The sequence below is a fragment of the Microbacterium jepli genome (assembly GCF_047237905.1).
In the GTDB taxonomy this organism is placed as follows: Bacteria; Actinomycetota; Actinomycetes; order Actinomycetales; family Microbacteriaceae; genus Microbacterium.
Genome location: NZ_JBDFLW010000005.1, coordinates 1,650,084 through 1,705,589 on the forward strand (window position 1 = coordinate 1,650,084; position 55,506 = coordinate 1,705,589).

At 71.0% G+C, this 55,506-nt stretch carries 55 protein-coding genes, 2 tRNA genes and 1 other RNA gene (2 of these 58 running past the window's edge); 39 read left to right on the forward strand and 19 right to left on the reverse strand.

Annotated elements, in window-relative coordinates; all coding sequences use genetic code 11:
- Positions 1-33: the 3' portion of an anti-sigma factor gene (locus ABC304_RS12005; protein ID WP_412930927.1), read on the forward strand. The gene continues 753 nt to the left of window position 1, outside the view; 33 of the gene's 786 nt are visible here — the last part of the coding sequence; the start codon falls outside the window, past its left edge; the stop codon is at positions 31-33.
- Positions 34-261: 228 nt separating this feature from the next.
- Positions 262-1,791, forward strand: a complete 1,530-nt coding sequence (locus ABC304_RS12010; protein WP_412930928.1) for an SPFH domain-containing protein — start codon at positions 262-264, stop codon at positions 1,789-1,791.
- Here ABC304_RS12010 and dacB read toward each other — a convergent pair.
- The gene (gene dacB / locus ABC304_RS12015) at positions 1,785-3,419 is read right to left on the reverse strand and encodes a D-alanyl-D-alanine carboxypeptidase/D-alanyl-D-alanine endopeptidase (protein WP_412930929.1); all 1,635 of its coding nucleotides are present in this window, start codon (positions 3,417-3,419) and stop codon (positions 1,785-1,787) included. The genes ABC304_RS12010 and dacB overlap by 7 nt on opposite strands.
- A 187-nt stretch (positions 3,420-3,606) precedes the next feature.
- On the opposite strand from dacB, the gene ABC304_RS12020 reads away from it, so the two are divergent.
- Together ABC304_RS12020 and ssrA are read left to right on the forward strand one after the other, a co-directional pair.
- Entirely contained in the window at positions 3,607-4,932 is a 1,326-nt protein-coding gene (locus tag ABC304_RS12020; RefSeq protein ID WP_412930931.1) for an HNH endonuclease signature motif containing protein, read from the forward strand.
- A gap of 195 nt (positions 4,933-5,127) precedes the next feature.
- Positions 5,128-5,496, forward strand: a transfer-messenger RNA (tmRNA) gene (ssrA, locus tag ABC304_RS12025).
- A gap of 116 nt (positions 5,497-5,612) precedes the next feature.
- Here the strand turns inward: ssrA and ABC304_RS12030 are convergent.
- Complete coding sequence (locus ABC304_RS12030; protein WP_412932933.1) at positions 5,613-6,242, reverse strand: GAF and ANTAR domain-containing protein; 630 nt, start codon at positions 6,240-6,242, stop codon at positions 5,613-5,615.
- 39 nt (positions 6,243-6,281) lie between these two features.
- Here ABC304_RS12030 and ABC304_RS12035 point away from each other — a divergent pair, with 39 nt between their 5' ends.
- From ABC304_RS12035 to ABC304_RS12045, 3 genes are all read left to right on the forward strand, one after another.
- Positions 6,282-7,211 carry a helix-turn-helix transcriptional regulator gene (locus ABC304_RS12035; RefSeq protein WP_412930933.1) on the forward strand — a complete coding sequence of 310 codons (930 nt, stop codon included), beginning with the start codon at positions 6,282-6,284 and terminating at the stop codon, positions 7,209-7,211.
- Positions 7,212-7,366: 155 nt separating this feature from the next.
- A complete protein-coding gene (locus ABC304_RS12040) occupies positions 7,367-7,888 on the forward strand; it encodes an RNA polymerase sigma factor (RefSeq protein ID WP_412930935.1) in 522 nt (173 codons plus the stop codon).
- A complete protein-coding gene (locus ABC304_RS12045) occupies positions 7,827-7,985 on the forward strand; it encodes a sigma factor-like helix-turn-helix DNA-binding protein (protein ID WP_412930936.1) in 159 nt (52 codons plus the stop codon). The genes ABC304_RS12040 and ABC304_RS12045 overlap by 62 nt, the downstream gene beginning before the upstream one ends.
- Positions 7,986-8,052: 67 nt before the next feature.
- On the opposite strand, the gene ABC304_RS12050 is transcribed toward ABC304_RS12045, so the two are convergent.
- Complete coding sequence (locus ABC304_RS12050; protein ID WP_412930937.1) at positions 8,053-8,499, reverse strand: hypothetical protein; 447 nt, start codon at positions 8,497-8,499, stop codon at positions 8,053-8,055.
- 105 nt (positions 8,500-8,604) lie between these two features.
- On the opposite strand from ABC304_RS12050, the gene ABC304_RS12055 reads away from it, so the two are divergent.
- Entirely contained in the window at positions 8,605-10,605 is a 2,001-nt protein-coding gene (locus ABC304_RS12055) for an ABC1 kinase family protein (RefSeq protein WP_412930939.1), read from the forward strand.
- A gap of 50 nt (positions 10,606-10,655) precedes the next feature.
- Here the strand turns inward: ABC304_RS12055 and ABC304_RS12060 are convergent, their stop codons facing one another.
- Genes ABC304_RS12060 through ABC304_RS12070 form a run of 3 tightly spaced genes read right to left on the reverse strand, consistent with a single transcriptional unit; the run spans position 10,656 to position 13,347 of the window.
- The gene (locus tag ABC304_RS12060; RefSeq protein ID WP_412930941.1) at positions 10,656-11,996 is read right to left on the reverse strand and encodes a flavin monoamine oxidase family protein; all 1,341 of its coding nucleotides are present in this window, start codon (positions 11,994-11,996) and stop codon (positions 10,656-10,658) included.
- Positions 11,930-12,832, reverse strand: a complete 903-nt coding sequence (locus ABC304_RS12065) for a cytochrome c oxidase assembly protein (protein WP_412930943.1) — start codon at positions 12,830-12,832, stop codon at positions 11,930-11,932. The genes ABC304_RS12060 and ABC304_RS12065 overlap by 67 nt, the downstream gene beginning before the upstream one ends.
- On the reverse strand, positions 12,829-13,347 hold the full coding sequence (locus ABC304_RS12070; RefSeq protein ID WP_412930945.1) for a DUF2243 domain-containing protein: 519 nt from the start codon (positions 13,345-13,347) through the stop codon (positions 12,829-12,831). Before ABC304_RS12070 ends, ABC304_RS12065 begins: the two co-directional genes overlap by 4 nt.
- Before the next feature lie 90 nt (positions 13,348-13,437).
- Between ABC304_RS12070 and ABC304_RS12075 the strand changes: the two genes are divergently transcribed.
- The 3 genes from ABC304_RS12075 to ABC304_RS12085 are packed head-to-tail and all read left to right on the forward strand — an operon-like array spanning position 13,438 to position 15,636.
- Positions 13,438-13,776 (forward strand): phage baseplate assembly protein V, encoded by a 339-nt coding sequence (locus ABC304_RS12075; RefSeq protein ID WP_412930947.1) that lies wholly within the window; start codon positions 13,438-13,440, stop codon positions 13,774-13,776.
- A gap of 56 nt (positions 13,777-13,832) precedes the next feature.
- The gene (locus ABC304_RS12080) at positions 13,833-15,068 is read left to right on the forward strand and encodes a hypothetical protein (RefSeq protein WP_412930949.1); all 1,236 of its coding nucleotides are present in this window, start codon (positions 13,833-13,835) and stop codon (positions 15,066-15,068) included.
- Between the two features lie 4 nt (positions 15,069-15,072).
- Positions 15,073-15,636 (forward strand): 2'-5' RNA ligase family protein, encoded by a 564-nt coding sequence (locus ABC304_RS12085; RefSeq protein ID WP_412930950.1) that lies wholly within the window; start codon positions 15,073-15,075, stop codon positions 15,634-15,636.
- Positions 15,637-15,672: 36 nt separating this feature from the next.
- On the opposite strand, the gene ABC304_RS12090 is transcribed toward ABC304_RS12085, so the two are convergent.
- From ABC304_RS12090 to ABC304_RS12110, 5 genes are all read right to left on the reverse strand, one after another.
- Positions 15,673-16,461 (reverse strand): CPBP family intramembrane glutamic endopeptidase, encoded by a 789-nt coding sequence (locus tag ABC304_RS12090; protein WP_412930952.1) that lies wholly within the window; start codon positions 16,459-16,461, stop codon positions 15,673-15,675.
- The gene (locus ABC304_RS12095) at positions 16,458-16,868 is read right to left on the reverse strand and encodes a hypothetical protein (RefSeq protein ID WP_412930954.1); all 411 of its coding nucleotides are present in this window, start codon (positions 16,866-16,868) and stop codon (positions 16,458-16,460) included. The genes ABC304_RS12090 and ABC304_RS12095 overlap by 4 nt, the downstream gene beginning before the upstream one ends.
- Before the next feature lie 174 nt (positions 16,869-17,042).
- The gene (locus ABC304_RS12100; RefSeq protein WP_412930956.1) at positions 17,043-18,371 is read right to left on the reverse strand and encodes an MFS transporter; all 1,329 of its coding nucleotides are present in this window, start codon (positions 18,369-18,371) and stop codon (positions 17,043-17,045) included.
- A gap of 34 nt (positions 18,372-18,405) precedes the next feature.
- Positions 18,406-18,984 carry a hypothetical protein gene (locus ABC304_RS12105; protein WP_412930958.1) on the reverse strand — a complete coding sequence of 193 codons (579 nt, stop codon included), beginning with the start codon at positions 18,982-18,984 and terminating at the stop codon, positions 18,406-18,408.
- A gap of 78 nt (positions 18,985-19,062) precedes the next feature.
- Positions 19,063-19,890 carry an inositol monophosphatase family protein gene (locus tag ABC304_RS12110; protein WP_412930960.1) on the reverse strand — a complete coding sequence of 276 codons (828 nt, stop codon included), beginning with the start codon at positions 19,888-19,890 and terminating at the stop codon, positions 19,063-19,065.
- A 92-nt stretch (positions 19,891-19,982) separates the two neighbouring features.
- Between ABC304_RS12110 and ABC304_RS12115 the strand changes: the two genes are divergently transcribed.
- Positions 19,983-20,058 (forward strand) — tRNA-Lys (locus ABC304_RS12115).
- 65 nt (positions 20,059-20,123) lie between these two features.
- On the opposite strand, the gene ABC304_RS12120 is transcribed toward ABC304_RS12115, so the two are convergent.
- The 3 genes from ABC304_RS12120 to ABC304_RS12130 all read right to left on the reverse strand — a co-directional run bounded on the left by ABC304_RS12120 (position 20,124) and on the right by ABC304_RS12130 (position 23,119).
- Positions 20,124-21,152 (reverse strand): PIG-L deacetylase family protein, encoded by a 1,029-nt coding sequence (locus ABC304_RS12120; RefSeq protein ID WP_412930961.1) that lies wholly within the window; start codon positions 21,150-21,152, stop codon positions 20,124-20,126.
- A gap of 309 nt (positions 21,153-21,461) precedes the next feature.
- Positions 21,462-22,688 carry an MFS transporter gene (locus ABC304_RS12125; RefSeq protein WP_412930962.1) on the reverse strand — a complete coding sequence of 409 codons (1,227 nt, stop codon included), beginning with the start codon at positions 22,686-22,688 and terminating at the stop codon, positions 21,462-21,464.
- Positions 22,685-23,119: a MarR family winged helix-turn-helix transcriptional regulator gene (locus ABC304_RS12130; RefSeq protein ID WP_412930964.1), complete on the reverse strand. Its 435-nt coding sequence runs from the start codon at positions 23,117-23,119 to the stop codon at positions 22,685-22,687. Before ABC304_RS12130 ends, ABC304_RS12125 begins: the two co-directional genes overlap by 4 nt.
- Before the next feature lie 78 nt (positions 23,120-23,197).
- Between ABC304_RS12130 and ABC304_RS12135 the strand changes: the two genes are divergently transcribed.
- Complete coding sequence (locus ABC304_RS12135) at positions 23,198-24,172, forward strand: alpha/beta hydrolase (protein WP_412930966.1); 975 nt, start codon at positions 23,198-23,200, stop codon at positions 24,170-24,172.
- On the opposite strand, the gene ABC304_RS12140 is transcribed toward ABC304_RS12135, so the two are convergent.
- Positions 24,141-24,929 (reverse strand): IclR family transcriptional regulator, encoded by a 789-nt coding sequence (locus ABC304_RS12140; protein ID WP_412930967.1) that lies wholly within the window; start codon positions 24,927-24,929, stop codon positions 24,141-24,143. The genes ABC304_RS12135 and ABC304_RS12140 overlap by 32 nt on opposite strands.
- 102 nt (positions 24,930-25,031) lie before the next feature.
- On the opposite strand from ABC304_RS12140, the gene ABC304_RS12145 reads away from it, so the two are divergent.
- From ABC304_RS12145 to ABC304_RS12155, 3 genes are read left to right on the forward strand one after another with little or no spacing between them, the layout of a single operon-like run.
- Entirely contained in the window at positions 25,032-25,802 is a 771-nt protein-coding gene (locus ABC304_RS12145) for a CoA transferase subunit A (RefSeq protein ID WP_412930969.1), read from the forward strand.
- A 1-nt stretch (position 25,803) separates the two neighbouring features.
- Positions 25,804-26,496 (forward strand): 3-oxoacid CoA-transferase subunit B, encoded by a 693-nt coding sequence (locus ABC304_RS12150; protein WP_412930971.1) that lies wholly within the window; start codon positions 25,804-25,806, stop codon positions 26,494-26,496.
- Positions 26,493-27,680, forward strand: coding sequence for an acetyl-CoA C-acetyltransferase (locus ABC304_RS12155; protein WP_412930973.1), 1,188 nt, complete (start codon positions 26,493-26,495; stop codon positions 27,678-27,680). The genes ABC304_RS12150 and ABC304_RS12155 overlap by 4 nt, the downstream gene beginning before the upstream one ends.
- 64 nt (positions 27,681-27,744) lie before the next feature.
- On the opposite strand, the gene ABC304_RS12160 is transcribed toward ABC304_RS12155, so the two are convergent.
- A complete protein-coding gene (locus ABC304_RS12160; protein ID WP_412930975.1) occupies positions 27,745-27,999 on the reverse strand; it encodes a hypothetical protein in 255 nt (84 codons plus the stop codon).
- A 135-nt stretch (positions 28,000-28,134) separates the two neighbouring features.
- On the opposite strand from ABC304_RS12160, the gene ABC304_RS12165 reads away from it, so the two are divergent.
- The 9 genes from ABC304_RS12165 to serA all read left to right on the forward strand — a co-directional run bounded on the left by ABC304_RS12165 (position 28,135) and on the right by serA (position 38,328).
- On the forward strand, positions 28,135-29,568 hold the full coding sequence (locus ABC304_RS12165; RefSeq protein WP_412930977.1) for an alpha,alpha-trehalose-phosphate synthase (UDP-forming): 1,434 nt from the start codon (positions 28,135-28,137) through the stop codon (positions 29,566-29,568).
- Positions 29,565-30,374 carry a trehalose-phosphatase gene (otsB, locus tag ABC304_RS12170; protein ID WP_412930979.1) on the forward strand — a complete coding sequence of 270 codons (810 nt, stop codon included), beginning with the start codon at positions 29,565-29,567 and terminating at the stop codon, positions 30,372-30,374. The genes ABC304_RS12165 and otsB overlap by 4 nt, the downstream gene beginning before the upstream one ends.
- Before the next feature lie 30 nt (positions 30,375-30,404).
- Positions 30,405-32,117 carry a dihydroxy-acid dehydratase gene (gene ilvD, locus ABC304_RS12175; RefSeq protein WP_412930981.1) on the forward strand — a complete coding sequence of 571 codons (1,713 nt, stop codon included), beginning with the start codon at positions 30,405-30,407 and terminating at the stop codon, positions 32,115-32,117.
- Between the two features lie 41 nt (positions 32,118-32,158).
- Positions 32,159-33,964 carry an acetolactate synthase large subunit gene (locus tag ABC304_RS12180; RefSeq protein WP_412930983.1) on the forward strand — a complete coding sequence of 602 codons (1,806 nt, stop codon included), beginning with the start codon at positions 32,159-32,161 and terminating at the stop codon, positions 33,962-33,964.
- Position 33,965: 1 nt separating this feature from the next.
- A complete protein-coding gene (gene ilvN, locus ABC304_RS12185; protein WP_412930985.1) occupies positions 33,966-34,475 on the forward strand; it encodes an acetolactate synthase small subunit in 510 nt (169 codons plus the stop codon).
- A gap of 68 nt (positions 34,476-34,543) precedes the next feature.
- Positions 34,544-35,569 carry a ketol-acid reductoisomerase gene (ilvC, locus tag ABC304_RS12190; RefSeq protein ID WP_127095706.1) on the forward strand — a complete coding sequence of 342 codons (1,026 nt, stop codon included), beginning with the start codon at positions 34,544-34,546 and terminating at the stop codon, positions 35,567-35,569.
- A gap of 77 nt (positions 35,570-35,646) precedes the next feature.
- Positions 35,647-36,234 (forward strand): DNA polymerase III subunit gamma/tau, encoded by a 588-nt coding sequence (locus ABC304_RS12195; protein ID WP_412930988.1) that lies wholly within the window; start codon positions 35,647-35,649, stop codon positions 36,232-36,234.
- The gene (locus ABC304_RS12200; RefSeq protein WP_412930990.1) at positions 36,231-36,593 is read left to right on the forward strand and encodes a bacitracin resistance protein; all 363 of its coding nucleotides are present in this window, start codon (positions 36,231-36,233) and stop codon (positions 36,591-36,593) included. Before ABC304_RS12195 ends, ABC304_RS12200 begins: the two co-directional genes overlap by 4 nt.
- 130 nt (positions 36,594-36,723) lie before the next feature.
- Entirely contained in the window at positions 36,724-38,328 is a 1,605-nt protein-coding gene (serA, locus tag ABC304_RS12205) for a phosphoglycerate dehydrogenase (RefSeq protein WP_412930992.1), read from the forward strand.
- A gap of 31 nt (positions 38,329-38,359) precedes the next feature.
- Here the strand turns inward: serA and ABC304_RS12210 are convergent, their stop codons facing one another.
- Positions 38,360-38,905, reverse strand: coding sequence for a TetR/AcrR family transcriptional regulator (locus tag ABC304_RS12210; RefSeq protein ID WP_412930994.1), 546 nt, complete (start codon positions 38,903-38,905; stop codon positions 38,360-38,362).
- Positions 38,906-38,980: 75 nt separating this feature from the next.
- Here ABC304_RS12210 and ABC304_RS12215 point away from each other — a divergent pair, with 75 nt between their 5' ends.
- From ABC304_RS12215 to ABC304_RS12235, 5 genes are all read left to right on the forward strand, one after another.
- The gene (locus ABC304_RS12215; RefSeq protein ID WP_412930996.1) at positions 38,981-40,531 is read left to right on the forward strand and encodes an MFS transporter; all 1,551 of its coding nucleotides are present in this window, start codon (positions 38,981-38,983) and stop codon (positions 40,529-40,531) included.
- Between the two features lie 28 nt (positions 40,532-40,559).
- Positions 40,560-41,627 (forward strand): 3-isopropylmalate dehydrogenase, encoded by a 1,068-nt coding sequence (locus ABC304_RS12220; protein ID WP_412930997.1) that lies wholly within the window; start codon positions 40,560-40,562, stop codon positions 41,625-41,627.
- Positions 41,628-41,660: 33 nt separating this feature from the next.
- Positions 41,661-42,767 (forward strand): branched-chain amino acid aminotransferase, encoded by a 1,107-nt coding sequence (locus tag ABC304_RS12225; protein WP_412930999.1) that lies wholly within the window; start codon positions 41,661-41,663, stop codon positions 42,765-42,767.
- A gap of 151 nt (positions 42,768-42,918) precedes the next feature.
- Positions 42,919-43,683 carry a fumarylacetoacetate hydrolase family protein gene (locus tag ABC304_RS12230; RefSeq protein WP_412931001.1) on the forward strand — a complete coding sequence of 255 codons (765 nt, stop codon included), beginning with the start codon at positions 42,919-42,921 and terminating at the stop codon, positions 43,681-43,683.
- 17 nt (positions 43,684-43,700) lie between these two features.
- Positions 43,701-44,969, forward strand: coding sequence for an MFS transporter (locus ABC304_RS12235; protein ID WP_412931003.1), 1,269 nt, complete (start codon positions 43,701-43,703; stop codon positions 44,967-44,969).
- A 1-nt stretch (position 44,970) separates the two neighbouring features.
- On the opposite strand, the gene ABC304_RS12240 is transcribed toward ABC304_RS12235, so the two are convergent.
- Positions 44,971-46,041: an aminotransferase class V-fold PLP-dependent enzyme gene (locus tag ABC304_RS12240; RefSeq protein ID WP_412931005.1), complete on the reverse strand. Its 1,071-nt coding sequence runs from the start codon at positions 46,039-46,041 to the stop codon at positions 44,971-44,973.
- 82 nt (positions 46,042-46,123) lie between these two features.
- Here ABC304_RS12240 and ABC304_RS12245 point away from each other — a divergent pair, with 82 nt between their 5' ends.
- From ABC304_RS12245 to ABC304_RS12260, 4 genes are all read left to right on the forward strand, one after another.
- A complete protein-coding gene (locus ABC304_RS12245) occupies positions 46,124-47,092 on the forward strand; it encodes a LysR family transcriptional regulator (RefSeq protein ID WP_412931007.1) in 969 nt (322 codons plus the stop codon).
- Positions 47,093-47,102: 10 nt separating this feature from the next.
- Entirely contained in the window at positions 47,103-48,611 is a 1,509-nt protein-coding gene (gene gltX, locus ABC304_RS12250; protein WP_412931008.1) for a glutamate--tRNA ligase, read from the forward strand.
- A 70-nt stretch (positions 48,612-48,681) separates the two neighbouring features.
- Positions 48,682-48,756 (forward strand) — tRNA-Gln (locus ABC304_RS12255).
- Positions 48,757-48,850: 94 nt separating this feature from the next.
- The gene (locus ABC304_RS12260; RefSeq protein ID WP_412931010.1) at positions 48,851-49,666 is read left to right on the forward strand and encodes a hypothetical protein; all 816 of its coding nucleotides are present in this window, start codon (positions 48,851-48,853) and stop codon (positions 49,664-49,666) included.
- Here the strand turns inward: ABC304_RS12260 and ABC304_RS12265 are convergent.
- Positions 49,659-50,582 carry an aminoglycoside phosphotransferase family protein gene (locus ABC304_RS12265; protein WP_412931012.1) on the reverse strand — a complete coding sequence of 308 codons (924 nt, stop codon included), beginning with the start codon at positions 50,580-50,582 and terminating at the stop codon, positions 49,659-49,661. The two genes, ABC304_RS12260 and ABC304_RS12265, sit on opposite strands and share 8 nt — an antisense overlap.
- A 39-nt stretch (positions 50,583-50,621) precedes the next feature.
- Here ABC304_RS12265 and ABC304_RS12270 point away from each other — a divergent pair, with 39 nt between their 5' ends.
- The 5 genes from ABC304_RS12270 to ABC304_RS12290 all read left to right on the forward strand — a co-directional run.
- A complete protein-coding gene (locus ABC304_RS12270; protein ID WP_412931014.1) occupies positions 50,622-50,942 on the forward strand; it encodes a hypothetical protein in 321 nt (106 codons plus the stop codon).
- A 7-nt stretch (positions 50,943-50,949) separates the two neighbouring features.
- Positions 50,950-51,513 (forward strand): GAD-like domain-containing protein, encoded by a 564-nt coding sequence (locus ABC304_RS12275; RefSeq protein ID WP_412931015.1) that lies wholly within the window; start codon positions 50,950-50,952, stop codon positions 51,511-51,513.
- Between the two features lie 128 nt (positions 51,514-51,641).
- Complete coding sequence (locus tag ABC304_RS12280; protein WP_412931017.1) at positions 51,642-52,427, forward strand: DeoR/GlpR family DNA-binding transcription regulator; 786 nt, start codon at positions 51,642-51,644, stop codon at positions 52,425-52,427.
- Positions 52,424-53,377, forward strand: a complete 954-nt coding sequence (gene pfkB / locus ABC304_RS12285; RefSeq protein ID WP_412931019.1) for a 1-phosphofructokinase — start codon at positions 52,424-52,426, stop codon at positions 53,375-53,377. The genes ABC304_RS12280 and pfkB overlap by 4 nt, the downstream gene beginning before the upstream one ends.
- Before the next feature lie 46 nt (positions 53,378-53,423).
- On the forward strand, positions 53,424-55,506 hold the 5' portion of the coding sequence (locus tag ABC304_RS12290) for a PTS fructose transporter subunit IIABC (RefSeq protein ID WP_412931020.1). 20 nt of this gene lie beyond the right edge of the window; the window shows 2,083 of its 2,103 coding nt (coding positions 1-2,083); the start codon lies at positions 53,424-53,426; the stop codon falls past the right edge of the window.

Here is a 55,506-nt window from a genome sequence, read left to right on the forward strand (position 1 = left end):
TCCATCGTGAGAGGCCAGCTCAGCTTCGGCTGACGGCGGTCGGCCTCCGGCAGACGGCGGTCGGCGCGCGGCTGACGGCGGTCGGCGCGGACGGCTCGGGTCGGGCCGTCCGCGCCGACCGCGTCGGCGACCGCGCCGTCGTGCGGGCACCGACGATTCCGCTGCGGCCGACGTCACGGTGAGGCGATCATCATCGTGAACGCATAGGTTCGATATATCGGCTCGCATCCGGCGGCGCCCCCATTGAGGAGACACCACCCCATGGACCTGTTCGCGCTCATCGGCATCGGCGTCGCCGCCGCTGTCGTCCTGCTGATCCTCCTGATCGGCTTCATCCTGTTCCGCGCCTGGTATCAGGTGCCGAAGGCCGACGAGGCCATCGTCATCGTCGGTAAGAAGGCCCGCGACAGCACCGAGGGCGAAGCCAACAAGATGACCGTCATCAGCGGTCGCGGCGCGTTCGTGAACAAGCTCACGCAGCGCTCCGACAAGGTGTCGCTCCGCTCACGTCAGATCAAGTTCGAGCCGACCGCGCAGACGATCAACGGTGTCACGATCGACCTGACGGGTGTCGCGCTCGTCAAGATCGGCTCGACGCCCGATCAGGTGCGCCGTGCGGCGGAGCGCTTCGCCTCCCAGGACGAGGCGATCGTCATCTTCACCACCGAGCAGCTGGAGGGCGCCCTGCGCGGCGTCGTCGCCAAGCTCACGGTGGAGCAGGTCATGCAGGACCGCCAGAAGCTCAGCGACGAGATCGCCGAGGGCATCTCGGGCGATCTCCTCGCGCAGGGTCTCGTGCTCGACTCCTTTGCGATCCAGGGGATCACCGACAAGAACAACTACATCTCCGCGCTCGGCGCCAAGGAGGTCCAGCGAGTCAAGCGCGAGGCGGACGTGGCCGAGATCGACGCGCTCCGCGAGGTCAAGAAGCGCCAGCTCGCCGCCGACGAGGCCAACCTCATCGAGCAGACCGCGCTCGACAAGAACAGCGCCGCGGCCAAGTCCGAGGTGGGTCGCGCGAACGCGCAGGCCGAGCAGGCCGAGAACCTCGCCCGTGCCGAGGCCGAGCAGGGCGTCCTGCTGCAGGAGGCCAACAACACGCAGGCGCGACTGGACGCGGAGGTGAAGAAGGTCGCCGACGCCGACAGGTACCGCGATCAGATCGCCGCGGACGCCGACAAATATCGTCAGCAGTCGGCCACCGACGCCGAGACCTACAAGCGTCAGAAGAGCGCCGAGGCCGACCGCAAGGTCGCCCAGGAGCGCGCCGATGCCGACGCCTACGCGGTGAACGCCCAGGCCAAGGCGCGGGAGGCGTCGGCCTCGGCCGAGGCCGCCGCGGTGCGGGTGCAGGCGGAGGCCGAGGCCACCGCCGTCCGGCTGAAGGCGGAAGCCGAAGCCGAGTCGGTGCGCCTGCGCGGAAACGCAGCGGCCGAGGCCATCGCCGCCGAGGCGGAGGCCCTCCGCGCCAACCAGGACGCGATCCTCGCCCGCGAGGTCATCGGCCAGCTGCCGCAGCTCATGGCGGAGTTCGCCAAGGGCTACGAGAAGGTCGGCAGCATCACGCTCGTCGGCGGCGACACCGCCGGTACGCACCTGGCTCGCGAGCAGTCATCCAGCCTCACCGCCACGTTCGAGAGCGTGCGTGCGGCGACCGGGCTCGACCTCGGCTCGATCATCCAGGGCCAGGCGCTCGGCCGCGGGATCGCGGAGGGAGCCGGGTCGTCCCCGGCTTCGAGCACGACCTCGGGTCCGTCGAGTGAGGGCGCACCCGCGGCATCCGCTCAGTAGGCCTGCTGGATGGCCGCCGCGACGGCTCCCACGTCGTCGTTGGCGGCCAGCACGCCCTGGATCCCGTCGACGAACCCCTGGTTCACGATGATCACGAACGCCAGCCGGCGGCCGGACTTCGCCTCCATCACTCCGCCGAGCGCCTTCGTGTTGAGCCGCGTCCTGCCGTTCATGAGGTCGCCGCCGACGAGCGTGCCCGTCTTCGCGAAGACCTTGCCGGCGGCGGGGGAGTCCTTCTGCACGCTCTCCAGCGACCCGTCCACGCCGAGGACGGGCATGGTGCTCTTCCACTGGTCGGCGTCGGGACGGGCGGCCATGATGCGCTGGAGCTCGACGCCGTTCGCGGCCGTGATGTAGTTGCCGGCGAGGCCGGAGCCGTCGACGAGCGAGGCGCCGTCCGTGTCGAGTCCCGCATCCGCCCACAGCCGGCCCGCGACGCCGAGCCCGTCCTCACAGTCCTTCTTGCCGCTGTCCACGGCCAGGAGGCAGATGAGCGTCTGCGCGCCGCGGTTGTAGCTGATCTTCATGACGTACGTCGCCTCCTCCGAGAGCGGCAGAGACACCAGTCGCGCGACGTCCGGAAGGGCGTCGACCGCCGCGGTTTCGGGCAGCGTGGAGGAGTCGTTGACCGCGAGCGGATCGGCCGCGACCGAGACGCCGGCGCGGCCGAGCGCCTCGATGAAGGCGGTGCGCGCGAACGTCGACGGGTCTTTCAGCAGGAACGTCTTGAGCTGCGGCGCCGACCCGGCCGCGACGGAACCGCTCACGACGATCTGCCCCGGGGCCGCGGCGACGGGGTCTTCGACCTTCGCGTCGGCGCCGGCGGCGACGGTCGTGACCTGGTTGACGATCTCCCACGGCGCGACGGCGGGCGTCAGCTCCACTGTGGCGGGTGCTCCGGCCTCTCCCGGCGTGATGAGCACGTCGAGGATGTTCTGGTTGACGATGATCGGCGTAATGGGCTCGCCGGCGAGCTGACCCTGGAAGAGCCGATCGTCGACGGTGACGCCTCCCGTCACCGAGGTGATGCCCGACGCCCGCACCTGCGCGGCGAGATCGTTCAGACCGGTCAGCGGATCCTCGGGCGTGAGGGTCGCTCCGGGAACCGGGTTCGCGTCGTTGTGGTCGAAATTCGCGAAGTCGACGGTGCCGTCCGCCTTCGTGCGGCCGCCCATCGTCAGGTCGCCCTTGCCGACGAGCACGAGATCGCCGTCGAGCACGCCCCCGGTGACCTCGCCGGTGCGCTTCACCGGCGTGGTGACGGTGTGATCCGGACCCCATCGCAGCCACGCGGCGCCCACGCTGTAGCTCTTCGTGAAGGACGCGGGTTCAGCCATGACGTCGCCGGCGAGGTCGACGAGCGCGGTGCCCGTCTCGAGATCGGAGACCGCGATATGCCAGGCGGCGTTGGCGTACTCCGGCTTGGCCATCACCTGCACCGCTGCGTCGGGCAGGTCACCCGTCGCGGGCGCACCGCTCTGCACGCCGGTGTCGGCGGTGCCACCGAAGCACGACGTCATGAGTGCTGCGGAGACCACGAGAGCGAGGCCGGCGGCGGCTCGAGGCAGCGGTCGTGCGCCGGTGCCTGCGGGCGAGGCGACGGACGTGGAAGACGGATGCGGGGCCATGATCACTCCTCGGGAGCGCCGCCGTGCACGGTCGACGGCGCGATGGGAATCACTCTGCTGGATGCCGCGGGGGAGACGCCAGGGATCCAGGTCGCGTGTGGCCTGTGCGGGTAGGTGCGCGGGTGTGGTGGCGCTCGGGTGCGGGCGCGGCGGAATGAATGTCGGAGGTATGTTCTAAAGTCAGGACATGGCAGACGACGGGCATGGCGGGTTCCAGGAGGACAACCTCCTCGAACCCGTCGTGCGCCCGGACTGGCCGGACTGCTCTTCGTCTGAGTTCGAACCGCCGATCCCCGACGCGCTCGACCTCGTCGTGGAGACGGCGTCCCTGCTGTCGATCGTGACCGCGCAGCAGTTCGTGCGCATCGACGCGATGCGCCGTGAGGCGCTGGCGGAGGCGGCGCGCAACGGCTTGACGCTCACCGATGTCGCCGAGCGGGCGGTGCGGCTGGAACTCGCTGCCGCCCTTGCGGTGACGGAGTCAGCGGCGGGCGCGATGATCGCGCGCGCCGACGCGCTCGTCAATCGCTACCCGGCAGCGCTCGACTCCCTCGCCGGTGCGCGGATCACTCCCGGACACGCGGCGGCGCTCGTCGACGCGCTCGACACCGTCGAATCCGAGCTGCTCGACGACCTCGTCCCTCGCGCTGTCACTCTCGCCGAGTCGCAGGCGGTCGGCACCTTCCGCCGGCACCTCCGAGCGCTCGTCGAGGCGGTGCGTTCGGCGGACATCGCCGACCGGTTCGAGCAGGCGGTCGCGCAGCGGTGCGTCCGGGTGCTGCCGCTGGCCGACGGCATGGCCGAACTGCTGCTCCGGATGCCGGCGGTCGAGGCGCGCGCCATCATGGCCCGCGCCACGGCGACGGCCAGGGTGCTGGCAAAGAGCGAGGCGGAAAGCCGCACCCTCGAACAGCTGCGTCTGGACGTCCTGAGCGATCTCCTCATCGACGGCGACACCGCGTTGCTTCCGCCGGAGGCGCGAGGGATCAGGCCGACCGTCGCCGTGACGGTGCCGGCGCTCTCGCTCCTGACCGGCGAGCACCACGAGAGCCCGGCGAGCGTCGAGGGCATCGGCCCGATCCCTCTCGACCGGGCGCGAGAGCTGTGCGGGGGAGCGCGGGACTGGATGCGCGTGCTGACACACCCCGAGACGGGTGTCGTGCTGTCCGTGGGACGCGAACTGTACTCACCGCCGGCGTCTCTACGACGACTGGTGAAGTGGCGGGCAGAGACGTGCATGGCGCCGGGATGCAGCATCCCCGCCTCCCGCTGCGAGATCGACCACACCGTCGCGTGGGAGCACGGCGGGGTCACTTCGCTCGATAATCTCGCACCGCTCTGCAAGGGCCATCACTCGCTGAAGCATCACAGCCGATGGTGCGTCGAGCAGATCGAGGGGAGTGGCGGAGCGCTGGTGTGGACGTCCCCGGCCGGCCGCCGTTATCGCGTCGACCCGGAGCGGCGCGTCCCGGCGTTCCGAGTTGTGGACGACGGATCACCACCGCCGTTCTGACGTCGTGCGGAGTGAGCGGAGTCGGAGGATCGGCTGAGGTGGTTTCACGCGGCGGTGATTTCGCGACAGCGCACAGAGGTGGGCGGGCGCGGAATTCCTCGGAGCCGCGATCCGTTGTATGCTGATGTGTTCGGAGATACTTCTCCGAGTGACAACTCCACAGGGTGACGGTGGCTCCTTCGCACGAAGGCTCACGGGGATGATCGGTTTCGACATCACCTGCGAATCTGCGAGAAGCGGGCCGAGGATGCAGGGTTATCTCGTTAACGATCTCTGCAAAACAATAAGTGCCAATGCTAAGCGCACTGAGTTCGCCCTCGCTGCATAAGCGAGCCTGAACTCCGTCGGACCGTAGGTGTTCCCGCTACGGATTCCGGCGTCATCTAGGGGACTTGCTGTGTGACGGCGTCTGGACGTCACGCGGGACTCTTCCCAGACTGGGCTTGTCGACTTGGATGCCTGTGGCAAATGTCGGAGCCGAGCAGAACGCTTTCACAGGCTGCGCCCGGAGAAAACGCAGAGACCCAGTGATGGACGGGGGTTCGATTCCCCCCATCTCCACCAACCACTGTCACCAGGAGGGGGCCCGAGAGCCGCGCGAACGTGCGGATCTCGGGCCCTTTCTCATCTCATCGGGCGGTGCCGGTGCCGGTGTCCGGCGAGTCGACGTGACCTGCCCGTCACGGGGAGTCGGTGGGTGGAGCACCCTGGGGGAGCACCAGGGTCCGGTCGACGACCCGGCGGGCGACGTCACCGAGCTTGGTCTGATGGGATCGGGCGTACGTGCGCAGGATGGTGAACGCGCGGGACATGTCGACGCCCTGCTGCGCGGCGATGACCCCTTCGGCCTGCTCGACGACGACCCTGCTGTCCAGAGCCTGCTGCAGCTGCTGGGTGACGTTCTTGTGCTCTTCTATCGTGCGCTGCTGAAGAACGCCGATCGTGGCCACGTCGGTGAGGGCCTGCGCGATGGCGATGTCATCGCTGTCGAGGTCGCCTTCGGCGTAGCTGAAGAGGTTCATCGCACCGATCGTCTGACCGCGGAGCCGCATCGGAAAGGCATGCATGGAGCGGAAGCCCTGGGCCATGGCCGCGCGTTCGAAGACGGGCCATCGATCGTGCACGTCGGCGATCTTGTCGACCGAGACAGGCTTGCCGGTGCGGTACGCCTCGACGCAGGGGCCCATGCCTATCTGTCCGGCCGCACGGTCGACGACGTCGCGAGGGACGTCGTCAACAGGCGTATCGTGATCGACCCGGAATGAGAAGACGGTGCGGCCTGGACTCCACTGCCGGTTCGTCTTCCCCATGACTAAGGTCGTGAGCACGAGTGCAGGAAGGTGATGCGCGTGGACGCCGTGGACACGAGAGACGTCGACCAGGCAGGGGAGATCCTCGTGCGCACCTTCCCCGGCCTGCAGATCGCCGGAGATCGTGACGGACGGCCGTTCCGTTTCCGCTACTCCCGCGAGGACCTCGGGCCGCTGACGCGTACCCGGATGCGGGTGCAGGGACTCATCCGCACTTCGGGTCTCTACCCCGATCACGTTGCGGCGGGGCGACGGCACAGCGGCCGGGTCGGCATCAGATACGACGACCATCGGCTGAACACGGGCGGGCCCTACCTTCGACCTGCCGGGTGGTCCATCGCCGAGTTCGACTCCTCCGACGTCGAGCTCATCATCGTCGACCGAGCCAGGTTCCGGCACGGCGCGTTGCGGCTACTGGAGGGGTCCGGTCAGAGGCTCAGGGAGCCGCGGCCCGACCAGGCATCCGCCAGGTCGGGCGAAGCCGGCCGAGTATGGGCGGCGACGGCCGACCTCGTCTCGTCATCGATCTCCGGCGGATCCACCCTGAACGATGAGCTGCTGGCCGAACTCGTCGTGTCGTCGCTCCTCACGTGCTTCGCCCTCACCGAGCCGATCGGCGTGAGTCCCGGCTCGGCCGTCGCGCCACGCGCCGTGAGACGGGCCGCGGAGTACATCCACGAGAACCTGTCGGAACCGCTCACCATCGCGCGGATAGCGGAAGCGGCCGGCGTACCACCCCGCACACTCCATGCTGGCTTCCGCCGGCACCTGCAGACCACACCGCTGCGTTATCTCCGCCTGGCGCGACTGCACGCGGTCCGTGATGAGCTCACGCAGACGCCATCCGGCGAGGTGACCCTGGCCGACGTCTGCCGGCGCTGGGGGTTCGCGCACCCGTCGCGTTTCGCTGCGGCCTACCGGCACGAGTTCGGCCAGAACCCGTCTCAGACGCAGCGCTCCGCGAGCTGACGCGTCCGCCTTCGGAGAGGCAATTCGCGGGCGCTCAACCTGCGTGATGGATATGCAATACCTATTGCTCCCGCAAAATTGAACGCGGCATTCCACCTATTCCGATTTCCGTTCCGAAGTATTCGCGTACATATACTTCGAAGACCGGATCTCGCATGCGCGCCATCGCACTCCCGGGCCAGACGCATGCGCACAGCATGTCGTCGGTCCGCATCTCCGCACCGCTCCTGGCGGAACCCGATTCCGACGGCATGCTCGTCCTCCGCGCAGCGGCCGGCGACGCCCGCGCGTTCGACGACATCGTGCGCCGGCACACAGCGCTGCTCCGCGCCACGGCATCGCGCATCCTCCGCAGTTCCAGCGACGTGGACGACGCGGTGCAGGACACCTTCATCGCGGCCTGGCGACACCTGGACACGCTGACAGACGGCAGCACGATCGCGGGCTGGCTCCTCACGACCGTCCGTCGGCAGTGCTACAGCCAACTCCGGTCCGCGGCGCAGCGCCACCGCTCGGACTTCGACGGCGACGTCGCCGTCGAAGTCCGAGCACGGCCCCGCTTCCGTGTGCGCGCGCTCCGCACTGGCCATCGAGGCACGCGCGGTACTGGACCGGATGCCGGAGCTGCAGCGTCGCTGCTGGGAGCTGCGCCAGCTGCACGAGGCCAGCTACCGTGACATCGCCGTCGAGCTGGGGATCTCGACCAGCGTGGTGCGCGGACAGCTCGCCCGTGCGCGGTCGCTCATGGAGACAACGTTGTCGCACTGGCGCTGAAGACGGACGGAGGACGACGAGAACTCGCTGCCGTGCTGTCTGCGGCGTCCGCCCGCAGCTGACCCCCTCAGCCGGCGACCGAACGGATGAGGTCGTGCTCGTCCTGGTACTGCGCCCAGCGCACGTCGCTGCCGGTGAAGAGGAACGAGTTCACCCAGTCGGCATCGGACGTTGTCGGATCCGCGGGGACGGATAGATACTCCACCCCATCCACGTCGACCCGCTCCCAGCCCTGGTCGAGGAGAGCCTGTTCGGCGGCCTCTCTGTCCTCCGGCGCCATGGGCGCCCAGGCCACGTCGATCACGTTGTCGGTGGATACGTCGGGTCCCGAGGGTGTGGTCGGCGTCGGGGTGGGCGTCGACGACACCGTGGGCGTGGTCGTCCGCGTAGGCGACGGCGCGGACGCGGTCGGGGTCGGCTCTGACGCCGCGGGCTGCTCCGCGACGCAGCCGACGGCTGCCGCCCCGACCGCGAGCAGGACAGCGAGAGCAGGAAGAGCTCGATGGGTGCGCATGAGGTTCACGATGGGTGCTCGGGCGTGATCGGCCGGCCACCGCCGAGCGGCGTCCGTGTACGGGATCGTCCCGCTGTCCCTATCCTGCTCACAAGGGGGATGCCGATGATCACCGATGTACTGACGGTCGTACTCGCGCTGCTGTCCGCTCTGCTCGTCGGATTCGTCGCCCGGCGCACGTTGGCGACGCCTGTCGGCTGGCCGCGGAGCATCATCGTGGGGCTGCTCGTGTTCTTCACAGGACCCGCCTTCGCGAACTGGGTGGTCGACGAGGCCGCGATCCTCCCGCCCAGCGGCGAGACCGACGACGCGCGGATCGCCTTCGTCGCGATCGGCCTGGTCATCATCGCGCTCGCCTGGATCTTCGCGCTGGGCGTCGCGATCCTCGTGGGGCTCGAGGCGATCTTCCCGACGCGGCCGCTGTCGAATCCGATCACGTTCATCCGCGCTGCCAGTCGCCGCGCGAAACGGTCACGTCGCTACCTGCAGATCGTGGGGATCGCCTCGCGTCACGGCATCGGCTGGATGTTCTCCGGCACCAATCGCGCGGCACATGAACTCACCACGAGCCAGCAGCGCGCGCAGGCGCTCGTGCAGGCGATAAACGCGTCGGGCGTGAGCTTCGTCAAGCTGGGGCAGGTGCTCTCCACCCGGCGCGACATGATCCCCGAGCCCTACATCAGCGCCCTCGGATCACTGCAGTCCAGCGCGACGACCCTGGAATGGGCGGAGATCCGCGAGGTGATCCGCACCGAGGTGCCCGGCGACGTCGACGCCGTGTTCGCCTCGATCGACGAGGTGCCGCTGGCCGCAGCATCCGTCGCGCAGGTCCACACGGCTACGCTCGTCGACGGCACTCCCGTCGTGGTGAAGGTGCAGCGACCCACGGCCCGGGCGCAGGTGACCGCCGACGTCGACATCATCCTCCGGCTGGCCGAGCGGGCGGAGACGCGCACCCGCATCGGCCGCAACCTCCGGCTGCAGTCGGTCGCACGGGGATTCACGACGTCGCTGCTGGACGAGCTGGACTACCGCATCGAGGCCACGAACACGGAGATGATCCGCCGATCGCTCGAGAAGATCTCTGCAGGCGACGAGCCGATCGGCATCTCGGTGCCGCGGCTGTTCCCCGCGGCATCCAGTGCGCGCCTCCTCACGATGGAACTCGTGGACGGCGTCCCGCTCAGCCGCGCGGCCGACCGGCTCGACGCGCTGCCGACCGAGCGACGCACCGCACTGGCGGCCCGTCTCATGGCCGCGGTCGTGGAGCAGATGCTGGTGCACGGGGTCTTCCACGCCGACCTCCATCCCGGCAACGCCATCCTGCGCGAGGACGGCACCCTCGGACTCATCGACTTCGGAGCCGTCGGCATCCTCGAGCACAGCCAGCGCCAGCGGCTCACCGCGCTCCTGCTCGCGGCGGCGAGCGAGGACGACGTGGCCGCCACCGACGCGCTGCTGCTCATCGTCGACGCGCCATCCGATCTCGACGTCGGCGCCTTCCGCCATGACATCGGCGTGGTGCTCACCTCGGAGCAGTACCGGCCCTCGGGCAGCGGCTCGATCTTCACGCGCATGGTCGACGTCATCCGTGAGAACCGGATCGGACTGCCGGGCGACCTCGCCGCGGCGTTCCGCAGCCTCGCGACCCTCGAGGGATGCCTCAAAGTGATCGATCCGGGCTTCGACATGATGCGCCAGGCGCTCCTGCTCGTGCCGAAGCTGCTGCGCCGCGTGCAGTCGCTGCCACGCGCGGCGACGAGCGCGCAGGCGCGGGCCGCCGTGCTGGCGGAGATGGTCGGAACGCTGCCGCATCGGGCCGACGCGGTGCTGTCGGGCATCGAGAACGGCACCCTGGCGATCCGGGTCAAGTCGCTCGATGAGCCGGAGCGGGCGTTCCTGACGTCCACCACGTCACTGGTCGTCGGCACCATCGTCTCGATCGCCGCCGTGGTGGTCGCCGTCGTGCTGATCGTCAGTGACACCGGGCCGATGCTCGTCGGACAGGTCGGCATGTTCGACCTGCTGGGCGCCGTGATCGGCTTCTTCGGCTTCCTCGGGCTGCTGCGCGCGGTGCGTCAGACCTTCGTCGGCCCACGCCGCTGACGCCGTGGCAGTCGACGGGCGGCCGAGGCCCCTGACAGTCGTGCCCGGGCTCAGCGCGTCCAGAGCCGATCGATCGGCACGGCACGCCCCAGCACCCGCTCCGCGGCCCGGTGGCCGGAGCACAGCGCGGCGGTGACCGTTGCCGGATCGTCGGTCCAGGTGGCCTCGCCCGCGAGATGCAGCACGCCGTCCACCGGCTCGGCGAGGTCGTCGTGGTCGGCCGTGGTCGCTCCGAGCTTCATGTAGGCGTAGGACCCGCGCGCGAACGGATCGTCCTGCCAGCGCGTGACGACGGCCGACACCGGCTCGGCGATGCGATCTCCGTAGAGTCGTCTCAGCTGCGTCATGACGGATGCCACGATCTCGGCGTCGCTCCATGACCGGGTCTCGGCGGCCGCCGGGCCGGCGGCGAAGGTGAGCAGCGTCGGCTCGCCGTGCAGGCGCGTGAGGTCGTACCAGGAATGCCACCACACGCCGTCGGCGCCCTGCTGGCGGATGACGTAGACCTCGTCGTCCCAGAAGGCGTCCGCGAAGCGGAGGAAGACCTTCTCGAAGGCGTTCATCGCGAGTCGGCCCAGTGCGGCTGCGTGCCTCGGCGGCAGCGCCGGTTCGAACACGAGGTCGCCGGACTGCAGCACCCCGACGGGAACGGTCGCGATGACCTGCGCCGCCGCGAACGATCCGTGGTCCGTGACGACCGTGACGGCACCACCGGGGCTCGAGGCGTCGAGCCGCTGCACCCGCGTCACGACGTGCTCGAGACGCACGTCGAGCCCCGTCGCGAGACCGCGGGGGAGCGCGTCGTATCCGTCCGGGAACACCACTTCGTCGCCGTCGATCGAGTCGTCGTCGAGCCCGTGCGCGGCGAGGTCCTCGATCCAGGCGCCGTACTGCTCCTCCGCGCGGTGCTCGAGGTACTCGCGCACGCGCTGCGTCCGCTCGGGGTCCCACCCCTGCTCCGCGAGAGCCTCTTCGGTGACGTCGCGGTACGACGCGTCGGCGGCCGACCCCGCGATCGCCTCGACAAGGGCCTGGTCGACGGTGTGGATGTCCGCGACGTACGCGCGGGCCGCGGCATCCGTCAGTCGCTCTCCCGACGGACCGAAATGGGCGATGGGCCGACTGTCGGGCTGATAGCCGCCGACCGTGAACTCGACCATGCGCATGCCCAGAGCCGCGGCGGTCGCAGCGACGGGAGAGTCGGTGACGCCATGGATCCACGACGCGCCCAGGTCGGTCGCCGTGCCGCCGGTGCGGTCGGTGACGACGCGGCCGCCGACGCGGTCGCGCGCCTCGAGCACGACGACCCGCTGTCCGGCGTCGCTCAGGAGGGCGGCGGCGGCGAGACCCGCGACCCCCGCACCCACGACGACCGTGTCGAAGAGCTCCATCGATTCCCCCTGACGGCGCCGACTTGGCGCTTTTCCGACGCTACCGGCGCACGCACGGCGCCGCGACCGTCGCGGGCGGTCGCCCGGTACCACTGCAGGCAGAAGACGAGCACGACGGATGCTTCGACCCACCCGCCCGCGTAGTACATGAGCTCCGCTCCGGCGCGGGCGTCGTCGACAGCGACTCCGGTCGGCGGGTGGGCGTAGAGGTACTTGGCGAGTATCGAGTGCGAGGCCATCGACAGCGCCAGCACGACGGCGCGCAGCATCCACCGCGGGCCGTGGGGACGCGGGTCGATGCCGATCACGGCCGATGCGAACAGGAGCCCCGCGACGAGGAGGTGCGCCTGCACGAGCAGGTGGACGAGGGGATCGGACGGCATCAGCGAGACGAGGGGCGTGAAGTACAGCACCCAGAGTCCGCCGGCGCTGAACACAAGGGCCGTGAGCGGTGCGGAGACGAATCGCGCGGGGGCGCTCCGCAGCACGCGGGAGAGCCGACGCGCGGGGTCGACTGACAGCGTCCGCAGCGCGAGCGTGACCGGCGCCGACAGCACGAGGAGTACCGGGGCGACCATGCCGATCAGCAGGTGGGTCTGCATGTGGGCGGCGAACCCGGAGTGCGCGGCGTCGGCGAGGGGGCCCACCACGGCGGCCGCGGCGGCGGCGACGCCGAGCACGGCGCACAGCGCGCGCGTCCGGGGCCATGGACGCCCACGGCGGGCGGACAGGATCATCCCGGCCGCGTACGCGGTAAGGACGAGCACGGCGATTGCTGCGAAGAGCCACCCGACGTCGCCGCCGCCGGCGTGCGCGTGACCGTCCGCCGCGATCACCACTCGGTGGTGTCGCAGCGGCGGGGCCTTGGGCCCGTCCGGATGAGGAGGACGACGCCGGCGACGAGCAGCAGCGCGGCCACGACGTTCCACACGATGTCGTAGGCGAGCAGGTCCTCGACCGCGCGGATCTGGTGGATGCGCCAGAGCTTGTGCTGCACCAGGCCGTCGTAGAGCTGGAAGGCTCCCGCACCGGTGAGCACGCCGCCGCTCCAGCGCAGCCAGGACAGTCCGCCGCGCCGGCGCAGATCGGCGAGGAGGAAGAGTCCGCCGATCGTCGCGAACCAGCTCACGGCATGGAAGATGCCGTCGGAGATCAGCCCGACCTGCATGCCCGCACGGTCGTAGAAGTGATGCCAGCGCAGCAGCTGATGGAAGATGGTCTCGTCCACGAAGGCCACGAGCCCGATGCCGAACAGGATGCCGGACCAGGCGTTGCGGCTCGCGTGGGGACGTCGCTCGCGCTCCGGCGCCGGCCGATCGCCGCGGGTCTCCGTCGAGGGGGAGGCAGACATGGGTTCCACCATCGCGCGCCGTTCGCGCGGGCGCGAACGGGGTCGACGGCAGCTCCCCGTGCGTGGTATCCCTCGTCGTACGGTTGCAGCATGATCACGCGCGCAGTGGCACAGGGCGAAGCAGACCCGGAGGGTCGAGGACGGGTCAGAGTCGAGATCCCCGACGAGGGCGTGACGGCGTGGGCCGCACGTGTCTTCCCTCTCACGCCCTACGGGGACGCCGAGGTGCCCGCCGGTGCGGCGGTCTGGGTCGGCTTCGAGCGCGACGACCGTGCGTTCCCCGTCGTACTCGGTCTCGTCGAACCGCTTGCGCGCTCAGCCGCGCGCACCCTGCAGGTCGAGCGCATGGGCGACGCCTGGGACCAGGGCCACGCGGCCGGCTCGCTCGACGGGGCGCAGGGCTCGGACACGGCCAACCCCTACCGGTGAGGGCAGCGGCTCGCACGACCGCCGGCAGCACCGGCGGACCCGGTTAGAGTGCACGAGTGTCCACACCCATCGACGACGCGGCCGCAGGGCCCGCGCAGGCGGGCGTGATCGATCCATCTGTGAGCGAGGCCGGGGAGGTGCCCGCGCCGCCGGAGCCGACGCGGGCGATGAGACGCACCCGCGGCATCCTGATCACCGTCGGCTGCATCCTCCTGCTGGCGATCGCCGTCGGAGTGGGCGTGTTCGTCCACCTGTCCGCCCACGCCGCGTACGACGAGGCGAGGGACGCGACGGAGAGCTCGATCCAGGAGGCCGCCGCCGCCCGCGACGGACTCGCGGCATCCGCGCGCAACCGCGCCGAGGTGGTCGAGGGTGCGGAGGACGTCGTGGCCGTGGCTCCGGCGGATCTCATCGACCCGGCCACGCTCGCGGCGCTCGGCGAGCAGGCCACCGCCGGCGAGGCGGCCGTGAAGCAGGCACAGGCGACCATCGACTCATGGGAGGCGCCTGCTCTCGCGGAGAAGCCGATCTGGACGTGGGAACTGACGGCGGACACCACGGTCCTCAAGCAGGATGAGCAGGAGGCCGCGTCCTTCGAGGACTCCGCCGACACGGCCGAGGCCGCGCTCGACGTCGCGGACACGGCGGTGACGGATGCCGCGGCCGCCCTGTTCGCCTCGGCACCCGCGGTCGCCGCGACGGTCGAGCAGGCGAACGTCTCGGCGACGACGGGCGCGGTGCTCGACTTCCGCGACGCGGCGCAGGCCGTTGCGGCGCAGGCGTCGCCGTCCGCGGATGCGGCGGCCGCCCTGACCGCGTACGCGGAGCGTGCCGCGGCGCTGCGCGCCTCCCAGGCGGCGGAGCTGGCGGAGAAGGCGGGGCCGCAGCTGGACACGCGGCTGGAGATCGAGGCCTACGCGCGGTCCATCAGCGGGGGAGTGCTGCTCGACTTCGACTGGGCCTCGACGGCGGCCGGCGCCGGGGGTCCGAACTCGATTGGCGGGACGGCGACGTGGGACTCCTCGCGCGGCGGATTCTCGACCGTCACGCTCTCGTACTCCGTCGCCGACTGGTGGCCGGGAGATGACGCACGGGCTCTCGTCACCCATGAGGTGGGGCACTCCATCACCGCGAAGTGCTACCAGCTGTTCGACTCGCAGTCCGGCCCCGCGAACGAGGAATGGGCGACGGCGTGGGCGATCAGCATGGGGCAGACGGCCGAGGGCAACGGGGTGCAGGCGTACGGCTATCCGTCGCAGGCGATGATCGATGCGGCGAGCGGATGCCGGTGATCGCATGCCGGTAGACCTCCCGCCCGACGGACACCCGCCGTCGGAGAAGCCGACACCCACGCGCACGGCCGTCGTCAGCATCGAGCTGACCTTCGACGCCGCCACCGACGCGGCGGTCCGGGCGGATTGGGCCCGCCTGATCGAGGCGGGGATGCCGAGCCTCGGGCGGCATCCGTCGCCGTCGAACAGTCCGCACGTCACTCTGCTCGTGCGCACGACGCTGGAGCCGGTCGAGTTCGCCGCGGCCGTCGCCCTGTTGCCGATCGACATCGAGCTCGGCGAACCGACGGTCTTCGCGCACGGCGACCGCGGCGTGCTGGTGCGACCCGTCGTGATGGACGATTCCCTTCGTCGTCTTCACCTGGCCGTCCATGACGCCGCCCCACCCGGCGAGGATGCGCCGTTCACCGCTCCCGGGGACTGGACGCCGCACGTCACGCTCGCGCGCCGGCTCCGGCTCGATCGCCTGCAGGAGGCGCTGGCGGTGCTCGGCCCCGCCGGCCGAGGTCAGGGCGTCGCGCTGCGCCGGTGGGATTCGGTGACGGCGACGGTCACGACGCTCCGCTGATCGCCGCGACGGCGAGAGGCGAGAAGACGACCCTGTTCAGCCACTGTGGGCGGCGAGCGCAGCCAGCACCGCTGCGTACAGATTGAAGGTCATGTGGGTGAGGATGCCGGGCCACAGACGGCCGGTGGTCACGGCGAAGACGCCGTTGACGATGCCCAGCACCAGGGTCTGAGCTCCCAGAGCCGCCATCGTCGCCGGGCTGCCCCACCCCTCGCGCAGATGCATCGCCGCGAACAGGATGGCGCTGACACCGACGGCAGTGATGGCCGCCCAGACGCGCAGCGAGCGCGAAGGGTCTGCCGACCGCCGCAGCATCGAATGACGGATGCTGCGCAGCACGAGACCGCGGAAGAGCAGCTCCTCGGCGAACGGGGCGACGAGGACGACCGCCACGAAACCGTTCAAGACGAGGAAGACGCCGTTCTCGGCTTCAGCGGCAGTGTTACCTCGCGAGGTGCCCCCGACGAGAAGGACCAGCATCACGGCCACCATCCCGCCCACGATCTGACAGCCGATGCCGGAGCCGAGCCCGGTGAAGATGTCGAACCAGCGGAACCGGAGGCCGAAGTCGTTCGCCCACGTCCCGGTTCCGCGCGTGCGGGTCAGGACCATCAGGCCGGCGAGCAGGAGGCCGTAGCCGACGATCCATACGACGATGTCGGAGACATCAGCGGGAAGCGCGAGCAGCGGCACCCCCGCCACCAGCAGGAGGATGACCGCCATGAAGCCGACGACGAAGCCGGCAGCTGTTGGCAGACCCCACCGCACCGGCGGAATCCGGTAGACCGGCGTGACCGCCGGACTCTTCTGAACGGTCGCTGTCACCGGCGTCGGAACCACGGGTTCGATGCGGGCAGGTACATCAGTACGATGCCCGCGATCGTGAGCAGCAGCGTCACCGCGGACACCCAGTCGCCGCCGAAGGCGTTGATGCCCAGGCCGATGAGCGTCAGCCCGCCCAGGACGGTCAGCACGACGCGTGCCCAGTTGTGACCGCGGAGCATGAAGACGGCGAACAGGACGTGCAGGATTCCGCCGACGATGCCGCCGAAGGCGGTGCTCGCAGGCACGAACGAGGCGAACTGCTGCTCCGATGCCGGGAGGGCTGAGACGTCGACCGGACGGAATGCGCTGATCAGCGCGACCGCGAGAAGGGCGAGACCGACGACGATCCACACCCAGAAGGCTGTCGTGACGGTGCTCGGTGCTGAACGGGTGGCGGTGGTGGTCACGGATTCTCCAGACGATGAGCGGCAGCAGCGAAATCATGCTCGTCCACGCGCCGGCACAGGTGGACGGCGTCACCGTAGCAACGCGGCCATCCTCCGCACGGGCGCGAGAACCGACCGTGTCGCGCGGCGGCCGATCGACGTCGCGGGATGGTGTCCGGGAGGGATGCCGGCTGCTCAGCGCGGGTAGTTCTGCGTTCCGCCAATGTGCCGGATGGTCCGGCGGCGCTCGACGACGATCGCCGTGGCGCCCACGAGCCACAGCGGCACCTGGGTGAGGAAGGCGATGCGGAAGGCGTTGAGGGAGTAGGCGTCGGGCGTACCGGCACCCTGCACGTCCATCGCGATGCCGATGAACAGGATCGCGATCAGCGCGGCGAGGAATCCGCCGCCGTTGACGATGCCGGTCGCGGTGCTCAGGCGGTGGCTGGGCGTGAAGGTGCGCGCGTGGTCGAACGCGATCATCGAGCCGGGGCCGCCGGCGCCGAGGGCGAACATGAGCACGAGCAGCACGCCGATGGGGGCCGGCCCGGGCCAGAGGATGACGACCAGCCACGTCAGGGCCTGGAAGCCGATGATCGGCAGCACCAGCCACCGCGACCGGCGCGTGGGGTGGCGGCTGGAGAGCGCGCCGATCACGGGGCCGCACAGGATGCTGAACACGACGAAGGCCGTCAGCATCACCGAGGCGACGGCGGGCGGGAGCCCCTCGCCCCGGGTGAGGAACGGGAAGCCCCACAGGAGCACGAAGGCCGTCCCGGCGAACGGGGTCGTGAAGTGCGACCAGAAGGCGAGCCGCGTGGCCGGATGCCGCCAGGACGCGCGGAACCCCTCCCGCAGATCGGCCGAGGAGCGCACGACCCGGATCGCGCCGGTGGACGTGTCCACCGTCGTGTCGACGGCGTCGTCGCGTCGCTCCGGCGGTCGGTTGCGGATGATGGCGAAGGTGAGCACCGCGAAGAGCACACCGAGCCCGGCGAGGCTGCCGAACGTGATGCTCCACGACGTCGTGTGCAGGAGCGCCGCGAGGGGGATGACCGCGATGATCTGGCCGAACTGGCCGACGATGCCGGTCAGCTGCACGAGCACGGGACTCCGCTGAGACGGGAACCAGGTGGCGACGACGCGCAGGACGCTGGGGAAGACCGCGGCGTCGCCCGCGCCGATGAGCACGCGGGCGAGGATGCCGATGCCGACGGCATCCGCGGACGCCATGACCGCCTGTCCGGCCGCCATCAGGATCATGCCGATCGCGATGATGGGCCGCGCGCCCCAGCGGTCCAGCAGCAGGCCGATCGGCACCTGCATGCCGCCGTACACGGCCAGCTGGATCACGGCGAACATCGACAGCGTCGAGGCGTCGGCGTCGAAGCGCACGGCGGCGTCCACGCCCACCGACGACAGCGACGATCGGTTGATGATGGCGACGACGTACGCCGCGACGCCGACGCCCCACACCAGCCAGGTGCGCCAGCCGGGCGAGCGGAGGAGAGCCGGGGTGGTCACGTGCGCGTCGTCGATCGGATGCCGCGGCCCGCGGTCAGACCTTGGGCCACTCGATGAGGAGCAGGCTCTGCTTCGTGTCGGCGTACTTCACCCAGCCGGCGCCGAACTGGTAGGTCAGGCCGTAGCCCTCGGCGTCGGTCGCGATCGTCGTGGACTCGGGCTCGGTGAGGTACACGCCGCCCGCGCCCTCCTCGCGCTTCCAGCCCTCGGCGAGGAGAGTCTGCTGGGCCTCGGTGGCATCCGCGGTCTCGATGGGGGCCCAGCCGAAGATCTGCACGCGGTCGGTCGCGGTCGTGAAGTCGCCCCAGGTGCACTGCACGCCCGCGTCGATCACGAGCTCGCCGATGCGCATCGGCTCCGACTTCGCCGTCCAGCCGACGCTCTCGAACTGCTCGACGGTGGACTCCGGGATGATGCGGTCGCAGGTGGGCTGAGCAGCCGGGACGGCGGTCTCGTCCGATGCCGCCGTGGGCGACGGCGAGGTCGCGACCGGGGCGGGTGTGGTGGCCTCGGCGGTCGGGGCAGCCGACGGTCCGCCCGCGCACGCGGCGGTCAGTGACGCGGCGGCGACGATCAGCGCGATGGCGCCCAGTCGGGGCAGGCTACGGGTCATCGGGTCGTCTCCGGGTGCGATCGTGTGCGGTCGTGAGGGTGGGAAGCGGGGAAGAGGGGAGGGAGAGGTAGGCAGGTGTCAGGCGTCGTGGAGCAGGGTGAGGAACTGCTCGTGCAGGTGGCCGTTCGTGGCCACGACCGAGCGGTCCGAGAGAGTGGCCGTGCCGTCGAAGGCCGTCACGCGTCCGCCCGCCTCCGAGATGATCGGCACGTGCGCGGCGATGTCGTACTCCTTGACGCCGAACTCTGCGACGAGCTCGAGGCGACCCTCGGCCAGCAGCATGTACGGCCACGCGTCGCCGTAGCCGCGATCGCGCCAGACGGCCGCGGTGAGGCGCTCGAGCGCATCCAGTCTTCCGACGTCGCGCCACTGACCGATGCTCTGGAAGCTGACGCTCGCCGCGTCGACGGCGTCCACCGACGAGACCGAGAGCCGGCGGGGCTTGCCCGACGGAGTGGCCGTCCACGCACCCTGTCCGGTCGCCGCCCACCAGCGCCTGCCGAGCGCCGGCTGGCTCACGACGCCGACCTGCGGCACACCGTCGACGGCGAGGGCGATGAGGGTCGCCCACATCGGGATGCCCTTCAGGTAGTTCGCCGTGCCGTCGATGGGATCGATGATCCACTGGCGGGTCGTCGAGCCGGACGATCCGAACTCCTCGCCGAAGACGCCGTCGTCGGGTCGCTCCGCCGCGAGGATGTCGCGGATCGCGCGCTCCGTGGCGAGGTCGGCTTCCGTCACGTGCGTCGCGTCGGCCTTGATCTGCACGTCGAGGTCGGCAGCGTCGAAGCGGGCCATCGAGACGGCGTCCGCGGCATCCGCCAGGCGGAGGGCCACGGCCAGATCCTCAGCGTGCGACGCCGCGGAATCGGGCACGGCCGCCGAGGCCGGGGGAGGAGGGGTCACACGCTCCAGGATACCGGCGACCGTCGGCTCGATTGGCGGGACCGGCGATCGTGATGCTAACGTTGACCCTCGGTTCGCCTCATGCGAATCACGCACCTCTAGCTCAATCGGCAGAGCAACTGACTCTTAATCAGTGGGTTCTCGGTTCAAGTCCGAGGGGGTGCACCACGACCGCCTCTCGTCGGGATTTCGTCCCCGGGAGGCGGTTCTTCTTTCCCCGTGCGAAGCCCGGTTCAGGGACCGTCGTCGGTGAAGAGTCCGGCATCCGTCCGCGCGTACTGGCGCTGCAGCCAGGCGCCGAAACGCGGCACGGCGAGGCAGCTCTGGTAGTTCTCGCACTTGTCGACGACCGAGTCGCCGTGGGCGTAGGCGCTGAAGGCGTCGATCTTGCGGACCAGGGCGTCGCCCCCGACGTTCGGTGCGAAGTTCTCGCTCTGGTAGCCGATCGCGTACGACACGAGATCGACGGGGAAGCCGGCCTTCTCCCACGCCTCGCGGGTCGCGTTTCCGACCATCTGGTGGTCGGCGTGGTCTCCGGCCGACCACTTCTTCGAGTCGCCCGGTACCGACGTGAGGATCGTCGCGGGGGTGAAGCGGTGAATGAGACCGTCGAGCGAGTCGACGATCTGCGGCCAGGTGAGCGCGTAGCTCCCCGAAAGGCTCTTCATCGACGAAATGACGCCGTTCGCGAGCTTCAGCAGGCTGACATCGCCGGTTGTCGGAAAGCCCTGTCCGCCGAGATTGCCGTCGGGGAGTCGGAAGAACACGAGCGTGACGCGATCGTCGTCGGTGGGCCGCCAGGCGACGACCTTCGCGCCGGTGTCGAGCGTCACGTCCGTGCTCGTCCACTCGGACTTCACCCCGCGCATGACGTTGTAGGCGCGCATGATGCCCTGCTCACGGCCGGCCGCGTAGCCGGGACCCTTGCCGGCATCGCCGCCGGTGAGGAAGACGGTGCGCACGCATCCGCCGGCCTGGATCGCGTCGTCCAGACGCGAGCCGGCGAACAGAAGGTCGTCGTCGTAGTGCGCCCAGATCGACATCGTCGTCGGGGCGCCGAAGCAGGAGCCGCCGAGCGGATCGGCGTCGCGCATGCGCGCGGTGGGCAGGGGAGCGCCGGACGTGCTGGAGGCGGATGCCGCGGCATCCGCTCCCCGCTCCGATGCCGTCGCGGGCACCGCCGCGAACGTCGCCAGCAGGAGGGCCGCGACGCCGAGGAGCGCACCCGCTCGCGGGCGCCGGCGATTCGCACTTCTTCGCACGGTTCTCTCTCCCGAATCGCCCCCCGGCGGCTCGCACGGGCATGATCCTGCCATACCGGGCTATCCGCACGCCGCGACGCCGCCGGGAGAACCCGACGGCGTCGTGGAACGGCGGAGATCAGCCGGCGTCGCGGGCGCCTCTGATCAGGCGGCGTGGCGTACGAGTACCGAGACCCCGTGCTTTCAGGGCCGGACGAGATCAGGCCGCGTCGCCCACGAGCACGGAGACCCTGTATCTCCCGGGCCGGACGAGATCAGGCCGCGTCGCCCACGAGCACGGAGGCCCTGTACCTCCTGGGCCGGACGAGATCAGGCGGCGTCGCCCACGAGCACCGAGACCGCCTCGTCGGCCTGATCGGCCTCGCGCTCGTCGACGCGGGAGAGCGCGCGGCGCCCGATCAGGACGGTGGCGGCGGCGACCAGGACGGATGCTGCGGCGAAGACGTACGGCACGCGGGCGTCGAAGGCGTGCCACAGCGCGGCCGCGATCGGCGGGGCGGCGGCGCCGCCGAGGAAGCGCACGGCGGAGTAGGCCGACGACGCGACGGAGCGCGGGAGGTCGGTGGCCTCCATGACCGACTCCGTCAGCACGGTGTTCATCACGCCGAGCAGCAGGCCGCCGACGACGATGCAGGTGACGAGGCCCGCGGGGTCGCTCGAGAGCAGCGCCGCGGCGAGGAGGTCGACGGCCAGCAGCGGGAGCACGATGAGGATGACGGTGGTGCGCCGCATCCGCCGCATCATCCACGGTGCGACCCAGACGCTCGTGATCGCCAGACCCACGCCCCAGCCGAAGAACGTCAGGCCGATGCCCATCGCACCGAAGCCGAGCGGGAACGGCGAGAAGGCCAGCAGCACGAAGAAGCCGATGTTGTAGAACAGGGCCGTGACGGCCAGCACCGCGAGAGCCGGCTGACGCAGGGCGCGGAAGGGCGCGGCGAGCGAGACGGGCTGTCGCGGTTCGCTGGGACCACGCAGGAGCACGAGCACCGCGACGAAGGCGATGGCCATGAGCGCGACGACGCCGAAGAACGGTCCGCGCCAGCTCAGCTCGCCGAGCAGGCCGCCCAGGAGCGGGCCGATGGCGATGCCGAGCCCGAGCGCGGCCTCGTAGAGAACGATCGCGGCACTGCTGCCGCCGGAGGCGGCGCCGACGATCGTCGCGAGCGCCGTGGAGATGAACAGGGCGTTGCCGAGGCCCCAGCCGGCGCGGAAGCCGATGATCGCGTCGACGCTGCCCGCGGTCGCCGAGAGGAGCGCGAACACGACGATCAGGGCGAGGCCGATGAGCAGCGTGCGCTTGGCGCCGATGCGGCTGGAGACCCAGCTGGTGATGAGCATCGCGAGTCCGGTGACGAGCAGATAGCTCGTGAAGAGCAGCTCCGTCTGCACGGGGGAGGCCTGGAGCGACTCGGCGATGGCGGGAAGGATGGGATCGACAAGGCCGATGCCCATGAAGGCGACGACGGACGCGAAGGCGACGGCCCAGACCTGTGCGGGCTGGCGCCACACGCTGGGGGCGGCGGCGGCGCTCATCGGGCGACCTCCGTCCGGGTCGAGGTGCGCTCGGACAGGATCGCGGCGACGCGCGAGAGGGCCGCCCAGTCGTCGTCGTCGAGGTCGTCGAACATCGGCTCGAGCGCGTCGCGCAGCTGCACGAGCCAGGCGTCGAGCGCCCGGAGACCGTCCGCGGTGACCTCGACGACCGTGGCGCGGGAGTCGTCGGGGTCGCTCGCCCGCGTGACGAGCCCGGCGTCGGCCAGCTGCGCCACCAGCCGTGTCATGCCCGGCTGCGTGATGCGGCTGAGGGACGCGAGCGTGCCCAGGCGCAGCGGCCCCTCTGCACGCAGGATGTTCAGCGTCCGCCATTGCGCGGCGGGCGCCTCGTTCCGTGTCTCGACGGCGGCGATGCGTGTCAGCACCTGCGCGGCGACGACGATCCTCTCGATGTCCTCTGAACGACTCATACTCGAAGTATATACCTCAGGTATGTAAAGAGGATCGCACTGCCGCGGCGACGACCGCGCGGGTAGCGTACGGACTCTATGAGCGCGCATCCCGACCGATACCGCACCGTCGACATCGCCGTCTCCGGCGGCGACCTGCGCGTGGGGGTGTGGGAGCCGATCCCCGCAGATGACAACGAGCCGGCGCCGGCGGACGCTGCGCCCGCCGTGTTGCTCGTGCACGGCGTCACCGCCTCGCACCTGTCGTGGCAGCTCGTCGCCGAGCGGCTTCCGCAGGTGCGGGTCATCGCCCCCGACCTCCGCGGTCGAGGACGCAGCGCCGACGTCGCCGGTCCGGCGGGCATGGCGGCCCACGCCGACGACCTCGTCGCCGTCCTCGACGCGCTGGGCGTCGAGAAAGGTGTCGTCGCGGGTCACTCGATGGGCGCGTTCGTCGCCCTGGTGATGGGTGAGCGGCATCCCGACCGCGTGTCACGGCTCGTCCTCGTGGACGGCGGGCTGCCCCTGGACCTTCCGGAGGACATGGCGATCGACGAGGTCATCCGGCTGGTGCTCGGTCCCACTGCGGAGAGGCTGTCTCGGCGGTTCGCCTCCGAGCAGGACTATCTGGACTTCTGGCGCGCGCATCCCGCATTCGCGCGGGACTGGTCGCCGGCTCTCGAGGCCTACCTCGCCTACGACCTGGTCGGAGAGGCGCCGGAGCTGCGGCCGTCGACGTCGTACGCGACGCTCGAGGAGGACTCGCTCGACCAGAACGCCGGCGCGGACATCGCCGCCGCGCAGTCGCGGCCGCGGCATCCGGTCATCCTCCTCAGCGCGGAGCGCGGACTGCTCGACCAGGTGCCCGCGCTCTACGCCGCGGACCGTCTGCCGCAGAAGGTCGCCGCGGTGCCCGGCCTGCGGCACGTGCCCGTCGCTGACGTCAACCACTACACGATCGTCCTGTCCGACCGTGGCGCGGACGCCGTGGCAGAGACCGTGCGGGCAGAGATCTCGGCGGAGGACAGCGCAGCCGACGACGTCAGCGGTGGGTGGCGGCCACCCGGGTCGTGAGCTGGTGGGCGTGCGCGAGGAGCGTGCGTCCGAGCTCGGCGATGCGGTCGGGTCCGAAGCGGAATTCGACCCCCGTGAGGCTCAGCGCCCACTGCGGATGCCCGCTGCGGTCGAACACCGCTGCCCCGAGCCCGAAGCTGCCCTCGACGATGAGTCCGGGGTTCACGGCGTAGCCGCGCTCGCGCGTCTCGCGGAGCCGTGGTCGCAGCCGCCGGGGATCGTGCGCCGCGCCCCATTGCTCGCCCAGCTCGGGATGGCGGTCGAGGTACGCGTCCACATCGTGGGGCGGCAGGAACGCGAGGATGGCGAGCCCCGCCGATGCGACTCCGAGGGGGAAGCGCACGCCCTCGCTCAGCACGAAGGAGCGGATGGGGAAGCTCCCCTCCTCGCGCAGCAGACAGACAGTCTCGTCGCCGCGGCGCACGGACAGGAAGGCGCTCTCCTCGGTGCGCACCGCGAGGGAGCGCACGACGTCGCGCGCCACATCGGTGATGTCGTATCGGGATGCTGCGACCGTGCCCATCAGGAAGAGCTCGGGCCCCGGCATCCACCGCCCCGTCCGCTCGTCGTGGTCGACGAGCCCCTCGTGGGCGAGGGCGGCGAGCAGCCGGTGGGCGGTCGGCCTCGTGAGCCCCGCCTCGCGGGCGACGTCGGTGACGGCGACCCCCTTCTCTCCGCCCGAGGTCACCAGTCGGAGCACGCGTGCGGCACGGGCGACCGCCTGCGCGCCGGGGACGGAGGTTCTCGTGGTGTCCACGATATGGACACTAGGCGTGCGGGGTTCCACATGGCAACGCCGGGGATGACTCGGCGCCGCCCCGCGGCGAGGATGGGGTAGCCCGACGACGAAGGAGTGCGCGTGATCGACAAGACCTACGGCTCGGCGGCTGAGGCCGTCGCCGACATCCCGGACGGCGCGTCGCTCGCCGTCGGCGGGTTCGGACTGTCCGGCAACCCGATCGCGCTGATCGAGGCACTGCTCGCGCAGGGGACCACCGACCTGAGCATCGTCAGCAACAACTGCGGCGTCGACGACTGGGGGCTCGGCATCCTGCTGAACGCCCGGCGCATCCGCAAGATGACCTCCTCCTACGTCGGCGAGAACAAGGAGTTCGAACGTCAGTTCCTCTCCGGCGAGCTCGAACTCGAGTTGACACCGCAGGGCACGCTGGCCGAGAAGCTGCGCGCCGGCGGATCGGGCGTCGCCGCGTTCTTCACCCAGACGGGCGTGGGCACGCAGGTCGCCGAGGGCGGTCTGCCCCGCCGCTACGACGGCTCGGGCGGGATCGCCGTCGCCTCACCCGCGAAGGACGTGCGCACGTTCGACGTCGACGGGACCGAGCGCGAGTACGTGCTCGAGGAGGCGATCGTCACCGACTTCGCGCTCGTCCACGCCCTGCGCGGCGACCGGTTCGGCAACCTCGTGTTCAACAAGGCGGCGCGCAACTTCAACCCGCTCGCGGCCATGGCCGGCCGCATCTGCATCGCCCAGGTGGAGGAGCTCGTCGAACCGGGTGAGCTCGACCCCGACGCTGTCCACCTGCCCTGCGTCTTCGTCCACCGCGTGGTGGAGGTCGGCACCGGCATCGAGAAACGCATCGAACGTCGCACCGTCACGGAGGTCAGCTGACATGGCACTCACCCGCACACAGATGGCGGCCCGTGCCGCCGCGGAGCTCGCCGACGGCTCCTACGTCAACCTCGGCATCGGCCTGCCGACCCTGGTGCCCAACCACGTGCCCGACGGCGTCACGCTCGTGCTGCAGTCGGAGAACGGCATCCTCGGGGTCGGCCCCTATCCGACCGAGGATGCTGTCGACCCCGATCTGATCAACGCGGGGAAGGAGACGGTGACGACGCTCCCCGGCGCAGTGTTCTTCGACTCGGCGACGAGTTTCGGCATGATCCGCGCGGGCAAGATCGACGCGGCCATCCTCGGTGCGATGCAGGTGTCGGCTTCGGGCGACCTCGCGAACTGGATGATCCCGGGGAAGATGGTCAAGGGTCCGGGTGGGGCGATGGACCTGGTCCACGGCGCCGGCACGGTGATCGTGCTCATGGAGCACGTCGCCCGCGACGGCTCCGCGAAGATCGTCGACACGTGCTCGCTGCCCCTCACCGGCCGCGGCGTGGTCGATCGGATCATCACCGACCTCGCCGTGATCGATGTCACCCCCGACGGCCTCGTGCTGGTCGAGACCGCGCCCGGCGTGACCGTCGACGAGGTCATCGCCGCCACCGAGCCGCCGCTCCTCCTGGCCGACGGTCTGAGCACCGCCGCCGCCGCCACCGCCGCCTCCACGTCGAACGGAGAACTCTCATGACCTACGCCCAGGACATCGTCATCGTCGCCGCGGCCCGCACCCCGCAGGGCCGGCTCAAGGGGCAGCTCGCCTCGTTCACCGCCCCGCAGCTCGGCGGCCTCGCCATCCGCGGCGCGCTCGAGCGCGCCGGCATCGACGCCGAGAACGTCGATGCCGTGATCGTCGGCCAGGTGCTGCCGGGGGGCTCCGGCCAGAACCCCGCGCGCCAGGCCGCGATCGCGGCGGGCATCGGCTGGGACGTGCCGGCGTCCGGCGTGAACAAGGTCTGCCTCTCCGGACTCACGGCCATCATCGACGCCGCCCGGATGATCCGCGTCGGCGACGCCGAGGTCGTCGTGGCCGCCGGGATGGAGTCGATGACCCGTGCTCCCCACCTGCTGATGGGATCGCGTGACGGGTACGCCTACGGGAGCATCGAGGTGCTCGACCACATGGCGTACGACGGCCTCACCGACGCCTACGACCGCGAGAGCATGGGCGCGTCGACCGAACGGCTGAATCCGACCTACGAGGTGACCCGCGAGCAGCAGGATGCCGTCGCCGCGCGTTCGCACCAGCGTGCGGCCGCCGCGCAGCAGGCCGGCGTCTTCGACGCGGAGATCGTCCCGGTCGAGGTGCCGCAGAAGCGCGGCGAGCCGATCACCGTCACCTCCGACGAGGGCATCCGACCCGACACGACGGTCGAGACGCTCGCCAGACTGCGGCCCGCCTTCGCCGAGGGCGGCATGATCACGGCGGGCAACTCCTCGCAGATCTCCGACGGCGCGTCCGCGGTCGTGCTGACCACCCGTGGCGTCGCCGAGTCCCGCGGGTGGGACGTGCTGGCCACGGTCGGCGCCAACGGCCAGGTCGCCGGGCCCGACAACTCGCTACACGCGCAGCCGGCGCGGGCGATCGCGCAGGCCATGGAGCGCCAGGGCATCACCGCCGACGATCTCGACCTCGTCGAGATCAACGAGGCGTTCGGCGCCGTGGTCGCCCGCTCGCAGTCCGAGCTCGGCGTGTCCGATGCCGTGGTGAACATCCACGGCGGCGGCATCGCGATCGGTCACCCGATCGGCGCCTCCGGCAACCGCCTCGTGGTGCACGCGGTGCACGAACTCGTGCGTCGCGGCGGCGGCACGGCGGCCGTCGGCCTCTGCGGCGGCGGCGGTCAGGGCGAGGCGCTGATCCTCACGCGGTGAGGGCTACACACTGATCCTCAGCGCGCTGACGGTCGCGCGCTGATCCTCACGCTCACGCGGTGACTCAGCGGGACAGTCGCTTCTTCAGCAGCTTCGCCTGCTCGCCCGCGCGCGGGCTGTCGCCGGCGACGAGCTTGCCGCGGGACGCGCGGCGCGTGTCGACGACGGCGCCGATGGCCAGGGCGAGGGTGATGGCCCAGCTGGCCCAGCCGAGCGCCGTGCGCCAGGTGAACGGCTCGTCGTCCCGCAGTCCGCGCAGCAGGGTGATGCCGCCGGTGACGGCGCTGATGAGACCGGTTCCGAAGAGGTACTTGCGCATCCCCCCACGGTAGTGCCCGCGCCGGGACGCGAACGGGACTTGACACGGCGACCGCGTTCGCCCGCGCCCGCAACCCCCTGGCCCGTCCGAGGCCCGCTGTTAGCCTGGAACGACATCCGCAACAGGGGAGCACTTGTGCCGCAGGCTGATCTTGTCGTCGTCGCCAACCGCCTTCCGGTGGACCACGACGAGACCGTCGACGGCGGCTGGCGTCGTTCGCCCGGAGGCCTCGTCACGGCCCTGGAGCCGGTCATGCGCCGTGCCGACGGCGCCTGGGTCGGCTGGCCGGGGCGCGCCGGACTGAAGGCGGAGCCGTTCGAGTTCGACGGCACGCAGCTCGTGCCGGTCGAGCTCTCCGACGAAGAGGTCGAGCTCTATTACGAGGGCTTCTCGAACGACACCATCTGGCCGCTCTACCACGACGTCATCGCCGCCCCGCGCTACCGCCGGCAATGGTGGGAGTCGTACGTGCAGGTGAACGAGCGATTCGCGGATGCCGCGGCATCCGCCACCGCAGAAGGCGGCACCGTCTGGGTGCAGGACTATCAGCTGCAGCTCGTGCCGCAGCTGCTCCGGCAGGCGCGACCCGACCTCACGATCGGGTACTTCCACCACATCCCGTTCCCGGCATACGGGCTGTACTCGCAGCTCCCGTGGCGCCGGCAGGTGCTGGAGGGGCTCCTCGGCGCCGACGTCATCGGCTTCCAGCGCGTCGCCGACGCCGGCAATTTCGCTCGGGCCGTGCGCCGGCAGCTCCGCTACGAGACGAAGGCGTCGGGGATCACCGTGCCGCAGCCCGACGGCACGACGCGCACCGCGGTGGCGCGGGCGTTCCCGATCTCCATCGACACCGCCTCCTACGAGGAGCTCGCCCGTCGTGACGACGTGCGCGCCCGCGCGGCCGAGATCCGCGAGAGCCTCGGCAACCCGAAGCACATCCTGCTCGGCGTCGACCGGCTCGATTACACGAAGGGCATCCGTCATCGCCTCAAGGCCTTCGGCGAGCTGCTCCAGGACGGCCGGCTCGACGTGGAGGACGTCACCCTCGTGCAGGTCGCCAGCCCCAGCCGCGAGCGCGTGGCGGCCTACGTGCAGCTGCGCGACGAGATCGAGCTGACGGTCAGCCGCATCAACGGCGACTACGACACGATGGGCCACAGCGCCATCCGCTACCTGCACCAGGGCTACCCGCGCGAGGAGATGGTGGCGCTGTTCCTCGCCGCCGACGTGATGCTCGTCACGGCGCTCCGCGACGGCATGAACCTGGTCGCGAAGGAGTACGTCGCGTCGCGTGTCGACAATCGCGGCGTGCTCATCCTGAGCGAGTTCGCCGGTGCGGCCGACGAGCTCAGCAGTGCGCTGCGCATCAACCCGCACGACATCGGCACCCTCAAGGACACGATCATGCAGGCGGTCGAGATGTCTCCGTCGGAGCAGGGGCGCCGCATGCGCGCGCTCCGCAAGAAGGTGCGCGACAACGACGTGGAGAAGTGGTCGCGCGACTTCCTCGCCGCCCTCGACACCGCGCGCAACCGCAACACGGCAGCCCGGTCGGAGGTCGCATCATGACCGCGCACGACTGCGACGCGGGCCTGGAGCCCGACGCCCTCGCCGCCCTCGAGCGGATCGCCGGCACCGACGTGCTGCTCGTCGCCCTCGACTTCGACGGCACGCTGTCGCTGCTGCAGAAGGAGCCGATGAAGGCGCGCATGCTCCCCCAGGCACGTGCCGCCGTCGACGCGCTGGCCGCCCTGCCGCGCACGGTCGTCGCGCTCGTGTCCGGACGCACGATCGAGGATCTCGCCGTCATCTCGGAGCACGGCGACGACAGCCCGATCGACATGGCCGGCTCGCACGGAGCCGAATTCTTCATCGCCGGCGAGCGGATCGCCGTCGCCGAGGACGACCCGGACGCCGTCGACCTCCGCGACGAGCTGCGGGCCAGGGCCGAGCGCGAGCTCGCCGACCTCGACGGGGTCTGGGTGGAGCCCAAGACCTACGGCTTCGGCGTGCACACCCGCGGTGCCTCCGACGGCGACGCCGCGCTGGCACTGGAGACGGCTGACGCGATCGTCGCCGAACGGGCGCCGGAGTGGCGCCGCCGAACGGGTCACAGCATCGTGGAGTACTCCTTCCGACAGGAGGGGAAGGACGCTGCGCTCCGCGTGCTGCGGGAGCGCCTGTCGGCCACGGCGGTGCTGTTCGCCGGCGACGACACGACCGACGAGGACGCACTCGCATCCCTCCGCGGCGACGATCTCGGCATACGCGTGGGGGAGGGCGACACCGCCGCGGCGGTGCGCGTTCCGGACGCGGCGACGCTGTCGTCCGCGCTGGCCGTCCTCGCGCGGCTGCGGGCCGCCGCGACGGCATAGGCGGTCCCCGCGCGGGAATAGACTCGCACCATGCCCGAGCACGATGCCTCCGCACCCATCGACATCAAGCCCCGCAGCCGCGTCGTCACCGACGGCATCGAGGCCACGACCTCGCGCGGTATGCTCCGCGCCGTCGGAATGGGCGACGCCGACTGGGATAAGCCGCAGATCGGCATCGCGTCCAGCTGGAACGAGATCACCCCCTGCAACTTGAGCCTCGACCGCCTCGCGCAGGGCGCCAAGGAGGGCGTGCACGCCGGCGGCGGCTACCCGCTCCAGTTCGGCACGATCTCGGTCTCCGACGGCATCTCCATGGGCCACGAGGGCATGCACTTCTCCCTCGTCAGCCGTGAGGTCATCGCCGACTCCGTCGAGACCGTGATGATGGCCGAGCGCCTCGACGGCTCCGTGCTGCTCGCCGGCTGCGACAAGTCGATCCCCGGCATGCTGATGGCCTCGGCGCGCCTCGACCTCTCGAGCGTCTTCCTGTACGCCGGCTCGATCGCCCCGGGCTGGGTGAAGCTGTCCGACGGCACCGAGAAGGACGTCACGATCATCGACTCGTTCGAGGCGGTCGGCGCGTGCCTCGCCGGCAAGATGAGCGAAGCCGACCTCAAGCGCATCGAGTGCGCGATCGCGCCCGGCGAGGGTGCCTGCGGCGGCATGTACACGGCGAACACGATGGCCTCGGTCGCGGAGGCGCTCGGTCTCAGCCTCCCCGGCTCCGCCGCACCGCCCTCGGCGGACCGTCGTCGCGACTACTTCGCCCACCGCTCGGGCGAGGCCGTCGTCAACCTGCTCCGTCAGGGGATCACGACCCGCGACATCCTCACCAAGGAGGCGTTCGAGAACGCGATCGCCCTCGCGATGGCACTCGGCGGCTCGACCAACGTCGTGCTGCACCTGCTGGCGATCGCCAACGAGGCCGAGGTCGAGCTCGACCTGCACGACTTCAACCGCATCGGCGACAGGACGCCGCACGTGGCCGACATGAAGCCGTTCGGCCAGTACGTCATGAATGACGTCGATCGCCACGGCGGCATCCCCGTCATCATGAAGGCCATGCTCGACGAGGGCCTGCTGCACGGCGACGCGCTCACCGTGACCGGCAAGACGCTCGCGGAGAACCTCGCCGACCTGAACCCCGACCCGGTGGACGGCACGGTCATCCACTCGTTCGACGACCCGATCCACGCGACGGGCGGCATCACAATCCTGCACGGCACCATGGCGCCGCAGGGCGCGGTCGTCAAGTCCGCCGGCTTCGACGGGAACGTCTTCGAGGGCCCCGCGCGCGTCTTCGAACGCGAGCGTGCCGCGATGGACGCGCTGGAGGCGGGCGAGATCGCCGCCGGCGACGTCGTCGTCATCCGCTACGAGGGCCCGAAGGGCGGTCCCGGCATGCGCGAGATGCTCGCGATCACGGCCGCCATCAAGGGCGCTGGCCTCGGAAAAGATGTATTACTCTTGACGGACGGCAGATTCTCAGGCGGCACAACCGGCCTGTGCATCGGCCACATAGCACCCGAAGCCGTGGACGCAGGTCCGATCGCCTTCGTGGGCGATGGTGATCTGATACGGGTCGATATCGCGGCTCGCACTCTCGACCTACTCGTCGACGAGGCCGAGCTGAGCTCCCGCCGCTCCGGCTGGGAGCCGCTTCCTCCGCGCTACACCCGAGGCGTCCTGGCCAAGTACTCCAAGCTCGTGCACTCCGCCGCGGAAGGCGCCGTCACGGGCTAGGCCCCCGACATCCGCTCACTCTCCATCGAGGTCGATCCCCAATGCCCGTCGATACCGCCACGGCCGTGCCACGGCCGCCTGCCCGCACCTCCTCCGCCGCCCCGATGATGACGGGCGCCCAGGCCGTCGTCCGCTCGCTCGAGCTGCTCGGCGTCACCGACGTCTTCGGCCTGCCCGGCGGCGCCATCCTGCCCGTCTACGACCCGCTCATGGACAGCACCGACCTCAGGCACATCCTGGTGCGCCACGAGCAGGGCGCCGGCCACGCCGCGGAGGGGTACGCCTCGTCGTCGAATCGCGTCGGGGTGGCCATCGCCACCTCCGGCCCCGGAGCGACCAACCTCGTGACCGCCATCGCCGACGCCTACATGGACTCGGTGCCGGTCGTGTTCATCACCGGCCAGGTCTTCTCGACGCTGATGGGCACGGACGCGTTCCAGGAGGCCGACATCGTCGGCATCACCATGCCGATCACCAAGCACTCCTTCCTGGTGAAGGACGCGGCGGAGATCCCCGGCGCGCTGGCCGCCGCCTTCGAGATCGCCGGCACCGGTCGTCCGGGGCCGGTCCTGGTGGACATCACCAAGGACGCCCAGCAGGCCGAGGTGCCCTTCGTCTGGCCGCCTAAGGTCGACCTCCCCGGCTACCGTCCGGTCACCAAGGCGCACGGCAAGCAGATCCAGGCCGCCGCGCAGCTGCTGGCCTCCGCCAAGAAGCCGGTGCTCTACGTCGGCGGCGGCGTGATCCGCTCGAAGGCGTCCGCCGAGCTGCTGAAGCTCGCTGAGGCCACCGGTGCGCCCGTCGTCACGACACTCATGGCCCGCGGCGCGTTCCCCGACTCGCACCCGCAGCAGCTGGGCATGCCCGGCATGCACGGCACGGTGCCGGCGGTGCTCGCGCTGCAGGAGGCCGACCTCCTCGTCTCGCTCGGTGCCCGCTTCGACGACCGCGTGACCGGCAAGGCCGCGCTCTTCGCGCCGAACGCCAAGGTCGTGCACGTCGACATCGATCCGGCCGAGATCTCCAAGATCCGCACGGCCGACGTGCCGATCGTGGGCGACCTGAAGGACGTCCTCGTCGACCTGGAGGCCGCGTACCGCGCAGCCGCCGACGGCGCGGCGCCCGACACGGGGGAGTGGTGGTCCTACCTCGACGGCCTCCGCGAGGAGTTCCCGCTGGGCTACGCGCCCACCACCGACGGCCTCCTGTCCCCGCAGCACGTGATCTCCCGCATCGGCGAGATCACCGGTCCGGAGGGCGTCTTCGCCGCCGGCGTGGGACAGCACCAGATGTGGGCGGCGCAGTTCATCAAGTACGAGCGCCCGAACGCGTGGCTGAACTCCGGCGGCGCCGGCACCATGGGCTACGCGGTGCCCGCGGCCATGGGAGCCAAGGTCGCCCAGCCCGAGCGCCACGTCTGGGCGATCGACGGCGACGGCTGCTTCCAGATGACCAATCAGGAGCTCGCCACCTGCGCGATCAACAACATCCCGATCAAGGTCGCGATCATCAACAACTCCTCGCTGGGCATGGTGCGCCAGTGGCAGACGCTGTTCTACGACGGCCGTTACTCGCACACCAACCTCAACACCGGCGCGGGCTCGATCCGCATCCCCGACTTCGTGAAGCTCGCCGAGGCGTACAACTGCCTGGCGATCCGCGTGGAGCGCGAGGACGAGGTGGATGCCGCGATCAAGCTCGCCCTCGAGACGAACGACCGCCCCGTGGTCATCGACTTCGTGGTGAGCGCCGACGCGATGGTGTGGCCGATGGTCCCCCAGGGCGTCAGCAACAGCTACGTGCAGTACGCCCGCGAGCACTCGCCCGCATTCGACGAGGAGGCCTGAGATGCCCAGCCACGTGTTGAGTCTCCTCGTGGAGGACAAGCCCGGTCTGCTCACGCGCGTCGCGGGGCTGTTCGCCCGCCGCGGCTTCAACATCGAGTCGCTCGCGGTCGGCGTGACCGAGGTGCCGGGACTGTCGCGCATCACGGTCGCCGTCGACGTCGAGGAGCTCCCGCTCGAGCAGGTGACCAAGCAGCTGAACAAGCTCGTGAACGTCATCAAGATCGTCGAGCTCGACCCTGCCCAGTCGGTGCAGCGCGACCACATCCTGGTCAAGGTGCGCGCCGACAACGCCACCCGCTCGAACGTGGTCGAGGTCGTCAACCTCTTCCGCGCCTCGATCGTCGACTACGCCCCCGACGCCGTCGTGGTCGAGGTCACCGGAGATCGCGGCAAGGTCGACGCCTTCCTCAAGGCGGTGGAGCCCTTCGGCATCAAGGAGCTCGCGCAGTCGGGCCTCGTGGCCGTCGGCCGCGGCGGCAAGAGCATCACCGAGCGCGTCCTGCGCGGCTGAACACCCCCGAGCGTCTCGTCTCGCTTCGCTCGCCCAACGACCCGAGTAATCAACAAGGAGATACCCACATGGCCGAAATGTTGTACGACGACGATGCCGACCTCAGCATCATCCAGGGCAAGAAGGTCGCGATCGTCGGCTACGGCTCGCAGGGCCACGCCCACGCGCAGAACCTCCGCGACTCCGGCGTCCAGGTCGTCATCGCGCTGAAGGACGGCTCGAAGTCCGCCGCGAAGGCGCAGGAGGACGGCTTCGAGGTCAAGTCCGTCGCCGACGCGACCGAGTGGGCCGACCTCATCATGATCCTGGCGCCCGACCAGCACCAGCGCTCGATCTTCAGCGACTCGATCAAGGACAAGCTGACCGCGGGCAAGACGCTCGCCTTCGCCCACGGCTTCAACATCCGCTTCGGATACATCGACGCGCCCGACGGCGTCGACGTGATCCTCGTCGCACCGAAGGCCCCGGGCCACACCGTGCGCCGCGAGTTCGTCGCCGGTCGCGGCATCCCCGACATCATCGCCGTCGAGCGCGACGCCTCGGGCAGCGCCTGGGCCACGGCCCTCTCGTACGCGAAGGCCATCGGCGGCACCCGCGCCGGCGTCATCAAGACCACCTTCACCGAGGAGACCGAGACCGACCTCTTCGGCGAGCAGGCCGTGCTGTGCGGCGGCATGAGCCACCTCGTGCAGGCGGGCTTCGAGACCCTGACCGAGGCCGGCTACCAGCCCGAGATCGCCTACTTCGAGGTGCTCCACGAGCTGAAGCTCATCGTCGACCTCATGTGGGAGGGCGGCATCGCCAAGCAGCGCTGGTCGATCTCCGACACCGCCGAGTACGGCGACTACGTCTCCGGCCCCCGCGTCATCTCGTCCGACGTCAAGGAGAGCATGAAGGGCGTGCTGGCCGACATCCAGTCCGGCGCGTTCGCCGAGCGCTTCATCAAGGACCAGGATGCCGGAGCGCCCGAGTTCCTCGAGCTCCGCGAGAAGGAGCAGGGTCACCCGATCGAGGCGACCGGCCGCGAGCTGCGCGGGCTCTTCGCCTGGAAGCAGCAGGACTCCGACTACACCGAGGGTTCCGCCGCACGCTGAGCCGCGGCATCCGTCCGCACCGGAGGGCCGGGTCCGTCAGGGCCCGGCCCTCCGTCGTGCACCGCTACTCTGAAGCCATGGCACCGGACCGCACGCCGCGCGACCGCGACGACGACGCGCTCAGCTGGGGCGATGACGATCCCACGCTCGACACGGGCGTCTCCGCCCGCGACGAGGCGTCGCACATCGATGCGGCGCCGCGCGCGGAGCCGCTGCCCAGCGGGTACACGGCCGTCGGCCGCGGCACGAAGGACGGCGCGCCGGTGCCGACCGAGACCACCCCCGCCCCCGGGGCCGCCGATGCGGCCGTCGCGACGACGGAGGATGCCGCGTCCCCGGCCTCGATGAGCAGCCCTGCGCTGCTCGCGCTCGGCGTCATCGGCGGCGTCTACCTGCTCTTCGCGATCGGCTGGCTCATCGGCGGCTCGCGCCTGCAGGGCGTGGCCGGCTTCCTGGTCGACCCGTCGGGGGTCGCCCCGCCGCTGTGGACCGGCGGCAACCTCGTCGCCCTCTGGCTCGCGGTGCTGGCCCCGGTGATCTGGTTCGGCACCGTCTACTGGCTCACGAGGTCCAGCCGCGCCTGGGTGCGCTGGGCGCTGCTCGCGCTCGGGGTCATCCTGCTCGTGCCCTGGCCGTTCGTCATGGTGGGAGCCGCGGGATCATGAGCGCCGTCACGTCGAACACGCCCGTTCCGGCACGCCGGTCGGCGCTGCCCACCTGGGCGGTCACCGCCATCGCCGGCTTCTTCGGGCTCTTCTACGCCTTCGTCGTGTGGAACGCCGTCACCCTGCTGATCTATCAAGCCTCCGGAGCCTTGGGCATCAACGGGCTCGGCTGGATCGTGCTGCTGATCGCGGTCGTCTTCCCGATGGTCGCCTTCGGCATCGCCTTCGCGCTGGCCCGCCGGCGCGGGGTGCTTCCGTTCTGCGCGATCATGCTCACCGGACTCGCGATCGTCGCGGTGTTCTGGACGAACATCCTCGCCTACGCGTACGCGTACGGCGGCTCGCTCCTCGGCGGCTGAGGGCGTCACACGGTCGGGGGGCCGTGGCGGCCCGCGATAAGGTGAAACGGCCGTCCCGCGCTCGTCGGATGCGGCATCCTCCTCTCCGTCTGCCCGTCGGCGCCCGCCGACCGCATCCCGAAGGACCCTCGTGCCCAAGCCCGTCGTGCTGATCGCCGAAGAACTCTCTCCCGCCACCATCGACGCGCTCGGACCGGACTTCGACGTCCGTTCCGTGGACGGCACCGACCGACCCGCTCTGCTGGCCGCGCTGGCCGACGCCGCCGCCGTGCTGGTGCGCTCCGCCACGAGGATCGACGCCGAGGCGATCGCCGCGGCACCCGCACTGCAGGTCGTCGCCCGCGCCGGAGTGGGCCTCGACAACGTCGACATCCCCGCAGCCACCACCGCGGGCGTGATGGTCGTCAACGCGCCGACGTCGAACATCATCTCGGCCGCCGAGCTCACCGTCGGCCACATCCTCAGCCTCGCCCGCCACATCCCCGCCGCCCACGCCGCGCTGCAGGACGGCAAGTGGAAGCGCAGCGCCTACACCGGCACCGAGCTGTTCGAGAAGACGGTCGGCATCATCGGCCTCGGGCGCATCGGCGCACTCATCGCCGCCCGCCTGCAGGCCTTCGACATGCGCGTCATCGCCTACGACCCCTACGTCACCAGCGCGCGCGCCCAGCAGCTCGGCGTGCAGCTCGTCGAGCTCGACGCGCTGATCGAGCAGAGCGACTTCGTCACCATCCACATGCCCAAGACGCCGGAGACGACCGGCATGATCGGCGCGGCGCAGTTCCGCCGCATGAAGCCGACCGCGTACGTGGTCAACGTCGCGCGCGGCGGCCTCATCGACGAGAGCGCGCTGTACGAAGCCCTCACGACCGCCGAGATCGCCGGCGCGGGACTCGACGTGTTCACGTCGGAGCCGCCCGTCGAGGGCGGCACGGCCGCTCGTCTGCTCGACCTGCCGAACGTCGTCGTCACCCCGCACCTCGGCGCGTCCACCGACGAGGCTCAGGAGAAGGCGGGCGTCTCGGTCGCCAACTCCGTGCGCCTCGCGCTCGGCGGCGACCTCGTCCCCGACGCGGTGAACGTCGCCGGCGGCGCCATCGACCCCTACGTGCGGCCCGGCATCCCGCTGGTCGAGAAGCTCGGCCAGATCTTCGCCGCCCTCGCCCACTCGCCGCTCACGAGCCTCGACGTCGAGGTGCACGGCGAGCTGCAGGGCTACGACGTCAGCGTGCTCAAGCTCGCGGCGCTCAAGGGCGTGTTCACGAACATCGTGAGCGAGACGGTCTCTTACGTGAACGCCCCGCTGCTCGCCGAGCAGCGCGGGGTCGAGGTGCGGCTCCTGGTTGACGACGTCAGCGACGAGTACCGCAACGTCATCACCCTGCGCGGCGCGCTGTCCGACGGCTCGCAGCTGTCGGTGTCGGGAACGCTGACCGGCACCAAGCAGACCGAGAAGATCGTCGACATCAACGGCTACGCCGTGGAGCTCCCGATCGAGAAGCACCACATCGTCATGCTCTACACCGACCGGCCGGGCATCGTGGCCGTCTACGGTCAGAAGCTCGGCGAGGCGGGCATCAACATCGCCGGCATGCAGATCGCGCGCCGGAACGCGGGCGGACAGGCGCTCTCCGTGCTGACGGTCGACTCGCCGGTGCCCGACGCGCTGCTCGACGAGGTGCGCTCGGCGATCTCCGCCGACCTGTTCCGTCAGATCGAGATCACAGCGTCCTGAACGGCGCCGGCCTGAACGCGGGCGCCCGGCGTCACGACCGGATGGCCCGCTCGACCAGCGCGATGAGCGCCTCCATCGCCGGCCCGCGGGGCACGGGCCCCGGGATGTTCCCCCCGGCGAGCGAGTTGTTGAAGTAGAGCCCGTCGCTCACGAGCATGACGAGGTCGAGCGCGGCGCCGTCGGGCGCCGCCGGACGGATGGCGGCCGCCCATCGCTCGCGGATGTCGCGCAGCGCGTCGGCGGCCTGGGCGCTGCCGCCCTGCGCGAGGCGCGCCGTGGCGAGGATCACTCGATCGAGCGGGTCGTTCTCCATCACGGACGTGCGCAGGAAGTGCGCCACCGGGCCGTCGGGAGCCGAGGCCATCCCGGCGACGTCCTCGTCTACGAGCCGGACGAGACGCTCCAGGATGCCGGCCGCCAGCGCGTCCTTCGAGGCGAAGTGGTAGAGCAGCCCGCCCTTGGAGACGCCGGCGGCCTTCGCCGTGGCATCCATCGTCGCCGCTCGCGCGCCCTCGTCGACGAGGAGCGCCTCGAAGGCATCGAGCACCTTCTCACGGGCGAGGGGAGGTCTGCTCATGGGCTCGATCGTATCGACGGGGGCGTGCGCATTCTGATAGTGTACCGGCTGGACGGTATAGAAACGGAGCAGGACATGACCGGCACGATCACGGCGGCGATTCGCGCGGAGCGCCAGGAGCGCGTGGGCTGGCGCGGCTGGGCTGCCCTCGCGGTGCTCATGCTGCCGGTGCTGCTGGTGTCGGTGGACAACACCGTCCTGAGCTTCGCGCTGCCGGCCATCGCCGTGGACCTGGAGCCCACCAGCATCCAGCAGCTCTGGATCGTCGACGCCTACCCCCTCGTGCTCGCGAGCCTCCTCGTGACGATGGGCACGATGGGCGACCGCTTCGGGCGACGTCGGATGCTGCTCATCGGCGCGCTCGGATTCGGCGCCGTCTCGGCGGCCGCGGCCTTCGCGCCGTCCGCCGAGCTGCTGATCGCCGCCCGCGCGCTGATGGGTGTCTTCGGCGCGATGCTGATGCCGTCGACGCTGTCGCTGCTGCGGACGATCTTCACCGACCGGGAGCAGCGCCGCCTCGCCATCGCGGTCTGGGCCGCAGGCTTCTCCGCGGGCTCGGCCCTCGGACCGATCGTGGGCGGCATCCTGCTCGAGCACTTCGCGTGGGGCGCGGTCTTCCTCCTCGCCGTGCCGGTGCTCATCCCGCTGCTCGTGCTGGTGCCGGTGCTCGTCCCCGAGACGCGCGATCCGAATCCCGGCCGCATCGACGTCGCGAGCATCGCGCTGTCGCTGGCCGCCATGGTGCCGATCGTCTACGCGATCAAGGAGGTCGCCGTGGAGGGGCTCGCGAGCGCCGCACCGGTGCTGTTCGCCGTCGGGCTCGTGTTCGCGGTGCTCTTCGTGCGCCGCCAGCTGCGACTGGAGACGCCCATGCTCGACATGGAGCTCTTCCGCCGTCCCGCCTTCAGCGGCGCCATCCTCGTGAACCTGCTCAGCGTCGTCGGACTCGTCGGCTTCCTCTACTTCGTCGCCCAGCACCTGCAGCTCGTCGTCGGACTGTCGCCGCTCAACGCGGGCCTCGCCCTGCTGCCGGGACTCCTGGCCATGATCGTCGCCGGGCTCCTGGTCGTGCCGATCGCGCGCCGCGTCGCGCCGCGCGTCGTCGTGCCGGCCGCCCTGGTGTTCTCGGTGGTCGGCTACGTCATCGTCGCCCTCACCGCAGCCGACAACGCGCTGCCGCTGCTGATCGCCGCGTTCGTCGCGCTCGGCATCGGCATCGGGTCGGCCGAGACGGTCTCCAACGAGCTGATCCTCGCGAACGCCCCGCCCGCAAAGGCAGGTGCCGCCAGCGCGGTGTCGGAGACGGCGTACGAGCTGGGCGCCGTGCTCGGCACGGCGGTGCTCGGCGGCCTCCTCACGGCCCTGTACCGCGCGAACCTCTCGCTGCCCGCCGGGCTGCCCGCTGAGGCGGCGGACGCCGCCCGCGAGACCCTGGGCGGCGCGGTCGCCGCGGCGGACGGACTCGACGGCGCGATGGGGCAGGCGCTGCGGGATGCCGCGGCGCACGCCTTCGATGCCGGCGTGGGCGTGACCGCGCTCATCGGCGCGGGACTCATCGTCGTGGCGGCGCTCATCGCGGCCACTACCCTGGGAGGACGCCCGAACAGGGAGCACGTCACGCACTGACCGCGCTCCCGCCCCAACGAGGAGAGCGATGTCGTCCGCCGAGACCCCCACGACCATCCGCCTGGCGGTCATCGCCGGCGACGGGATCGGTCCGGAGGTGGTGGCTGAGGCGGAGAAGGTGCTGGATGCCGCGACCGCGGGCCGCGGCATCCGCTTCGACAAGACGCGCTTCTCGCTCGGAGCCGCACGCTTCCTGGAGACGGGGGAGACTCTCACCGACGAGGACCTCGAGGCCATCCGAGGGCACGACGCGATCCTCCTGGGCGCCGTCGGCGGTGTGCCCGGCGACCCGCGTCTGAAGAACGCCAACATCGAGCGCGGGCTGCTGCTGAAGCTGCGGTTCGAGCTGGACCACTACGTCAATCTGCGTCCGTCGAAGCTGTACCCGGGTGCGCCGGGACCTCTGGCCGATCCGGGCGAGATCGACTTCGTGGTCGTCCGCGAGGGCACCGAGGGCCCCTACGTGGGCAACGGCGGCTCGATCCGCCGCGGGACGCCGCACGAGGTCGCCAACGAGACCTCGGTGAACACCGCCTACGGCATCGAGCGGGTCGTGCGGTATGCCTTCGACCTCGCCGAGCGGCGCCGGAACAAGCTGACTCTGGTGCACAAGACGAACGTGCTCGTGCACGCGGGCGGCATGTGGCAGCGGATCGTCGACGCCGTGGCGGCGGAGCACCCGGGAGTCGCCGTAGACTACCTGCACGTCGACGCGGCCACCATCTTCCTGGTCACGAACCCCGATCGCTTCGACGTCATCGTCACCGACAACCTCTTCGGCGACATCCTCACGGATCTGGCAGGCGCCGTCACCGGCGGCATCGGCCTCGCCGCCTCCGGGAACATCAACCCGGACGGCGCCTTCCCCTCGATGTTCGAGCCCGTCCACGGCTCGGCGCCGGACATCGCCGGACGGGGGATCGCCGACCCCACGGCCGCGATCCTCTCCGTCGCCCTGCTGCTCGATCACCTCGGGCTGCGGGACGAGGCGGCCCGCGTGACCCGCGCCGCCGAGGACGACATCGCCGCCCGCGACGGCTCTTCGCGCTCCACCGCGCAGATCGGCGACGCCCTCGCCGCGCGGCTTCAGGCTTAGCCTTCACACACCTCTCGACTCTCAGGACACGACATGACACTCATCGACTCCAACCCGGACTCCGACCTCGCCCCGCTCGAGTTCGCCGTCACCCGCAACCTCGCGGCGAAGTCTCCCGCGCAGCGCGAGGAGATCCTCGCCGCCCCCGGTTTCGGCGTGCACTTCACCGACCACATGGTCGACATCTGCTGGTCGGTCCGGGGAGGCTGGCACCGTCCGCGCGTCTCGCCCTACGGTCCGATCTCGCTCGATCCGGCGGCGGCGGTGCTGCACTACGGTCAGGAGATCTTCGAGGGCATCAAGGCCTACCGGCACGCCGACGGCTCGGTGCACACCTTCCGCCCCGACCAGAACGCCCGCCGACTGCAGCGCAGCGCGCGCCGCCTGGCGCTCCCGGAGCTGCCGGCGCCGTACTTCATCCAGGCCCTCAAGGAGCTCATCGCGGTCGACGGCGCCTGGGTGCCGTCGGGCGAGGACCAGAGCCTCTACCTCCGGCCGTTTATGTTCGCGAAGGAGGCCTTCCTCGGCGTCCGGCCCGCGCACAAGGTCGCCTTCTACGTGATCGCATCGCCCGCGGGCGCCTACTTCAAGGGCGGCGTGCAGCCGGTGTCGATCTGGCTCAGCGAGGACTACGCCCGCGCCGGGAAGGGCGGCACGGGGGCGGCGAAGACCGGCGGCAACTACGCCGCCAGCTTGCTGCCGCAGTCTGAGGCCTACGAGAACGAGTGCGACCAGGTGGTCTTCCTCGACGCCGATCGCAACGTCGAGGAGCTCGGCGGCATGAACATCGTGTTCGTGCACAAGGACGGCACGCTGGTGACCCCGCAGTCCGACTCGATCCTCGAGGGCATCACACGCGACTCGATCCTCCAGCTCGCGGTCGACCGCGGTCACAAGGTGGAGGGTCGCGACGTGTCCCTCGCCGAGTGGCGGGAGGGCGTGGCATCCGGCGACATCGTCGAGGTGTTCGCGTGCGGCACGGCCGCCGTGGTGACGCCCATCGGACTGCTGAAGGGTCGTGGCTTCTTCGACGAGCAGCCCACCGGCACGCTCGCGCTCGAGCTGCGCGAAGAGCTGACCGACATCCAGTACGGGCGCGCCGAGGACAAGCACGGCTGGCTCCTGCGCCTCGACGCGTGACGTCGCCGCTCCAAAGCTGTTCTCTTTCCCGCGAGACTGCACGTGCGCGGCGAAACCTAGGGGATTCCCCTCGGGGTCGTCAGTCCGGTGCAGTCTCGCGGGGCAACGGGGGAGCGGTCGTGCGGCTGTGCGGTCTCGGTAGGGTGAAGCGGTGAAGATCGCACGCTTCAGTCACCGGGACAGCATCCGCTACGGCATCCTCGACGACGGCGAGTTCGTCGTCCTCGCGGGCGACCCGCTCTTCGCGGGGTTCGACACGACGGGCGAACGCGTGCCCGTCGGCGACGCCGTGCTCCTGGCGCCGGTGATCCCGCGGTCGAAGGTGGTGTGCGTCGGCAAGAACTACCGCGACCACGCCGCCGAGATGGGGGGAGAGGCTCCCGCCGAGCCGCTCCTGTTCCTCAAGCCGAACACCGCGGTGATCGGCCCGGGCGACACCATCGTGCGCCCTCGGCAGAGTTCGCAGACGGATCTCGAGGGCGAGCTGGCCGTGGTCATCGGCTCCATCGCGAAGGACGTCGCCGCCGAGCGCGCGCACGAGGTGGTGTTCGGATACACGATCGCCAACGACGTCACCGCCCGCGACCTGCAGCGCAGCGACGGCCAGTGGGCGCGGGCCAAGGGCTTCGACACGTTCTGCCCCCTCGGACCCGTCATCGAGACCGAGTTCGACCCGTCGTCGGGCGCGATCGAATCGCGGGTGAACGGCGAGGTGCGTCAGCGCGGTGACCTGTCGGAGATGGTGCACACCGTCGCCGACATCATCGCCTACGCCTCCGCCGCCTTCACGCTCCTGCCCGGCGACGTCGTGCTCACGGGCACGCCCGCGGGCGTCGGCCCGTTCACGGCCGGCGATGTGGTCGAGGTCGAGATCGCCGGACTCGGCACGCTCCGCAACACCGTCCGCGACGCCTGAGACCCGGGAGCGCAGCGATGACGGGCACCGCCGCCGGTCGCCGGGTGATCGACGGCCGCGATGCCGTGGCCGTGAGGGGCATCCAGCGGCGCACCGTCGCGGTGCTCGCCGCCGGCCAGGTGCTCGGCGGTCTCGCGTTCGGAGCGACCGTCTCCCTCGGTGCGGTGCTGGCGCAGCAGCTCTCCGGACAGGACGCCCTGTCGGGACTGGCCACGGCGGGGGTGACGCTCGGGACGGCGATCCTCGCCATCCCGCTCGCACGCCTCGCCCGCGCGCGCGGGCGACGGCTCGCCCTCAGCGTCGGCATGCTGATCGCCCTCGTCGGAGTGGTCATTGTCGTCACCGCGGTGCGTGCGGCATCCTTCCCCCTGCTCCTGGTCGGCTTCGGCCTGATCGGTTCGGGTCAGGCCGCGAACCTGCAGTCGCGCTTCGCCGCGACGGACCTCGCGACGGATGCCACGCGCGGCCGGGATCTGTCCGTCGTCGTCTGGGCGACCACCCTGGGGGCTGTGCTCGGCCCGAACCTCGTCGGTCCGGGCACTGCTGTCGGCGACATGCTGGGCATGCCGCCCCTCACGGGCCCGTTCGCCCTCACCGTGGTCGCACAGGTGCTCGCCGTCGTGCTGTACCTCGTCGCGCTCCGTCCCGATCCGCTCCTGCTGGCCGCGCGGGTGTCGGCGGCGGCCGCCTCCGCGGGTGGGGCGGCGCCGCGACCCGATCGGCCGGTCGCCGCCCGCTACGCGATCTTCGCCGTCGCGGGCGCCCACGGCGTCATGGTCGCCGTCATGGCGATGACCCCGGTGCATCTGCTCCACCTCATGCACGGCGAGGGCGATGCGGCATCCATCACCGTCATCGGGTTCACGATCAGCCTGCACATCGCGGGCATGTACGCCCTGTCGCCCGTCTTCGGCATCCTCGCCGACCGGATCGGCCGCGTGCCCGTGATCCTCGTCGGTCAGGGCCTGCTGCTGGTGTCGCTCCTCATCGCCGCCTTCGGCCAGGACAGCACGACGGCGGTCACCGTGGCGCTCGTCGTGCTGGGCCTCGGCTGGAGCGCATCGACCGTGGCGGGCTCCGCACTGCTCACCGAGGCGTCCTCCGTCGCCCTCCGCACCCGTCGTCAGGGCCGCAGCGACCTGACGATGAGCCTGGTCGGGGCGGCCGGCGCGATCCTGGCAGGGGTCGTGCTGGGACTGATCGGGTACGGCGGTCTGGCGCTGGTCGCGCTGATCATCGTCGCCGTGGTCGTCGCGCTCTCGCCGCTCGCCCGACGACGCGCCTGACTCAGACCCCCAGGGCTCGCAGCGCCCGGTCGACGTCCGCGGCGTCGTTGAAGACGTGGAAGGCGACGCGCGCACGACCCGCCCGCCCTGACGCGGTGATGCCCGCGGCGGCGAGACGTGCGAGGTCGCATCCGGTCGGATCGGTCCAGGTCACGATCGCCGACGGGCGGGCCGCAGCATCCATGCCACGACCACGTCGGAACCGCTCGGCGAGGCTCGTCGTGTGCGCGAAGACGGCCCCCGCGTCGAGCGAGGCGAACAGCGCGAGTGCGGGCTCGGCGCCGAGGAAGGCCTGCCATGCCGGCGAGACGTCGAATCGGCGGGCGTCCGGGGCGAGCTCGACGTCGCCGCCGTAGCAGGAGGTCCACGGGTCGTCGCCGGCGTACCAGCCGGCGAAGATCGGCCGCGTGGATGCCACCACCCCGGGCGACGCGGTGAAGAAGGCCACGCCGCGCGGTGCGCAGAGCCACTTGTAGGTGTGGCACACGGTCATATCGAACATCGCCGCGTCCACCGGCATCCACCCGACCGCCTGCGTGACATCGCAGAAGGTCGGTGCGCCGACGGATGCCGCGGCCCGCGCGATCGCGTCGGCATCGGCCACGTCGCCGGTCGCCGACTGCACGAGCGAGAAGGCGACCAGGGCGGTGTCCGCGCGCACGGACGCCGCCAGGTCGGTCAGGGGAGCCGTCCGCACCGTGATCCCACGGCCGGCCCGCACGAACGGCACGACCAGTGACGAGAAGTCGCCCTCGGCGCACAGCACCTCGGCGCCGTCGGGGAGGGACGCGGCGACGAGTGCCGCGTACACGGACGTCTGGGAGCCGATCGCCACGCGCGCCGGGTCGACGCCGACCAGGCCGGCGTACAGGCCGCGCGAGCGCTCGACGGCCGCCGTGTACGCGACCGGATCCGGCCGGCCCGCGGCCCAGGCGTCGAGGTGGACGCGCATCCCCTCGACGGCCGCGGTCGGCGGAAGCCCCAGCGTGCAGGCCGCGAGATAGTCGCGGCCGCCGGTGAACGCTTCCCGTCCCACGTCGAGGACGGGATCGGCGACGAGTGCGGCGGGCATGGGTCCAGCATCCCGGCGCCCGTCGCATTCGTCTACGGCCGGTTTCTCATGCGATCCATGCCGTCTTGTTATGCTCGCCCACGTGACCGACAGCCAGCTCGCGGACCCCGACATCGATGTGCAGGCATTGCGCGTCATCAAGGCCATCGCCGACGGCGGCTCGATCACGTCGGCCGCCGCCGCGCTCGGCTACAGCCAGCCCGCGGTCTCGCAGCAGATGAAGCGGCTCGAGCGACGCCTCGGCGTGCCCCTGGTCGAGCGGGCGGGCCGCGCCGTGCGTCTGACCGAGGCGGGACGCGTCCTCGCCCGGCACGCGCCCGCCGTCACGACCGCGCTCGACGCCGCGGCCGAGGAGCTCGACGCCCTCCGCGGCCTCCGCGCCGGGACCGTGCGTCTCGTCGGCTTCCCGTCGGCCTCGCCCACCCTGGTGCCGCGTCTGCTCGCCGACCTCGCGGCGTCGCACCCGGGAGTGACGCTCACCTACGTCGAGGCCGAACCCGCCGAGGCCGTGGCCGCCGTCCGCGAGGACCGCGCCGACATCGCGCTGACCTTCAGCTACCCCGGTGACCGCGACGATCCGCACCGCACGAGCGCGCGCGGTCTGTCGGTGCGCACCGTCGGGGTCGACGAGCTGCTGGCGGTGCTGCCGGTCGGCCACCCGGCGGTGCGCGAGGGACGTGTGGAACTGCGGGCGCTGGCGGAGGAGGACTGGATCGCGGGCTGTCCGCAGTGCCGCGGTCACCTGCTCGAGGTCTGCGGCCGTGCGGGGTTCGTCCCGCGCATCACCTTCGAGACCGACAACGTCGTCGCGGTCGAGGGGCTGGTGGCTCAGGGGATCGGTGTGGCGACGCTGCCCCGGCTGGGCGTGGCGTCCTTCCCGCTCCTGCCCGGCGTCGTCACCGCCGTGCTGCCCGCCGGCGACGAGCGCACGCTCCACGTGGTCACCGCGCACGGCGCCGACCGCGTGCCGTCGGTGCGGACGACCCTGGCCGCCCTCGTCCGCGTCGTCGAGAGCGCGGACGCTCCGGGGGACGTGCGCCGCCGCGGCTAAACTGGAGCGGATGTCTTCTGCACCGGATCCCCGCACCACGACCGCCACCGGCTCCGAGGTGCGCGTGCGCTTCTGCCCCTCACCGACCGGCCTCCCGCACGTCGGACTCGTCCGCACGGCGCTCTTCAACTGGGCGTACGCCCGCCATCACGGCGGGAAGCTCGTCTTCCGCATCGAGGACACCGACGCGGCGCGCGACAGCGAGGAGAGCTACCTCCAGCTGCTCGATGCCCTGCGCTGGCTCCACATCGACTGGGACGAGGGCGTCGAGGTCGGCGGCCCGCATGCCCCATACCGGCAGTCGCAGCGCCACGACCTCTACCGCGACGTGCTGGAAAGGCTCATCGCGAGCGGCGCCGTCTACGAGAGCTACTCGACGGCCGAGGAGATCGACGCCCGCAACGCCGCCGCCGGCCGCGCGAAGCAGCTGGGGTACGACAACTTCGATCGCGACCTCACCGACGAGCAGCGTGCGGCGTTCCGCGCCGAGGGCCGCGAGCCCGCGTGGCGCCTGCGCGTGCCCGATCACGACCTCACCTACGTCGACCTCATCCGCGGCGAGGTCACCTTCCCCGCGGGGTCGTTCCCCGACTTCGTGATCGTCCGCGCCGGCGGCATCCCGCTCTACACGTTCGTGAACCCCGTCGACGACGCGCTGATGGGCATCACCCACGTGCTCCGAGGCGAGGATCTCATGCCGTCCACCGCTCGCCAGCTCGCGCTCTACAGCGCTCTGATCGACGCCGGGGTGACGACCTACATCCCGCGCTTCGCCCACATGCCGCTGGTGCTCGGCGACGGCACGAAGAAGCTCTCCAAGCGCGACCCGCGCGCCGACCTCTTCCTCCAGCGCGACAAGGGCTTCATCCACGAGGGTCTGCTGAACTACCTGGCGCTGCTGGGCTGGTCGATCGGACCGGACCGCGACGTGTTCTCGCTCGACGAGTTCACGGCGGCGTTTGACATCGAGAAGGTGAATCCGAACCCGGCCCGCTTCGATCAGAAGAAGGCGGAGTCGATCAACGGAGATCACATCCGGATGCTGGCGGCCGAGGACTTCGCGGAGCGCATCGTGCCCTACCTCGCTCAGGCGGGGCTCGTCGAGCCCGAGCCGACGCCGCAGCAGCGCGCGCTGATCGCCGTGTCCGCGCCGCTCGTGCAGGAGCGGGTCCAGCTGCTGGGGGAGGTGCCGGCTCTGCTGGGCTTCCTGTTCGTCGACGAGGTCGCCTACGACGAGGAGGCCGTCGCGGCGCTGCCCGCCAACGCCCGCGAGGTGCTGGTCGCCTCGGTCGGCGCGCTTGAGCTGGTGCCGGAGTCGGAGTTCGCGGCTGCGGCGATCCAGGAGGCGCTGTCCGGTGCCCTCATCGAGGGCCTCGGACTCAAGCCGCGCGTCGCCTACGGTCCGCTGCGCGTGGCCGTCAGCGGTCGTCGCATCTCCCCGCCGCTGTTCGAGTCGATCGAGCTGCTCGGTAAGGCCGAGTCGCTGCGGCGGCTGGGCGCTCTGGTCGAGCGCGGATGACCTCTCGGTTTGGCGGAGGCGCGCTCGTCGCGTAGAGTTGATCCTCGGCACGGACTTGCTTCCGCCGCCTTGGGGTATGGTGTAATTGGCAACACGGAGGTTTCTGGTACCTTTGTTCTTGGTTCGAGTCCAGGTACCCCAGCCAGTGTGAAACCCCCGCTCAGCGGGGGTTTTCTGGTTTCCACGGTCGGTTCGGAATCGGTCGCCGCGGCCTCCGTCGGCCCGGCGATAATGATGCGATGGACGCCGGACTGATCGCCACCGACGACGACGCCGCCGAGCGGGAGCTCGAGCAGCTGCGTCGGCGGGCCTACGGCCCCGCCGCCGACATCGCCCGTGATCCGGACGCCCTGCGCCGTCTGGAGGCGCTGGAGCAGATCGTCCGCACGCGCGCCGCCGAGCGCGACGTCGACGACCGCGCGCCCGTGACGCGCGTCGCGCAGCCCGTCGGCGGTCCCACGCCGCCGCGCGGGACGGTGGCGACGGTGGCCGCGGCCGATGTGCCGGCCTCGCCCGGCGCGACGGCCGGCGCGAGCTCCACGGTGCCGGCCGGGGCCGCGAGGGCACCCGGTCCGGGCCACGTCGTCTCGTGGTGGCGGCGGCGATCGGTCTGGGTCGCGGCAGTGGCCGGTGCGGCCGTGGAGGCCGCCGCGGTCTGGGGCGGCATGACCCTGCTCGCTCCGCAGCCCGCCGCGACGCTCCAGGCCGTGTCCAGCACCGCGGAGGAGCGGCTCTCCGCCTTCGACGACGGCTACGCGCAGTCCTACGGCATCGAGGAGAGCGATGCCCAGCGGTTCGAGACCTACCGCGGCGTCACCGTCTGGGTCGCCCCGACGCGGACGGGCGGTTCCTGCCTCGTCGTCACCACCGACACCGTCGGCACCTACGGAGGGGCCTGCGTGCCGCGCGGCATGGAGCCGATGTTCGATCTGATGGTCTACCAGGGCATGGTGCCCGAGGTGGTGGAGGGTCTGCCCGTCGGGAGCGTGGCGCGCTTCACCTACCGCGACGGGACGATCCTCGTCGACGAGGCCATCGGCAGCCAGTTCAGCTGAGAGGCGGGTCGTCGCCGGCGATCTCCCGGAGCGCGGCATGTCCTTCGCGATGCGCCGCCGGGTCGTCGTCGCCGTGGGCGATGAGCAGGAGCGCCATCGCGACGGCCCACGCGCGCGCCCGCGTCCACAGCGCGTGATCCGCCGGCGACCCGTACGCGCTGCGGAACGACGCGCGTCCCGTCGCGTCGAAGGCGAGCCACGCGATGGCGAGGTCGTAAGCGGGATCGCCGGCGGTGACGTCGCCGAAGTCGATGAGTGCCCGGAGCCGGTCGCCTCGCACGATCAGGTTGCCGGGATGCACATCGCCGTGGATCCATACCGGTGCCGCGCTCCACGCGGGTGCGGCGACCCCGGCCTGCCAGACGGTCTCCGCGGCGCGGCGCACCTCGACCGACAGCCGGCGGGACACTGCGGCGACGCGCGCCGTCACGGCGTCGGATCGGCCGGACAGCGGCCCGCCCCGGAAGGGGTTCGGCGGGTACTCTGCGGGCGCGGGGGAGTGCAGCGCGAAGATCGCCCGCCCGAGTGCTCCCGCCCACGCGGAACGACCGGCCCGGTCGGTCGTCGAGGCGGAGATGCCGTCGAACCACGGGACGACGCTCCACGCCCACGGGTATCCGTGACCCGGCGCGCCGGCGAGAACGGGCTCGGGCACGTCGACACCCTCGGCGCGCAGTCGCGGCCCGAGCAGCGGCAGCACCTGCTGCTCGTGGAGCACGAGCGGCGCGGCGAGGGCGCGCCGCGGCATCCGCACCGCGAGGTCGTCCCCCAGCCGCCAGAGCTCGCAGTCCCATCCGCTGCCCGCGCGCCGAAGGGGAGCGGATGCCGCGGCCCCCAGGTGCGCGGCTTGGCTCCGCACCAGCGACCGCACGAGTTCCGCGGTGATCACGACCTCGGCGGCGGGGATCGTGGACATCGTCCGACGGTATCGCGCCGTCGTCGTACGGCGAGCGTCGTGACGGGGAGTCCTGCCCATCGCGGCCGGGGCGAGGCATCCGTAGGTTCGCTGTCGGAGGTGGTCGCTGTGGGGATGATGCTGCCGAACGAGCTCGTGTGGATCATGGAGAAGCTCGGGTTCGAATGGCCGGACGTCGACGAGGACGAGGTGCGCAAGGGGGCGACCCTCGTGCGCAATCTGGGCACCGATCTCGAGAGCGTGATCCAGGCCGTCGACACCAAGGTCAACGGCGATCTCGCCGGCGCGCTCATCGAATTCGTACGGAACAACGCGGGCGTCGATCTCATTGACAGCAGCCGCAACGTCGTGCTCCGATAATTTGGAGATGATGGTGGAGATCTCGGACTTCGCAGTGCACGCGCCCGTTCCCCGCGAGATCATCGAGGAGTACCGGGGCCGCGTCCCCGATGAACTCGTCGAGGTCTGGGAGAAGTACGGATTCGGCACGTTCGGCCACGGCTTCCTGCGCGTCATCGATCCCCACCTCTACGAGGAGAAGGTCGGCGACTGCATCGGCAAGACCCAGGGTGACGGCATCGCCATCCCCATCATGGTCACCGGCCTCGGCGACCTCATCACATGGGAGCCCGGTCTCGGCGTCGTCGGCATCCTGTTCCGGGAAGGCCGGACGACCGGACTCAGCACCACACTCGACGACTTCCTGTTCATCGTGGATCTCGACGGACCCGACGAGCTCTCCGCCAGCCTGCACTGGGATCTCTTCCCGGAGGCCGTCGCTGCGCACGGCGAGCTCGCCTTCGACCAGTCGTTCATCTTCGTCCCCCTGCTGTCGCTGGGCGGCGAGGCGAAGGTGGAGAACCTGCACAAGCGCGAGACGATCGCGTCGATCCAGGTCGCCGTCGACCTGCAGGGCGTCATCGGGCACTGATCCCGGTTCTGAGCCCGCCGGAGGAGCGGGTGCATGGTCGTGCCGAGCCATGTTGTTTTCTGTTGTATTGACTCTTCCCTTGTGTGGTTCTGTGTTGTAACGTGTGGACACGGAACAAGGGAGTCAGGGTGTACGCGACGGAGCGACAAGAGGTCATCGAGCGGATGCTGCTGCAGTCCGGGCGCGTCGGCGTGCTCGAGCTCGCCACCCACTTCGACGTCACCACCGAGACCGTCCGTCGCGATCTGGACGCACTCGAACGCTCCGGCGCCCTGCGCCGCGTGCACGGCGGCGCCGTGCCCCTCGACCGCGCGAGCCTCGTCGAGCCCTCGGTGGCCGACCGCGTCGCGCGACACAGCGACTCGAAGCGCTCCATCGCCCACCGCGCGCTCGATGTGCTGGGGGAGGACTTCCGCGGCTCGATCTTCTTCGACGCCGGCACCACGACGAACGCGGTGGCCGATCAGCTCGCCGCCCGCCTCATCGCGACCCGCGGCACGGCCGAGGTGGTCACCCACTCCCTCTTCCTGGCCCACACGCTCGCCTCCGTCGAGACCGTCTCGCTGTCGCTGATCGGCGGCCGCGTGCGGGGTGTGACCGCGGCGGCCGTTGGCGCCGAGACGGTCCGCGCCGTCTCCGGCCTGCGTCCGGACATCGCCTTCGTGGCCACCAACGCGCTGTCCGCCGGTTTCGGCGCGAGCACCCCCGACCCGGAGGAGGCGGCCGTCAAGGCCGCGATCGTCCGCAGCGCGCGCCGCATCGTCCTGGTGGCGGACCAGAGCAAGTTCGAGACCGAGCGGCTGGTCTCCTTCGCCGCGCTCTCCGACCTCGACGTCCTCGTCACCGACGCCGAGCCGCCCGCCGTCCTGCGCACCGCGCTCGACGATGCCGACGTGGAGGTGTGGACCGCATGATCGTCACCGTCACCGCCAATCCCTCGCTCGACCGCGCCGTGCGCCTGACGGCGCCGCTCCTCCACGGCGAGGTGCAGCGCGCCGGCGACTCCCGCGAGGATGCCGGCGGCAAGGGCGTCAACGTCGCCCGAGCGCTCACGTCCGCGGGCGTCGAGACCGTCGCCGTGCTGCCGGCCGCCGCGGACGATCCCTACCTGGCGCTCGTCGAGCGCACCGGTGTCGACGTGCGCCGCATCGACGTCGCGGGACGTGTGCGGGCGAACCTGACCATCGCCGACCCCGACGGCACCACGACGAAGATCAACCTGCCCGGGGCGCAGCTCGGCACGGACGAGAAGGCCGCCCTCATCGACGGGATCGTCGCTGCCGCGCGCGGCGCCCACTGGGTGGTGCTGGCCGGCTCGCTTCCGCCCGGAGCCGGCGACGGCTTCTACACCGAGGTCGTCGAGGCGGTCCGTGCCGGATCCGCCGACTCCGCTCCGCGCATCGCCGTCGACACCTCCGGCGCGGCGCTCGCACACGTCGTCGCCCACGCCCGCCCCGACCTGATCAAGCCGAACGAGGACGAGCTCGCCGAGCTCGTCGGCGAGCAGCCCGCCCCCGCGGCGGACGTCCTCGATGCCGCCGTCCGCCAGGCGCGCGAACTCGTCGCGGACCGCGTCGGCGCCGTGCTCGTCACGCTGGGAGCGGACGGGGCGCTGCTGGTGACCGCCGACGAGGTGCTCCGCGCCGCCGCCCCGCGCATCACCGTGGCCAGCACGGTCGGAGCCGGTGACAGCTCGCTCGCCGGCTTCCTCATCGCCGCCGACGGCGGGGGAGACCCCGCCGCGTGCCTGCGCTCGGCCGTCGTGTACGGGGCGGCCGCAGCATCCCTTCCCGGAACCCAGATCCCCACACCCGCCGACGTCCCCGACTGGGACATCGCCGTCACCGCGCTCACCCCCCGCTGAACACACGAACAGGCACGCCCGTGCCGACGACCATGGAGGTCACAACATGTCCCAGACCATCACTACGGAGCTGGTGTCTCTCGACACCGGACTCGGTGCCGACAAGTCGGCGGTGATCCGCGCCCTGGCCGACCGTGTCGTCGCACAGGGACGCGCCACCGACGGCGCCGCGCTGTACGCCGACGCGTGGGCGCGCGAGCAGAAGGACGAGACCGGCCTGCCCGGCGGCATCGCCATCCCCCACGCGAAGAGCGCGGCCGTGACCGAGCCGTCCCTCGCCTTCGCGCGCCTGACCCCCGGCGTCGACTTCGGCGCGCCGGACGGCCCAGCCGACCTCGTGTTCCTCATCGCCGCGCCCGACGGCGCCGCCGAGGCCCACCTCGCGGTGCTGTCCAAGCTCGCGCGGAGCCTCATGCAGGACGACTTCACCGCGGGCCTGCGCGCGGCGAAGACCGCCGACGAGGTCGTCGCGATCGTCCGCAACGCGATCGGCGAGGGCGACGCCTCGGCAGCCCCGGCCGCGGCGGCCGCCACGACGGCGACCGCCGCCGCACCCGCGGCCGCAGCATCCGACGCGCTCTCCATCGACGGACGTCCCGTGCGCATCGTCGCCGTCACCTCCTGCGCAACGGGCATCGCCCACACCTTCATGGCCGCAGACGCCCTCACGGCCGCCGGCAAGAAGGCCGGCATCGATTTGGTCGTCGAGCCCCAGGGCTCCAGCGGCTACCAGGCGATCGACCAGCGCATCATCGACGACGCCGACGCGGTCATCTTCGCCAACGACGTCGACGTGCGCGAGCAGAACCGCTTCGCCGGCAAGCCCGTCGTGCGCTCGGGCGTCAAGCGTGGCATCGAGCAGCCCGCACAGCTCATCGCCGAGGCCGTGGCCGAGGCGAAGAACCCGCGGGGCGCGCGCGTCGCCACGGCAGCGGGCGGGGCCGCCTCCGGCGCCGCCGCCGCGAAGAACCTGTCGTGGGGCGCGAACATCCAGCGCATCCTGCTGACCGGCGTCAGCTACATGATCCCGTTCGTCGCCGGCGGCGGTCTGCTCATCGCCATCGGCTTCCTGCTCGCCGGCATCGGCTCCGGCATCGACGGGTACCAGATCGTCCTGCCCGGCGACGGCACGAACGGCGCCGCCTACAACGACTGGGCGCTGGCGAACTACAACCTGTTCGACCTGCCGCCGCAGGGACTGTCGTTCTACCTCGGCGCAGCGGCGGTCAAGATCGGGCAGCTGAGCCTCGGCTTCCTCGTCCCCGCCCTCGCCGGCTACATCGCCTTCGCGATCGCCGACCGCCCCGGCATCGCGCCCGGATTCGTCGTGGGTGCCGTGTCCGGCTACCTCGGCGCCGGCTTCATCGGCGGCATCGTCGGCGGTCTGCTCGCCGGCTACGCGGCCAAGCTCATCGGCAAGCCCGCCGTGCCCCGCTGGCTGCGCGGTCTGATGCCGGTCGTGATCATCCCCCTCGGTGCGTCGATCATCGCGTCGGGTCTGATGATCCTGATCCTGGGCGGCCCCATCGCCGCCCTCACGATCGGCCTCAACAACGCCCTCACCGGCATGACCGGCAGCGCCGCGGTGCTCCTGGGGATCGTGCTCGGCCTGATGATGTGCTTCGACCTCGGCGGGCCGATCAACAAGGTCGCGTACTCGTTCGCCGTCGCCGGCCTCGGCGCCTCGGCGACCTCGGGCAACCTGCAGATCATGGCGACCGTGATGGCCGCCGGCATGGTGCCGCCGCTCGGCATGGCGCTCGCGTCGACCGTCCTGTACCGCAAGGGCTTCACCGCGGTGGAGCGCGAGAACGGCGTCGCCGCCTGGCTGCTGGGCGCCTCGTTCATCTCGGAGGGCGCCATCCCGTTCGCCGCCGCAGACCCGCTGCGCGTCATCCCGGCCAACCTCCTGGGCGGCGCCGTGACGGGTGCCCTCACGATGGCCTTCGCCGTCGAGTCGCGCGCTCCGCACGGCGGCATCTTCGTCTTCTTCGCGATCTCGCCCATCTGGGGATTCCTGATCGCCCTCGTCGCGGGAGTGGTCGTCACGGCCCTCGTCGTGGTGGGATTGAAGAAGTTCGTCGCTCCGAAGGAGCTGGCGTCCGCGGAGGCCTCGGCCACCGATGCCT

Excerpts from the sequence above, each read along its gene's own strand:
- ABC304_RS12030 (WP_412932933.1), bottom strand. The coding sequence starts at position 6,242 with ATGGGGAAGACGAACCGGCAGTGGAGTCCAGGCCGCACCGTCTTCTCA.
- ABC304_RS12075 (WP_412930947.1), top strand. The coding sequence starts at position 13,438 with ATGATCACGCGCGCAGTGGCACAGGGCGAAGCAGACCCGGAGGGTCGA.
- ilvD (WP_412930981.1), top strand. The coding sequence starts at position 30,405 with ATGCCCGAGCACGATGCCTCCGCACCCATCGACATCAAGCCCCGCAGC.
- gltX (WP_412931008.1), top strand. The coding sequence starts at position 47,103 with ATGTCTTCTGCACCGGATCCCCGCACCACGACCGCCACCGGCTCCGAG.
- ABC304_RS12155 (WP_412930973.1), top strand. The coding sequence starts at position 26,493 with ATGACCTACGCCCAGGACATCGTCATCGTCGCCGCGGCCCGCACCCCG.
- ABC304_RS12225 (WP_412930999.1), top strand. The coding sequence starts at position 41,661 with ATGACACTCATCGACTCCAACCCGGACTCCGACCTCGCCCCGCTCGAG.
- ABC304_RS12135 (WP_412930966.1), top strand. The coding sequence starts at position 23,198 with ATGAGCGCGCATCCCGACCGATACCGCACCGTCGACATCGCCGTCTCC.
- ABC304_RS12055 (WP_412930939.1), top strand. The coding sequence starts at position 8,605 with ATGATCACCGATGTACTGACGGTCGTACTCGCGCTGCTGTCCGCTCTG.
- ilvN (WP_412930985.1), top strand. The coding sequence starts at position 33,966 with ATGCCCAGCCACGTGTTGAGTCTCCTCGTGGAGGACAAGCCCGGTCTG.
- ABC304_RS12265 (WP_412931012.1), bottom strand. The coding sequence starts at position 50,582 with ATGTCCACGATCCCCGCCGCCGAGGTCGTGATCACCGCGGAACTCGTG.
- ABC304_RS12020 (WP_412930931.1), top strand. The coding sequence starts at position 3,607 with ATGGCAGACGACGGGCATGGCGGGTTCCAGGAGGACAACCTCCTCGAA.
- ABC304_RS12240 (WP_412931005.1), bottom strand. The coding sequence starts at position 46,041 with ATGCCCGCCGCACTCGTCGCCGATCCCGTCCTCGACGTGGGACGGGAA.
- ABC304_RS12045 (WP_412930936.1), top strand. The coding sequence starts at position 7,827 with ATGCCGGAGCTGCAGCGTCGCTGCTGGGAGCTGCGCCAGCTGCACGAG.
- ABC304_RS12050 (WP_412930937.1), bottom strand. The coding sequence starts at position 8,499 with ATGCGCACCCATCGAGCTCTTCCTGCTCTCGCTGTCCTGCTCGCGGTC.
- ABC304_RS12125 (WP_412930962.1), bottom strand. The coding sequence starts at position 22,688 with ATGAGCGCCGCCGCCGCCCCCAGCGTGTGGCGCCAGCCCGCACAGGTC.
- ilvC (WP_127095706.1), top strand. The coding sequence starts at position 34,544 with ATGGCCGAAATGTTGTACGACGACGATGCCGACCTCAGCATCATCCAG.
- ABC304_RS12010 (WP_412930928.1), top strand. The coding sequence starts at position 262 with ATGGACCTGTTCGCGCTCATCGGCATCGGCGTCGCCGCCGCTGTCGTC.
- ABC304_RS12235 (WP_412931003.1), top strand. The coding sequence starts at position 43,701 with ATGACGGGCACCGCCGCCGGTCGCCGGGTGATCGACGGCCGCGATGCC.
- ABC304_RS12060 (WP_412930941.1), bottom strand. The coding sequence starts at position 11,996 with ATGGAGCTCTTCGACACGGTCGTCGTGGGTGCGGGGGTCGCGGGTCTC.
- ABC304_RS12210 (WP_412930994.1), bottom strand. The coding sequence starts at position 38,905 with ATGAGCAGACCTCCCCTCGCCCGTGAGAAGGTGCTCGATGCCTTCGAG.
- ABC304_RS12180 (WP_412930983.1), top strand. The coding sequence starts at position 32,159 with ATGCCCGTCGATACCGCCACGGCCGTGCCACGGCCGCCTGCCCGCACC.
- ABC304_RS12105 (WP_412930958.1), bottom strand. The coding sequence starts at position 18,984 with ATGACCCGTAGCCTGCCCCGACTGGGCGCCATCGCGCTGATCGTCGCC.
- ABC304_RS12150 (WP_412930971.1), top strand. The coding sequence starts at position 25,804 with ATGGCACTCACCCGCACACAGATGGCGGCCCGTGCCGCCGCGGAGCTC.
- ABC304_RS12215 (WP_412930996.1), top strand. The coding sequence starts at position 38,981 with ATGACCGGCACGATCACGGCGGCGATTCGCGCGGAGCGCCAGGAGCGC.
- ABC304_RS12220 (WP_412930997.1), top strand. The coding sequence starts at position 40,560 with ATGTCGTCCGCCGAGACCCCCACGACCATCCGCCTGGCGGTCATCGCC.
- ABC304_RS12085 (WP_412930950.1), top strand. The coding sequence starts at position 15,073 with ATGCCGGTAGACCTCCCGCCCGACGGACACCCGCCGTCGGAGAAGCCG.
- otsB (WP_412930979.1), top strand. The coding sequence starts at position 29,565 with ATGACCGCGCACGACTGCGACGCGGGCCTGGAGCCCGACGCCCTCGCC.
- ABC304_RS12160 (WP_412930975.1), bottom strand. The coding sequence starts at position 27,999 with ATGCGCAAGTACCTCTTCGGAACCGGTCTCATCAGCGCCGTCACCGGC.
- pfkB (WP_412931019.1), top strand. The coding sequence starts at position 52,424 with ATGATCGTCACCGTCACCGCCAATCCCTCGCTCGACCGCGCCGTGCGC.
- ABC304_RS12195 (WP_412930988.1), top strand. The coding sequence starts at position 35,647 with ATGGCACCGGACCGCACGCCGCGCGACCGCGACGACGACGCGCTCAGC.
- ABC304_RS12200 (WP_412930990.1), top strand. The coding sequence starts at position 36,231 with ATGAGCGCCGTCACGTCGAACACGCCCGTTCCGGCACGCCGGTCGGCG.
- dacB (WP_412930929.1), bottom strand. The coding sequence starts at position 3,419 with ATGGCCCCGCATCCGTCTTCCACGTCCGTCGCCTCGCCCGCAGGCACC.
- ABC304_RS12130 (WP_412930964.1), bottom strand. The coding sequence starts at position 23,119 with ATGAGTCGTTCAGAGGACATCGAGAGGATCGTCGTCGCCGCGCAGGTG.
- ABC304_RS12070 (WP_412930945.1), bottom strand. The coding sequence starts at position 13,347 with ATGTCTGCCTCCCCCTCGACGGAGACCCGCGGCGATCGGCCGGCGCCG.
- ABC304_RS12040 (WP_412930935.1), top strand. The coding sequence starts at position 7,367 with ATGCGCGCCATCGCACTCCCGGGCCAGACGCATGCGCACAGCATGTCG.
- ABC304_RS12275 (WP_412931015.1), top strand. The coding sequence starts at position 50,950 with ATGATGGTGGAGATCTCGGACTTCGCAGTGCACGCGCCCGTTCCCCGC.
- ABC304_RS12260 (WP_412931010.1), top strand. The coding sequence starts at position 48,851 with ATGGACGCCGGACTGATCGCCACCGACGACGACGCCGCCGAGCGGGAG.